Consider the following 57,671-nt stretch of genomic DNA (forward strand, 5'->3'; position numbering starts at 1 on the left):
CGCTACGTTGATGCGGGCGATACCCACCTCGTCGTGCAGGGGCTTGAGCGCCACCAGCATCTGGATGGTGGAGCAGTTCGGGTTCGCGATGATGTTGCGGTTGCGAAAATCCGCCAGGGCGTCCGGGTTCACTTCCGGGATCACCAGGGGGATGTCCTCGTCATAACGGAAGCAGGAGGTGTTGTCGATGACGATGCAGCCGTGCTCGGCGGCAATCGGCGCCCACTTGGCAGAGACCTCGGCCCCGGCGGAGAAGAGGGCTACTTGCACCTGGCTCCAGTCAAACGCCTCCACGTCCAGGATCTCGACGTTCTTGCCGCCAAAGCGCACCGTGTCGCCGGCACTGCGGCTGGAGGCCAGCGGATAGAGGGTGGCGACCGGGAAGCCGCGCTCCTCCAGGATCTCGATCATGGCCTCACCCACGGCGCCGCTCGCGCCCAATACCGCTACGTTGAATTGCTGACTCACTGTTGTCTCTCCTGTGATGCTGCCTGTCGGGGCCGGGCATGAGGCCCCCCGGGTGGCAAGCGTGATCGTCTGATGGCGGCCCGGCACCACGCCGGGCCGAGGCGAAGATCCGGCCTTGCGCCCGGATCCTCGCCGTTGAAATTAGGTTGATGCGCCCACGACGGCAAAGCCCAGGCGGGCCAGCCTGTCGTCGGCGAAGGGGCCCTTCACCTGCAGGGAGGAGAGCTCGCGCCGCTCCGGGTAGCGCTTGCGCTGCTCGTCGAAGCTACCGGGCAGCCCGATCCGGTTGCGAAAACGGGCGTCGTCCCGGCGCACGTCATAGATGAGGTGGACGAGCTGCTTGATGAGGCCCTGATCCGCCGGCTGGCCCGGCGTCACGTCGCGCACCTCGGGGGCGGGCAAGAGGGATTGCAGATCCTGGCGCGGCGTGCGCCCCAGCTGCCGGCAGAGCGCCTCATAGAGCATCCAGGTGCCGCGGGCCTTGCCCTCCAGGCTGTAGCCCGCGATGTGCGGCGTGGCTATCTCGGTGTAAGGCACCAGGGCTTCTAGGGGCTCGGGCTCCCCTTCCCAGACGTCCATCACCAGCCTGAGTGGGGCCGGGCCTTGCTGGCGGGCGAGCAGGGCCCGGTTGTCCCACACCTCGCCGCGGGAGGCGTTGATGAGGATCTGCCCGGCCGGACGAGCCGCTATCTCGCGCTCCCCCAGCAGGTGGAAGGTGGCATCCTGTCCCTCGCGGGTATAGGGGACATGGAAGCTGACGATGTCGGCGCCAAGGGCGGTCCGGTAGTCCACGTAGTCGCCGGCCGCGCCGCTGCGGACCCGGGGCGGGTCACAGCGCAGCACCTTCATGCCGAGCGCCTCGGCCTTGCCGGCCACGCTCTCGCCGGTGTTGCCGGCGCCGATGACGGCGAGGCTCATCTCGCTCAAGTTCAGCTCGTGGCGCTCGGCCAATACCAGCAGGGCCGAGAGCACATAGTCGCCAACCGACACCTTGTTGCAGCCGGGGGCGCTGAAGAAGGGAATGCCCCGTGCCGCCAGCAGGCCCTGATCGATGTGGTCCGTGCCGATAGTGGCGGTGCCGACGAAGCCCAGCCTGGGGCTGGTCGCCAGCAACGCTTCGTTGACCCGGGTCACGGAGCGCACCAGCAGCACATCCGCCTCTTGCAGATCCGCCGCCGTTATTGCTCTTCCCGGCAGGGGGATCACTTCACCAAATTCGGCAAACAGCTCCAGGGCATGGGGCATATTTTCATCAACGACGATCTTCATCGACACGGGTCTCAATCCACAAGGGCCACAGGCGCGCCATTCTAGCCCAAACGCACCGAATTTTCAGAGGCTTGTTCTCGAACGCCCCACCCGGCACAGAGGGGCGGCGCCGCCACGGGCTGGCGACCTCCCTGTGTAACAGCATGTTACCCCACGCCGCCCCCGGCTTGACCGCTGGGGCCTGGCTGGCACAATGGCGCCTCCTTGTTAGCCGCGCACAGCGCCACCGACCAGAGCTCCGCCATGCCGACCCACTCCTCTTCACTGCCCCGCCGTCAGGTGCTTGGCTTCAACGCCGTGCTGCTGTTGCCACTGCTGTTGCTCGTCTGCCTGCCCTGGCAGCCCTTCATGAGCGACGCCCTGCACTCGGGCTGGCTGTGGTGGCCCTATGCCCTGACCCGGATGGTGGACCTGCCGGGCATCGCCGTCACCGTTGCCGCCCTGTTGCTGCTGACCCGACACAAGCTGACGCTGGATGGTCGCGCCCTGCTGGCGCTGGCCGGCGCCCTGTTTGCCGTACTGGCGAGCGACTGGATCATCAAGAGTCTCGTCAAACAGCTGACCGAGGAGCCCAGACCCTACCTTCTCTGGCTGGAACGCCAGGAACTCATCCCCGCCATCCGCCAGTTCTATGCCGGCAGCCTGGCGCTTCGCGGCGAACAGGTCCACGCCGCGACCCAGTTGCTGGCGCTGCCCGCCTGGCTCGGCCAGCACTGGCAGGCAGAGGTCAACTACGCCTTCCCCTCCGGCCACAGCATCGCCGCCATGAGCCTGGCCCAGTTCTTCGGCCTGATCTGGCTGGCCCGCGCCCCCGCCGGGGTCTGGCTGCTGCCGCTCTGGGCCCTCGGCATCGGTCTGTCACGCACCCTGATCGGCATGCACTGGCCCCTGGACGTGCTGGCGAGCGCCTTGCTCGGCAGCCTGACCGCACTCCTGGCCGCCCGCTGGTGGCTGCGCCACTACTGACGCCTCCCCTTTGTCCAATGAAAACGGGCACCTGGGTGCCCGTTTTCATTGCGCGTGCAGCCTTCAACCCTTCTGTTGCCAGCCCTCGGGGTACTTGTAGCCGACGAAGCGCTTGGCGGCATAGGCCTTGAACTCGGGGGAGTTGTAGGCGGCCGCCACGTCCTTGGCGAACGGCTTGTCCGCGTCGGCGCTCTTCACCACCACCCAGTTGATGAAGTCGTAGCTGCGCTCGAGGAAGAGTCCGGAGCTGAACGGAATGCCGCTCGAAGCGGCGAAGTTGCCGTTGATGACAGAGAAGTCCACGTCCTCACGGGAGCGCGGCAGCTGCGCCGCCTCCAGCAGCACCAGCTTGAGGTTGTGGGGGTTGTTCACCACGTCGAACTCGCTCGCCTTGAGGGGGTTTATCCCCTCCTTGAGGGTCAGCCAGCCCAGATCCTGCAGCATCAGCAGTGCCCGCGCCTGGTTGGTGGGATCGTTCGGGATGGCGACCGTGCTCCCCTCTTTCACCGCCTTCAGCTCCCCCAGTTTGCCGGCATAGAGCCCCATGGGGCCGGTCGGCACCTGGGTGATGGGCGCCAGCGACAGCTCCCTGTCTTTGGAGAAGCTATCCAGATAGGGCTTGTGCTGGAAGCAGTTCACGTCCAGCGAGCCATCGGCCAGGGCGATGTTGGGGGTCACGTAGTCGGTGAATTCCACCAGTTTGACCTGGTAGCCCTTGGCCTCGAGCTGCGGCTTGATGGAGTCGGTCACCATGTCGGCAAAGTCCCCGACCGTGGTGCCGATGACGATCTCCTTCTTGGCCGGATCGGCGGCCAGAACGGAAAGCGGCAGGCTGCCGGCCAGCAGGGCCAGGGCGGAGAGGGTGAAGAAGGTACGACGCTGCATAGAAACTCCCTGTCTACATGATGATCAAAACGGTGGTCGTGGGTGTTGTGGAAGAAGAAACACCACAACCATCTAGCCATCCAAACGGCCAATTAAGGACACCATAACAGAGCTTTTCCTCATCGCCAAGCAACAAAACCGGGCAAGCTTGCCCGAGGGCTGGATAAAGTCTTAATGCATCAAGAAGAAATTTTTTGATAGAGCACGCAGTTATCAGGTTTTCCCCCTCCCCGTTTTGTACACAACTGACTTATTGTGGTGATGTGATGTTGAAGTTATAGCATGGGATGGAATAACGTTTTAATTGGATAAAAAGACAGGAGGTCATTTGAAAGATAAGGAAAAAATTGCGGTATTTATCGACGCAGATAATGCACCTGCTAGCAAGATAGACAAAGTACTGTCTGAACTCGCACGTTATGGCGTCGTCAATATTCGCAAAGCATATGGAAATTGGAAGAATTCGACACTCAAAGGATGGGAAGATATTCTCCATGAATTTGCTATTCAGCCAGTACAACAATTCGATTTGACTAAGGGAAAGAATGCAACAGATATGGCCTTGGTCATTGATGTGATGGACGTTATTTACACCAAGGATGTGGACGTTATCTGTCTTGTATCTTCAGATTGCGACTTTACCCCTCTCGTCACTCGCTGCCTAGCAGATGGGAAATTTGTGATTGGGTTTGGTGAGCGCAAGGCATCGACCCCATTCGTCAATAGTTGCTCTCGCTTTCTCTATTTAGATACAGAGGTCCAAGATATAAAGGAAGAGCCCACCGTAGCAAAGCAAACAAAAAATCTGAAAAGTGACGCACGACTTATTAATCTACTACGACAAGCTATAGATGCTGTCGAGGAAGGTGGCGGTTGGGCAATGCTTGGTGCAATCGGAAATCACATATCAAACCATGCTTCATTTGATCAGCGAAACTATGGTTTCAAAAAGCTCAGCGACCTTTTTATGGCAATAGACTTGTTCGAAATGAAGAAAACTGACAATTCGGTATTATGGGTCAGAGACAAGAAACGGGCAACTCAGCTAAGCAAGTCAAAATAGGAGCCACCATGCTGACCAATTCTACCGTCGGCCTGCTGGTCGTGGATATCCAGGGCAAACTCGCCCGCCTGGTGGAAGGGAGCGACTCGCTCATCGCCAACACGGCCAGGCTGGTGCAGGGCGCGAAGGCGCTGGGCCTGCCGGTGGTCTGGCTGGAGCAAAATCCCGAGAAACTCGGCACCACCGTGCCCGAGTTGCGGCCGCTGCAGGCGGGGGATCCCGTGCTGACCAAGTTCAGCTTCGGTGCACTGGGGGAGCCGGCCGTGGCCGACACCCTCGCGAGGACGGGAGTCAGCCACTGGCTGGTGTGCGGCATCGAGACCCATATCTGCGTCTACCAGAGCGTGCTGGGACTGCTGGCGGGCGGCGCCCGGGTCTCCCTGGCGGTGGATGCGGTGTCGTCCCGCAGTGCCGCCAACCGGGATCTCGCCATCGGCCAGCTGGCGGCCAGGGGGGCGGCCCTCACCTCCGTGGAGATGTGCCTCTTTGATCTGATGGGGGATTGCCGCCACCCGGCGTTTCGCCAGATCCTCTCCCTGGTGAAGTGACCGCCATGATGGACAACATGGCGCCCCTGATGTTTGCCCTCATCGCCTTCGGGGTGGCGCTCACGGTGACCATGACGGGCATGGCGGCCACCCGCCACTATCTGGCCTGGCTCTGGCTGGGGATCATGCTCTTCTTCGGGCTGTGGTGGGCGCTGCTGGGCCTGCCTGCGCTCCTCGCCGAGCCGACCCCTCTCTGATCATGCCGCCCGGGCGGCTCAGTCCCCCAGGCGCTCCTGCAGATAGTCATAACCTCCCTCTTCCCTTGGCACGAAACTCAGTCGGTGGGTGAGGCCGGGGGGGGCATCCTCCGGATGGTGCGAAACGAACAGCAGCTGGGTGCCCTCGCCGATGAGGCGCACCACCAACGCCCGCACCAGATGGCGGTTGAGGGGATCCAGCCCCTGCAGAGGTTCGTCCAGGATGAGCAGCGGCGGATGCTTGACCAGGGCCCGGGCGATCAGCACCAGCCGCTGCTGGCCGAAGGAGAGGGAGTGAAAGGGCTGGACCCCCTGCTCCTTTAACCCCAGCAGGGCCAGCCACTCGTTGGCCAGCGCCAGCTGACGATCCCCTGGGCGGGTATAAAGCCCGATGGAGTCGTAGAAGCCGGAAAGGATCACCGCCAGCACCGAACAGCTCACGCGATAGTCCAGGTGCAGCGCCGGGCTCACGAGCCCGATATGGCGCTTGATCTCCCAGATGCTCTCGCCGCTGCCCCGCCGCCGCCCGAACAGATGGAGCTCATTGTTGTAACCCTGCGGGTGATCCCCGGTGATGAGAGAGAGCAGGGTCGACTTGCCGGCCCCGTTCGGTCCCACCAGTTGCCAGTGCTCCCCCTCGGCAATGGTCCAGTCGAGCCCGTCGATCACCACCTGGTCCCCGTAAGCGATACGCATGGCTTTCATGACCACCCGTGGGCCTGAAGGCAAGGGCTCGGGCGCCGTGAGCGGAGGCGGCAAGCGGGGGGAGACGGCTTCGGCGCGCGCCAGCTGGGCCACCTCCCGGCTGCCGAGCACGACATCGCGCCCCCCCGCCAGCAGCAGGCGACACTCGCCGAGCAGGCCGAGGTGGGTGGCAAAGGGCGGGATCTCGTCGAAGCGGTTGACGATCACCACCAGACGCAGCCCTTCGCTCACCAGGTGTACCAGCAGCGACATCAGGGAGGCTCTGGCCCCCTGATCCAGCCCATCGCAGGGCTCGTCCAGCACCAGCAGCTCGGGGCGTCCCAACAGGGCCCGGGCCAGCAGCAGCTTGCGCCCCTCCCCGCTCGAGAGGTAACGGTAGGGGCGATCCCACAGGGACTCGATGCCGAAGCGCGCCAGCAGCGAGCGGGCCTGCGCCTCCTCGCCCCCCTCCTCCAGCATCAGGGTCGACACCCGGTAGCCCACCTCCTCCTCTTCCCCCAGCATGTCGGTGTTGCGCCGCTGGAAATCGCGCTCGCCCAGTTGCTGCTGCGACTCGAACGAGAGTCGCTCGGCCCGGACCCGACCCGTCACCACCCCGGTACGCACCGCCAGCTCGCCGCACAGGGCCGACGCCAACGCCGTCTTGCCGCTGCCATTGCTGCCGACAAAGGCCCAGCACGCCTGAGGGGTGAGACAGAGTTCGGGAATAATCAGGGAGTGTTGGCCACGCAGGGCCAGGGTGGCGGATTGCCACTGCAATGAGGTCATGGGGTCGTCCTGTGAGTCGCGGTAAGCAGCCTTGCTCCCTCCCCTTGTAACAGAAAAAGGGGGGTGCAGACAAAAACGGCGCCATTGCGGCGCCGTATCGTTGAAGAGCGGGGGACGAGCTTAGCCGGCCTTGTGCTGCTCGGCCAGATAGAGCCAGGTATCAACCACGGTATCGGGATTGAGGGACACCGAGTCTATGCCCTGCTCGACCAGCCAGGCCGCGAAGTCCGGGTGATCGGACGGCCCCTGGCCGCAGATCCCGACATACTTGCCCGCCTTGCGGGCCGCGGCGATGGCCATGGCCAGCAGCGCCTTGACCGCCTCGTTGCGCTCGTCGAACAGGTGGGCGATGAGACCGGAGTCCCTATCAAGTCCAAGCGTGAGCTGGGTCATGTCGTTGGAGCCGATGGAGAAGCCGTCGAAGTGCTCGAGGAACTTGTCCGCCAGCAGCGCATTGGAGGGCAGTTCGCACATCATGATGACCTTGAGGCCCCGCTCGCCGCGGCGCAGGCCGTTCTCCGCCAGGATCTCCACCACCTGCTCCGCCTCACCGACGGTGCGCACGAAGGGGATCATCACCTCGACGTTGGTCAGGCCCATGACATCCCGCACCCGCTTCATCGCCTCGCACTCCAGGGCGAAGCAGGGGCGGAAGCTGTCGGCGATGTAACGGGACGCGCCACGGAAGCCGATCATGGGGTTCTCCTCGTGGGGCTCGTAGCCACGGCCCCCCACCAGGTTGGCGTACTCGTTGGACTTGAAGTCCGACATCCGCACGATGACCCGCTCCGGCCAGAAGGCGGCGGCCAGGGTGGCGATGCCCTCGGTCAGCTTGGCGACGTAGAACTCGCGGGGGCTCTCGTAACCCGCGATCATCTTATTGATGGTGGCTTGCAGCTCGGGCGTCTGCTTATCGAACTCCAGCAGCGCCTTGGGGTGCACCCCTATCATGCGGTTGATGATGAACTCGAGGCGGGCCAGGCCCACGCCGGCATTCGGCAGCTGGGCGAAGTCGAAGGCGCGGTCCGGATTGCCGACGTTCATCATCACCTTGATGGGCAGGCGCGGCATGTTGCCCACCTCGGTCACCGCCACGTCGAAGTCGAGTTCGCCGTCATAGATGAAACCGGTGTCCCCTTCCGCGCAGGAGACGGTGATGAGCTGACCATCCTGGATGCGATCGGTGGCGTCACCGCAACCCACCACAGCCGGAATGCCGAGCTCCCGGGCGATGATGGCGGCGTGGCAGGTGCGGCCGCCGCGGTTGGTGACGATGGCGGAGGCCCGCTTCATGATGGGCTCCCAATCCGGATCCGTCATGTCGGTGACCAGCACGTCGCCGGGCTGCACTTCATCCATCTGGCTGATGGAAGAGATGACCCGGGCCGGGCCCGCACCAATCTTGTGGCCGATGGCGCGCCCCTCGATCAGCACCTTGCCGGATTGCTTGAGGGCGAAGCGCTCGAGGGTGTTCGCCTCCTGGCGGCTGCGCACGGTTTCCGGACGGGCCTGAACGATGTAGAGCTTGCCATCCTGACCATCCTTGGCCCACTCGATGTCCATCGGGCGACCGTAGTGTTGCTCGATGATGAGGGCCTGTCTGGCCAGGGCCATCACCTCCTCGTCCGTGATGCAGAAGCGGCTGCGCTCGGCATCGGTGGTGTCGACGATCTTCACCTGACGGCCGTGGCCGGCGTCGTCGGAGTAGGTCATCTTGATGAGCTTTGACCCTAAGGTCTTGCGCACCACGGCGGGGCGACCGCCCTTCAAGGTCGGCTTGTGCACATAGAATTCGTCCGGGTTGACGGCCCCCTGCACCACCATCTCCCCCAGGCCCTGGGAGCCGGTGATAAAGACCACATCGTTGAAGCCGGATTCGGTGTCCAGGGTGAACATGACGCCGGAGGCGGCCAAGTCCGAGCGCACCATGCGCTGCACCCCGGCGGAGAGGGCGACGCCCTTGTGGTCATAGCCCTGATGCACCCGGTAGGAGATGGCGCGATCGTTGAAGAGGGATGCAAACACATGCTTGATGGCGGTCATGACAGCATCTATGCCGCGCACGTTGAGGAAGGTCTCCTGCTGACCGGCGAAGGAGGCGTCCGGCATGTCCTCGGCAGTGGCGGAGGAGCGCACGGCAAAGGAGGCCTCTAGCCCGGCGCTCAGCTTGGTGTAGGCCTCGCGCACCGCCTGCTCCAGCGCGGGCTGGAACGGCGCCTCCACCACCCAGTCGCGGATCTGCTGGCCGGCCCGGTTGAGGGCGGCGATGTCGTCCACGTCCAGGCTGTCGAGCAGGTCGTGGATCTTGCCGTTGAGGCCGCTTAACTCCAGAAACTCGTTAAACGCAAAGGCGGTGGTCGCAAAGCCACCCGGCACGGACACGCCGGCACCGGAGAGGTTGCTGATCATCTCGCCAAGGGATGCATTCTTGCCGCCGACGCGCTCTACGTCCTGCATACCGAGCTGTTCGTACCAGAGTACGTACTGTTGCATTTGCATGTCTCCAGGTTGGGGGGCCAGGGTGACAACTCACCTGCTGTGCCAAGTCATGTGTTTTTGTTAGTGTCTGTTGCCAACGACCGTGAAAACGTTTTCTATTTATGGTCAAAAAAATCCCCGAGCAAGAGTTGGGGATGGTCGTTTGACACAGGCATTCTACAATAGCGACACAAAAAGGTAACGACTCAGGTTTGCAAGCGAGTTCACAACTTGGGCACGGCAGATCTGTTGACAAAAACGATATGGTTTCGAGAGATACTTGTTTCTCGTCATCCCCCGGAGCGCACCACAGGAGCCCCCAGTGCACACCGTATTCTATGTATCCGACGGCACCGCCATCACCGCCGAAGTCTTCGGTCACGCCGTGCTGAGCCAGTTTCCCCTGGCCTTCGAGCAGGTCACCATTCCCTTCGTGGAAACCCTGGAGAAGGCGCGCCAGGTGCGGGCCCGCATCGACGAGCAGTTCCGCCAGACCGGGGTTCGCCCCATCCTGTTTCACACCATAGTCGACCCGCAAGTACGGGAAGAGGTGCTCAAGGCCCAGGCCAGCAGCCACGACTTTCTCAACACCTTCGTGAGCCCCCTCGAACAGGAGCTCGGGATCAAGGCCGAGCCCAGACTCCACCGCACCCACGGCATGGAGAACCGCAAGCTCTACGACGATCGCATCGAGGCGGTCAACTTCGCGCTGGCCAACGACGACGGCATCACCACCAAGGAGTATGACGAGGCGGACATCATCCTCATCGGTGTCTCCCGCTGCGGCAAGACACCGACCAGCCTCTACCTGGCGTTGCAATTCGGCATCCGCGCCGCCAACTACCCCTTCATCGAGCAGGACATGGGCTCCCTGGATCTGCCCGCCCCCCTCAAGGCCAACCGCCACAAGCTGTTCGGCCTCACCATAGCGCCACAGCGGCTGCACGAGATCCGCAACCAGCGCCGTGCCAACAGCCGCTACTCCTCGCTTGATCAGTGCAAGCAGGAGCTGGCCAGCGTCGAGCGGCTGTTCCGCCAGGAGGCGATCCGCTTCCTCGATACCAGCTCCCACTCGGTGGAGGAGATCAGCGCCAAGATCCTGGAAGCCACCGGGTTGCGTCGCCAACTCTGCTGACGATGCGAATCGCAGCAGCGAAAAACACCAGCACAATCACCACTGTCAAGATAAGTGAACGATTGAAACGGTAGAGATGTGAAGCCGATGACGCCAGCGGGGTGGCTGGCGTCATCCTGCTCAGGGATTGGGCGGGGAAACCGGCTTGTTGAGCTCCCTGTTGTTCATCAACATGCCATAAAAACCCGGCAAGCCGTGGCGCCTGCGCACCCGCTCGCTCAGCCAGCAGGCGGGGAACAGGCCGAAGCCCGCAGCCAGGGCCAGCACCATGACGATATGGCCCACCAGATACTCCGCCCCCAGCCATCCCCAGACCACGAGACAAGCCATCGCCATCGTCAACAACATGGGGGAAAGCCAGACACCCAGCCACAGCACGGCAGTCAACAGACCACCGACAACACGCTCAACATGCTCGATCATATGAGTCCCTTCTGAAGAAACCGGCAATAACCCATGTTTTTGGCGACTTGTCAAATACCGAAAACCCGAATGACTACAAAACAACCAATCACTTCCAAAACCCCTTTCCAGATCATAAAAAACCTGCATGGCGCACAAAAAGCCAGCCGATGATGATGAAAACAGGTGCATGGGCGAGCGTTTATCACTATTCTGCTCGGGTTGGTAGCCGCCATAAAAAACAGTAGGCGGCAAACCGTAACGATATAAATACGGATTTCGTCACGTTTTCGGCACAAGATGCTGCGCCTGGCACAGGAAGTGCCATGGCCGACGAGGCGGGAGACGAGTGAATTCAGCGACGTTAAGGAAGGAAGAATGGATCTTCAACAAAACGGCGAAGAGCTGAAACGCGGCCTGAAAAACCGCCATATCCAGCTCATCGCACTGGGCGGTGCCATCGGCACCGGCCTGTTCCTCGGCATTGCCGACACCATCAAGATGGCGGGTCCCTCCGTCCTGCTGGGTTACGCCATCGGCGGCTTCATCGCCTTTCTCATCATGCGCCAGCTCGGTGAAATGGTGGTGGAAGAGCCGGTTGCCGGCTCCTTCAGCCACTTTGCCTACAAGTACTGGGGCGACTTCGCCGGCTTCGCCTCCGGCTGGAACTACTGGGTGCTCTATGTGCTGGTGAGCATGGCGGAGCTGACGGCAGTCGGCATCTATGTCCAGTACTGGTGGCCCGAGATCCCGACCTGGATGTCGGCGGCTTTCTTCTTCGTGCTGATCAACGCCATCAACCTCTCCAACGTCAAGGCGTTTGGTGAGATGGAGTTCTGGTTCGCCATCATCAAGGTGGTCGCCATCCTCGGCATGATAGGCTTCGGCGGTTATCTGCTGTTCTCCGGCACCGGTGGCCCCGAGGCCACGGTCAGCAACCTCTGGGCCCAGGGCGGTTTCTTCCCGAATGGCGTGGGTGGGCTGGTGATGGCCATGGCCTTCATCATGTTCTCCTTCGGCGGCCTGGAGCTGGTCGGCATCACGGCGGCGGAAGCGGACAATCCCGAGAAGAGCATCCCAAAAGCCACCAATCAGGTGATCTACCGCATCCTGATCTTCTATATCGGCGCCCTGACCGTACTGCTCTCCCTCTACCCCTGGGGTAAAGTCGTCGAAGGCGGCAGTCCGTTCGTGATGATCTTCCACGCCCTGGACAGCAACCTGGTGGCCAATGTGCTGAACCTGGTGGTGCTGACCGCTGCGCTGTCCGTGTACAACAGCTGTGTCTACTGCAACAGCCGCATGCTGTTTGGCCTGGCCAAGCAGGGCAACGGACCCAAGGCCCTGCTCAAGACCAACAAGAGCGGCGTACCCCTGACTGCCATCACCATCTCGGCCGCAGCCACCCTGCTGTGCGTGCTGATCAACTACCTGATCCCGGGCAAGGCCTTTGGTCTGCTGATGTCCCTGGTGGTCTCCGCCCTGGTCATCAACTGGGCCATGATCAGCCTGGCACACCTCAAGTTCCGCAAGGCCAAGGCCGCAGAAGGCGTCACCACCAAGTTCAAGGCACTGTGGAGCCCGTTTGGCAACTACCTCTGCCTCGCCTTCATGGCCGCCATCCTGGTGATCATGTACATGAACGACGGCACCCGCATCTCGGTCGAGCTGATCCCGGCCTGGGTCCTGGTGCTCGGCATCGGCTATCTGCTCAAGCAGAAGAGCCAGCGCAAGGTAGCCACCACCCTAGGCTAAGCATCACGCCCCTCCTATGCAAATGCCGGTCTGTGACCGGCATTTCTAATTAAAAAACGCCAATAATTCATACTGTTATTTTTAACGCTGATTCAATCCCCCCATTTATCCCCCCACTTGTTTTTCTAATGGTAAAATTCTGGCCTCTAGCCGAGGCACTACTGGACCCTCACGTGGAGGTATCGTGAAAGGCAGCTTTAGAGTGCATGTGTAGCAATACCTCAGGACCACCAGTATCGAAACCATTCTGATAAATACGCCGAGTTAAGTCAGGTCTCATGTAGAGATCATTCCACCATATGATGCTAAGCATACGCGCACATTTATTTCGTAATGCGAAGATCGCAGGTTCGACTCCTGTTTCCGGCACCACATATAGCAAGGCTAGCAGCGATGCGAGCCTTATTCATTTTTGAGGTTGGCTAACACTGGGCTAACGTCAGCCCTGGCATACAAGTGGCATCGGCCCTCCCATCAACCGCTCAGCATGCTGCTGTACCAGGTAGGTTCGCGCCAGTTCAGGGTCCTTGCATCCCAGCCAGGTGTCGTAGTCATCCGGCGACACGATGACCAGGCTACGCTTCTCGTCCCCTGGCTTGTGCATTCGCCGCAGCAGTGGGTGGGTGTCGGCATTGATGGTGAGCTGGGAGAAGCTGAAGGTATAGCCCTGCTCCTCCTGCCATGCCCGCCAGATGCCGGCCACTGCGAAGGGCATGCTGTCGGTCATGCTGATCCGCCAACGCTCGGCCTTGCCGCTCTCGTAGCAGGGCTCGAAGAAGCCGGTCATTGACACCAGGCAGAGATGCCCCTGCTGCCAGGCGTGGCGGTAGGTCGGCTTTTCACCCACCGTCTCGGCCCTGGCGTTCATCGTGGTGTAGTGCTTGTTGCCTGGCTGCACCTTCCTCTTCGGCACCATTCCATAACTGGCGATCAGCGCCTGCCGCCGTCCGTCTCGCTGGATCAGGATCGGGGCCTGGTAGTCCTGCCACACCTCCTCCTTCCAGTCGTACCCGGGGTCATCAACCCCGAAGTATTCCACCAGCACCGCCTTGGTGGGCGGGATGTAGTTGATGCACATGCGCAGCTCCTCCGTCGTATGAGAGCTCAAACTCACCAGATCAGTCTCTGCCAAGCATAATTGGCCGCGTCCCCCTTGCCCTGCCAAGACCCGAACGCCGACCAGTGATCTTTCCGGATCTCTCGGTTAGAATCACTGTATGTTCATACAGTGACTTTTGCCATGTTCCCCCACGCAACCGATGCACCTATCATAGAGCTCCCTTTATTTCTCACCCCTGCCGCCTGCGGGTTTCCCTCCCCGGCTCAGGACTATGTGGAACAGTCCATCGACCTCAACCAACACTGTGTCCCCCACCCGGCGGCCACCTTCTATGTACGGGCCAGCGGACACAGCATGGTCGGGGAAGGTATCAATGACGGCGATATGCTGATCATCGACCGTGCTGTCACAGCTCGCCACGGCGACATCGTGCTGGCCTGTCTGGATGGTGAGTTCACCGTCAAGATCTTGCAGTCCGACCCACCCGCACTACTACCGTCCAACCCGGATTTCTCCCCCATCATTCTGCAAGAAGGGCAGGAGCTGGATATCTTCGGCGTCGTCACCTTCGTTCTGCACAAAACTAGGCGAGGGTAGTCATGCCAACCGCCATTGCCCTGGTCGACGTGAACAACTTCTACGCCTCTTGCGAGCGGCTGTTTCGCCCCGACCTCAAGGGGGTGCCGATCGTTGTGCTCTCCAACAACGATGGCTGTGTCGTGGCCAGATCGGCAGAGGCCAAGCGGTTGGGGGTCAAGATGGGGATTCCCTACTTCCAGATCCGCGAGCTCTATGAAGAGCAGGGCGGCATCTGGTTCAGCTCCAACTACGCCCTCTATGGCGACCTGTCGAACCGGGTGATGACGACCCTGGAGAGCATGGCCCCAACCGTCGAGGTCTACAGCATTGATGAAGCGTTCATCGAGCTCAGCGAAAGTTGGGCCGGTGACCTGCTGGCCTATGGCCGCCAGATCCGCGAACGGGTGCAGCAGTGGACCGGCCTCACTGTCGGGGTGGGCATTGCGCCGACCAAGACCCTGGCCAAGCTGGCGAACTACGCCGCCAAGAAGTGGCCTGCCACCGGCGGTGTGGTGGATCTGCGTGATGAGGGGCGCCGCGCCAAGCTGATGGCCATCACCCCGGTTGAGGAAGTCTGGGGGATAGGGCGCAAGCTGACCGCCAAGCTCAACAAACAGGGCATCAACACCGTGGCGGATCTGGTGGGTGCCGACCCCAAGAGTCTGCGCCGACAGTATGGGGTCGTCGTCGAGCGCACCGTACAGGAGCTGAGGGGGATCCCCTGTGCCGAGCGGGAGCCGACAGCCCAGGCCAAGCAGCAGATCATCTGCAGCCGGAGTTTTGGTGAACGCATCACGGCGTTTGGCTCCATGCGGGAGGCGCTGGCCGGCTACATGGAGCGGGCCGTGGAAAAGCTCAGAGCAGAGGGCATGTGCTGCCGGCACGTCACCCTCTTTATAAGGAGCAGCCCCTTCTCGGAGCGAGAGACCTATTACAGCAACCAGATATCGACCCGGATGCAGACCCCCACCTCAGACACCCGGGACCTGCTTGCCCTGGTTGAACCGCTGCTGCGCCGTATCTGGCGGGATGATGTCCGCTATATGAAGGGCGGGGTCATGCTGGCCGACTTCACCCCGGCCAGCATGCACCAGGGAGACCTGTTCGCTGATCGGCAGCAGGATCCCCGCAGCGAGGCACTGATGAAGGTGATTGACCAGATCAATCAGGGAAGGCTGGGGAAGGTCTACTTCGCGGCCAGGGGCCGTGATACTAGAGAGTGGACGATGAAGCGGGAGCAGCTCAGCCCCCGCTATACCACCTGCATCAACGAGCTCCCCGCGGTGAAAGCATGAATATAACCAGCTTGGTCTACAGCTGCTGGTGAGACGCCAACTTAGCATCCTGTGCAAAGCGCTGATATGCGCCTTACTAACTGTACGTAACCATAGAATTACCCCAGTCACACTGACTTAGGGTGGACATTTTCTACGCGGGGCGAGAGCACACCTCGTTAAATCAAGTAACCAGCTCGATTTTTACTCATTAAACACACAACCCAAGAGTAAATAGCACTCGGCATTACTCCGCAGCGTGAGCGATATTCATACCGATTGATGCAATTTTGCTCTGCCTACTTATTTTTAGGTTAGTGTACTCTCACCCTGATTCTATACGTAACTAGTTGAAGGGCTGCGACACCTCACGAACTCAGAGTGGAACATAGTTGTTCGCTTTTATCGTCCGGCTCTTTTCGATATTAAGTTCGATCAGTTTGTTGACTTGGGTAGAGGTATGGATGCCAACCTTGCACCAGAGAGCAAAATGTTCGCAGTTAGCAAGCAGCAGATTGTACTCAGCAAAGCCCAAACATCGCTCAGCCCGACTTGCGCACTCTTCTCGCGAATAAATGTGATAATCATTGGTCGCGAACCAATTATAAAGACTCTTTGCGAACAAGCTGGAAGCGCCCGATGAAAACAACAAAGCCGGAACTAAGATAGCTAGATCTGAATTGGTTAAGAAGGTTATAACCCTTCCCAACAAACCCTGTTCTTTCTCACCAAAGCCCATCACATCGAACCGATCCGCATCTCGGATAAAATGACGCATGTTTGTCCGCATGATGCTATTGCCATCGCTTTTATCACTGTTAGGACTGGTGAAGTGGACGATCATATCGTTGCCTACATATACACCGTAATGATCGTAGAACCGACGGCTGACCCGAAGAACCATACCCCGCTGAATACTGTCCACTTCTAACGGTCCCACCCATTATTATTCGATAATTAAACTCCAACTCGAACCAGTCGTCACTAGCGACGACATTTTCATCTGAGTTGAAACCGTGAACTTTGACAGATTTCCAGTGGCGCATGATCTGACATGCCTAACCCCAGCAACTGCCAGATCAAGTCTGAACTTCTACATCTAAGTCAACACAACAACTGTTCAACCATCCGGCGATAGCCTCGATCGAGAATCAAGAAATAATCGGAGCCCACTATTAATTAGTGCCCACCTTCAGTTCGACTAGTACATCTGTTGCCCACTTTTGCTCAGAGTTTTGTATCCGGGCCCCCTCAACTACCCTAGCCATGTGCATGAGCTGCTCTTGAGCTGGCAGAGCAAAGTCAAACCACATGTCACTGTGCGAACCAAAGCGAACCTGCCAATAGGCGACACCTTGGTCGAACCGGACTTTCAGCGTCCTGCCGTCTTCAAACTCAAGCTCCAACCTACGGTGATGAGGGATTTCACGATTTGACGACTCCACAATTAGTTCAACTTGACGCCCAACCATTGCCGACAGCCAATTGCGTGAAAAGAACTCGAAATCGTCCTGGCTGGCCCAGTCATCAAAGGCCTTACGCCCTTGCATCCGACCTGATTTGAATAGGGTCTTGACCTGCACAACCGCGTCGGCAGAAATGCGGCTCTTCAGATTATTCAGAACCGCACCCAGGATCGTCACGACTGCGGGGTTCTGAATGTAACGATCTGAGTAGGTCAGCCTGTTGATCTTCGCAGTCGCAATCACATCAGCAACTTGCTGATCTCTAGCGCCAAGCAGCTCCCAGAAACGCTCACCAAACTGCAGCAGCGACCCATTGAGCTCATCGTGAATTGATATATCGACGATCCCTACCCCGCCAAAAGATCCACTCGCCCCCCTGGAGAAGTCCATCGCTTTCCAGTCAAGACCCGGCTGACTTCTTGAGAGAACGACTAGCTCATCGCTTTGATGCCAGCTGCAGCCTGGGACGGTTGCCACAAGGCTGCGCGAGGCCAGCGTAATAACCTCGCCCCCTATAAATGCTTGGGCAACGACATGCTCACCTGGCTTAGTAATGGCATTCCCGACATTAACTCCAAGGCTCGACAGCCGCTCGAGATCCTGCACGAGCTCCCCATCGTTGATATCCGCTGGCACGAGCAGATCAACAGTCAGCTCATCAGCCAGAACATAGGTCTGAATCGCCTTACGAAACTGTGGTGCAAGAAGATCCCACTCCGCCATATCACCAGAGGTCAGCAGAGTGACCCTCTCAGCCCCCTCATTGATCAGCCGGCGCAGAACGCTCTCAATGCTGCCAGGCGCATATTGGCCATCAGCAAAGGAGAGTTTGTTTTCGGTGGTCAACCCCACGTGATGAATAAAGTCCGAGCCTAGCCAGTCGAGCGCTGCCTGGCGATCCAGCTTGTCGTGATCATACCGCGTTTGAGAGTCCAGCAGGCACTCACTACAGCCAGTTTCACAATGCTTGCAGTGGAGCCTTTCCACCATCCCGCGCAGCAGTCGTTCGACATGCAACGGTGCGCTAGTAGCAAAGCCCGCACCACCGCTGATGACGTCGAAAAGCTGAAGGACGCGAATGGACTGCCCGCTGGGCAGCTTGCTTGGGCGGGTTGCATAGCCCAGTTCGGAAGCAGATACCCCCAATATCTCAGCCAGGGCGGCACGCAGAGCTACAGCGAGCGTCATGGCAATTACACTGCCCTGCGCCGAGTCTGAAATAAACTCACCGCGTACTGGATGATGCAAGATGAGCTCAAACACATCAGTGGTAGCCACAGCACCAAGGCTTACGCTTGGAAGAATGCTCCCGCTTCCCTGGCACGGGAGGCGCTTGTTGTTCTGGTCCTTATCCTCTTTGGTCGGGCGCGGCGGATAGTGGTCACCGGACGGTGACAGGTCTCGCGGAAACGTTCCATCCGGCTGCATGGACTCCGCTCGGCCACAACTCATGCACAAGGCAAAACCTGTTCCGTGCTCACCTGAGCTATGATGGAAGACCTTCCCATCGGCACCATAGGTCATCGCCCCGACTGCCGGATTTGGCAGCGGAGTCTTGCTGGCATTTACGAAAACCCAGGCAGTTTCAACTGGGATGAATTTCTGATGCTGGATGTCATTGGATGCCGACACATAGGCATCGGTGACAAAGCCGGTGGGCCGCAGGACCTTACGAAGGTTCTGGGGCTTAATCAGCGCCTGACAGTCGACATTGCTGCAAGTCAGCTCGTCGGCCTTCAACAGCGCCTCCTCATAATCCACCGTGCCGCAGACATCACAACGCCACGCGATATCCAATTTCTGAGCCTCTTTGCTGTCTGCATTGAGGTTATGCCAGTGAAGGGAAACACCGGCAGATCTGAACACCCGACCATCTAGAACAATTTCTGCGCCCGGAGCGTACTCACGAATGGCTATCGACAGGTTGCGTGAAGGAAGTCCCTTGTATCGGGATACATTGTCCTCACGGTCCTGCTTGAGAGCGCTGCCAGCATTACGCTCACGAACGTAATCCTCTATCGTGAAGTTATCGAAGTTAACCACATCGGTGGGGAAGCCGTAGCCGGGCAGGAAGGTACGCGCCGCAAGGTCCCGCAACAGGTACTCATTGCAATGGCGGGTCTTTTCTATTTGAAGGCGCTTCAGATAAGGGCTGTTGGCTTTCGCCTGCTTCTCCTCAGAAAGCAGGAAGCGATAGCTCTTCAACCATCGACTCTGCAATGGCTTGATTGCATCGACTGCACGACGACGCAGCTGAGCCGCGCCCACACCGGCCAGAGCCGTGCCCCTCACCAAGTCCTTCAGTGCACCATCCAGATCAGAGACAACCTGCACCAGTCGCTCAACAAACCGGTCGCACTGCGAAACACCGTGCTCATCATCGTAGAACCACTGGGTATTCAAACTGGTTTTCTCTGTCTGAGTAGGACCAACCACATTGCAGAGAAAGTCCGCCAACAGTAGTGAGTTAACGTGCCGTTGCACGAGTCGCTCGGAATTCAACGCCACTACTGGCGCGGGGATCTTAGTCTCAAACGGCCAACCCGGATTGGCGAAAACCTGTTGATCATGCGGGTTGTTTTTACAAAGGGTGTAGGCAAGCGCCCTGGACTCCTTGCTTCGCCCAGCACGACCAGCACGCTGCAGATAGTTTGCCGGGTGTGGCGGTACATTATTCATGACCACCGCAGAAATACCGCCAATATCCACCCCCATCTCCATGGTGGTGGAGCAATTCAAGACGTTGAGCTGCCCCTTTTTGAACATGTCCTCATAGGAGTCGAGGCGTTCGGACGACTGCTGGGCAGAGTGTTCTGCTGTGCGGTAATAGTATCCACCCTCCACCGCCCGATCATTGATATCTGTCCACAGGTTCCGCGATCGCAGATTGCTGACCAAAGGATCATTCGCCACCAGGTTTCTTATACGTGCCAGCCCAGGCGCATAATCGTCCTGCGTGCGATCAAACTCCCACAGATCTGGCAGCTCTACCTGCTCCGCTTGATAGCCTTTGCGCTGCTCATCAGTCAGCCGAGTGAAATCCAGATGTGTAGGCAGGTAAGGGGTAAGGCCTTTAAAGGTCGTATCCAACAGCTTGTTGGTTACCGGGCAGACATAGCAACGATCAACCAACGAGAGCAGCATGTGCTCTCTGGGCAGGAAGTATCTGTTCTCGTCCGCTTTGAGCGCCGCCCCCGGCTTGGTCAACTGAGCCCAGGCAGCCCGCAGCCAAGCATTGACCAGATCAACGTCAGCCGTGCTGGCCGGGCTCAGACCTGCGCCAAGCAACAACAGCTTGATCAGTCGTTGGGAATAGTTGCCGTTACGGATCTGAGGCCAACGTTTGACCCGGCTCTCATCAGCCTCTTTCGACTCCGGATGCCGAAGACTCTTGGCGGAAAATCGACTGCCAATCCAACTCAGCCAGCCCTCATCGACTTGGATATAGCTATTCTCACGTACATAAAAGTCTAACGCCACCTTCAGGAAATTACGCCAATCATCCAGCGTTAGGCCTTTCTGCTCCCAGTACATAGGGACTTCATGGACTTTATCCATGCCAACGTAATCGACCCTGACCAGTCCTTGGGTTTCCAGACTATTTTGTCGCTTTGGACGGCGCCTGAACTCACGGAATAGCAACATCTCCGCCAATTTGAAGGGGCCGTCATCTTCCCTAAAGATCTCGGGCTTCTGATACATGTTGTAGAGCAGCATAGAGCCTTTCAAATCAGCCTTCTGCTTAAGCTCTTTGACGAGCTCCGGCCAGGCTAGAGAAACCAGCTTTGGCCTAATTTTTGATCCAGTAGTTGCAGCTAGCATGGCCGAGAGTCGTGCGACTTTTTCCTCTGCGGCTCTGGCTTCCTCCTTGATGCCAATGCTGCAGTACAACTCCACGTCAGCTTTCGCCTTGGCAATAAGTTGATGTAACACCGACGGGTCGAGGCTGCTGGCATCAGTCGAAGAGGTGGTCTGGCTCCGCTGGTGCCAGCTCAGAATTTCCAAGACAAGTCCGCGCAACCTGCTGCGCTCGGCCTCCTGCTGCATACGAACAGCCATACGCGCCGTGCCCTGCCTGCTGTCCGTAAAGGTAATCAGCCGACGGCCTCTACCCGGCAGAGACTGGGGACCATAATCCGGCTTCTGATCTTCTTCCTGATAGTCCTGACAGTACTCAAGAACTGTCGGCACGGCATTGGCCACATAGAAGGGACCGCCAAGCATGGCGCGTCGGAATGGAGACGCCCCGTGCAGCCCGCTCAAGCCGCAACTGGCGCGACTGCACACAGCATCAAGATCCCTCACCCCAAGGCTTACGCGCTCACAAGAAGTCGCATCGAATGAACCAGCGAACTTATCAATCTCAACGGGGATATAGACGCTACCGGTATTTTCGAATGAACACAGCACCAACGGCGTCCTGATCGAAAACGGCCCGACAGAAGCATCATCCGAATCCTCTTCAACGGGTGTTTCAGCCTGGAGGGAAAACTCATCCCCCCCGGAGCTTTCCCACTGGATTAGCTTTCCGTTCTTATCCCGTGCGAGCAGATGTGGCTCATTGCAATCATTGCAAAACGCCAGCTCGAATACCGGGCTGCCACAGTTACAGGTTTGTCTTTGGTTGGCGTAGACATAGCCAAAGGGCCAGCTTTGCTGCAGAGCCGTTTGCGACTTTGCCGAGCAGTTTTTGTCAAAACATGCCCACAATCCGTGTGTAGTACGCTGAAAGAAGTGCGCTCGCAATTTCAAAAACGCAGGTTCGCTAGCCGTAGGACGAGTACCCGAACACACATCCAGCCAGCGCAGTATTTCTCCTTGCGATAGCGCCCCCCCCCCTTCCTGACGCATGTAGCTAACCATCTCAGTCAACTTCAATGGCTTAGGACTGGTAACCAGCAGGTTTCTCAGCGCGCGGGCTTGTGGAGAGTGCACCAGCGCTTCGTATCGATCGGGGTGAACTTCTGGATCGTTCTCGTTAAACGCCGACATGGATTCGAGCGTATCGAGCGCAACCGGCGTTTGTTTACACTGTGCCAGTGGAGGAATGACGCGGCTCCCGCCCCAAACATCAATCTGCGCAACTGGCACCCCCGACAGATCAGAAAGGAACTGCTTGAGCTGTCCTACAGCGTCCTCACCGGCAATCGTCGCCGAGGTCGCAACAAAGCGGACATCCTTGGGCGTAACGCCGAAGGCTGTCATCACCCTGCGCAACTGCAATGCCAATTCGGCAGCCTGCGACCCCACATAGGTGTGAGCCTCATCCAAGACGATCCAGCGCAGCGACTTCTGCTCTCTGGACATTCTTACGATGGGTGAATCAACCTGGCGCACCATCATGTATTCGAGCATGGTGCCGTTGGTGACCAGAATGGGGGCCGGCTGCAAGCGCATCAGCTCGCGCGACAGAATTTCGTTAGGCTTTTGGCTCTGCTCACTGCGCACCTTGGCCTGCAACTCCGGTGTATTGCCATTGTAAAGGCAATAACGGATGCCACTTCCAAAGCTCTGAGTCCAGGCATTCAAACGCTCGCGCTGGGAATTAATCAGGGCGTTAAGTGGATAGAGGAACAACGCCCGAACACCGACCAGCGGCTTGCGTCCTAAATCTTGGTACTCCCGATACAGATCCTCCAGCACTGGCACCATAAAGCATTCGGTCTTGCCCGAGCCGGTTCCACTGGTAACAACTACCGAATGTTTCTTATCCAGTAAGGAGCGCCAGCTAGCCAACTGGTGGGTAAATGGCTTCCAGCCAGCACCAAAGCGATAACGCCCATTTGACTTGCCGTCGAGCGAAGCAACAATTTCCCTACTCAGCAAGCGCTCATCACTCGCCAGCTGCTCCATCGTGAGCGAAGACTCTTCCCAGCCGAAGGTCTGTTCGAACAGCGGGGGCGCCAAGAATGCCCCATCTTTGCCGCAGTCCGCACGCATCAGACTACCGAGGTGCTCACGCAAGCCTGGATCGGTGATACTCAAGATGCTCAAGGTGGACTCAGTGGTGCGGGAAAGCGCCTGCTCGACCAGTCCAGAAAAATACTTATCCATTTAACAACTCGGCCTTATTCATTTCCATGACGCTGTTCAACAAGCAATACTGGTAGATTGAGTTGAACCATTTTGAATCGAAATCGCGGACTTGGCGCAGGAAGAAAATCGCCTCCACTCCGTCCGTAAATACATCGGTGAACTGGGCTTTGCCACAGGCGACTGCAGCAGCAAAAACCGGGAGATAGCGCACTGCATTGCGGTAATCCATATCCGGCTTAAAAGCGATTACCGAGTCGCTTTGGCTGCTGTACCAACGCTCTAGGCGCTTGCCCCCGAACTCCGGCCACTGGGCCTCGCTGCGCTCGCGAATCAACTCAAGGTACCAGCCATGCAGGACCGCTAGAGGCACCTTGATCTCCGGGCCAACAGGCTTGCCTGAAAGGAAGTGCTGCACACTCTGACCGTAGGATGGATAGGTATCCCCCAATCTCGAAAACATTCGTCCGATCAGGGTATCAGCAGCCTCTTCAGCAACTCCCTTCACCTTAAGGAATGCAGCAAAACGCTTGGCCGCAAGATGGATTTCTGCGATGGGAAGAAACTCCCAGAAAAGGGGGAACTCAGCCTCCAACCGGCCAAGAAATTTCGCCTCCATCTCAAACTTGAATAGAGCCATCGCAAATGCGTGGGTATGTCCCACCAGAGCCTTCCAGACCTCGAAGGTAGCCAACGGCAGATAGCCGTATCCTTCATACAAGGCCTGCAAAAACTGCCAGCCGCTATGCATGGGGTTTATCGCCATGGCATCCAGTACGGACGCGAAAGAACTGACAGGTGATGCATGATCGAAGGTAAGCACTGCCTTTTGCAGACTCTGGATATCTTCGCCAGACACCACAGGCTGCCAGTCTCCTGCGAAAAAGAGCGGACGGAAGGATACCGATGAGTCAGCTCTGGGCAGTACCAGCCAAGGACCGTCCCTCTCAACGGCTGCCGGCAACTCGAAGTAGCCAGTGGGTACACCATCAGATGTTCGGGAAGTAAGTTCGATGGGACTACGCATAGGGTCATGCAACAGCATCAATACCGGCTTAGGGATATCGCCAGAGTCATAGTGCAGATTGGCAGTACACAACATCCGACCATCGAGATCCAGCTGCATCTCCGCCGCATACCTACGGATGCGGTAACTGACGTCTTGACCGTTACCAAACACCCGTAACTCGGCGACCTGATCGATACCTGACTGAAGCGACAGCAGATCAAAAATCTGCTCACGGATACTGAACAGACTGATCTCTAGCGGCTTCTCAGCAGCCGTGTAGCACCAGCTGTAACAAGCATTCCTAGCCACGCTGCCCCTGAGGGTCAGCTCAATACCAAAGCGAGTGGGTGTATCGGATCGGCCAAACAAAAACAATCTGGCCCCAAGTAGGTCATCGACACTGAAAGTACGTTTCAGCTGCTTCCCGTTGCCGTCAAAAGCCAAGCAACCCGAACTGGGAAATGGCAAATCAATTTCCACCGGATCGGCCATCAAGCTCGGGAAAACGGAAAGCCGGACCCTGATCGGGGGGAAGCCCTTTGCCGAAAGCTTAAGCTCTGTATGATCTTCATGCTTTACCTGCTGTACCTGTAGGCTTGCGTCATCAACCTGAAGCAGACAGCGCTGTCGGGAGTACACCAGAATGCTGCCCATCCCCGGTGCCTCACCACTACGCAGCTCAACACGGAAATCCGTCGGCAAGATGCCTACCCTGCGGCGCAGCAAGGTATCGCCGGCGCGGTTGCGCACCGATACATACTGAGTACCGAGCATCTCCTGCAGCAAGCCGGTACCTGGCTGCTTGCCAGCAACATATAGGTCACTGCCTTGCTGTTGCAGCTCTCCAGCAGCGGTCGGCCACTGCACACGAGGCAGGCCGACAAAGGTCATAGCAGGCTTGGTCGACCATCCGGTCTGGGCACCAGTCAGCTCCAATCCAATCCCAATGCCGGCGACATGGCCCGTGCGTATCCGGTAACACTCTTCCCCCTCAACCAGGAGTTGCGCCTTACCCTGCACCTTGACCGTACAACGCGAGAGCGTCGGGGGCATATCGCTGTAAATGACCTCTCCGCAATAGTCAGGTATGCTCAAACTGCCACCGTCAGGCAACACCAGCAGCAACTCTTCACCGGCCATATTGAATGAGGCCTGTCCGCACAGCTGCCAGCAGCGGTCGTTCATTGGCTCAAAGCCTAACGGAACCTCACCCAGCGCCACCGCACTACCTTCTATCTGCAGGGTAGCAATCTGCATACCGCCAGCCATAGCCACCAGGCTCAGAGGAATAGTGCAATCCCGCCGCTTGCCAATCACCTCTCGCAGGCGCAAGCGAATGCGCGCAACACCATTTTCCACCAGCGCATAGCCGGGACCAAGGTCAGCAATCACCAACCCATCTTCGGCAATAACCAGCTCAAAACGAGTGGTGGATGGTTGTGCCGTAAGACGAATCACAACTTCCTCAGGCGTTGAGATCTGAACCTTGAACACATCCGGCTGCGCCTCATGCCAAAGGTGTCGACAGGACCATCCCCTAGTATCCCGGTGTCGCCTTTTGCCCTCGACAGTCGCAGTCTTTAACAAACCATTTAGGAGTTCGCTGCCAGTCTCGTTATCCAGAGGTAGAGGAAACAATTCTCGCCACTTGGGATTCAGGGCATCTAGGTGGACAACAGGCTCATCCGCCTGCGCCAACCTATAATTTCTGACCAAAGCGACAAGCTCATCAAGCATGCGCGCGATCAGTTCGACCGACGTACGTGAGGCAAACACCTGAGGAAGGTTTGCCTTTTCCAGCTGTTGCTCCACCTGCTGGAGGGTGTTAAATCCCAACAGGTGCCACTGGTCATTCTGCCTTAGCAAACGATCAAACAGAGACTGGAAGCGGCTACCTCCCTCACGCAATACCTGAAAGGGCAAGCCCCCCTCGCCAAACAGCGACCCCAGAAAATCCCGATGACCTGCTTCGTAGAAATGAAGGGGACGTTTCCAATACCCCTCCAGCCCTTTAGGGATGGCCTTACTCAGTCCTCCCGGCGACAGGTTAAATCCCAAAGTTTTCCAGATTGGGTCCCAAGTCCAGGCATATTCGCTGCGGTACTCACGTCGATACCACTCCGAGCCATAAAGCACCAAACAAGCACAGGCAGCCTTATCCTGTAATATCGCATCGCCCCCCCCTAGTTGGCGGAGCAAATCCCGCAGAGCAACATATTCCTCATAGCTACAGTGATAGGCGTAGAGCCCGCGTTGATCTGGTGCTTGTAGACCACGACGCAACAAAAAGGCTTGAAGCCAGAAAGAGCACTTGAAGACAGATGATGCCATGGGCGATGACTCTGCATGAATTAGGCCTAATCGAGATTAATAGAGGCTACTACAGAACTCCATATGAGTATGTGATCCTTGTACCGAAGGAATAATGTGAGTGGCAACGCTCAAATTGCTGAAAACAGAAGCTATGAGCCACACTGAAGAGCCAGGTAGCATAAAGGGGCGCCGGATTTACCGTACCCCCCCCCCCCCTTATGCACAGACTGATGTAATCAGCTAATGAATTTATTCATCTTGTTTTTTTGTCGTAATTGCGTCGTCAAAGCTGTTCGGAGACCCCGAAAGCCACACAAATCACAGACCAAGTCTCCCGCTTGTCCATGGGCATCACCACCACCGATAGCAAACGCATTAGGAACAACCTGATGCCATAGCTCTTTATTGAGCTGGATAGATTTACATTTTGGACATGAGCGCATATTGCACGCCCCTTATTGATGATTTTAATACAAAAGGTTACTGCTTCGGTTGGTACTGCTCAAAATATTGGCCAGCCAGTGCCTGTGCCTCTGCCAATGCCGCTGGCAGCAAACGCTTTGCGTAGGTGTCACGTTTTTTTACTGCCTCGGCCAGTCCATTGGCCGCTGCCACAGAACTCCAGACGTAAGCCAACTTGTCATCCTGCGCCACCCCATGACCTAGGCTGTACATCAGACTGAGATAGAATTGCGCCTTGGCATGACCCTGTTCGGCGGCCTTGCGCATCCAGGCCACCGCCTGTTTATGGTCTTGGCCATCCGCGTACGTCGCACCGAGTCTGAATTGCGCATCGGCAAAGCCTTGCTCGGCGGCCTTGCGCATCCAGGCCACCGCCTGTTTATGGTCCTGCGCTACCCCACGACCATTACCGTACATCACGCTGAGGTTGATTTGCGCCATGGCATTTCCTTGCTCGGCAGCCTTGCGGTACCAGGCCACCGCCTGTTTATGGTCCTGCGCTACCCCTTCGCCATATTCGTACTTCAAGCCAAGCATGAGCTGCGCATCGGCATCGCCTTGCTCGGCCGCCTTGCGGTACCAGGCCACTGCCTGTTTCTCGTCCGTCGCCACCCCTTCGCCATCATCGTACTTCAAGCCGAGTCTTAATTGCGCATCGGCAAGGCCTTGCTCGGCCGCCTTGCTGTACCAGGCCACTGCCTGTTTATCGTCCTGCGCCACCCCTTCGCCCTTGTCGTATTTCCAGCCGAGGTAGAATTGCACATTGGCATCACCCTGCTCTGCCACCTTCAGCACTTCGGCAATGGGAACATCTTTCAACTCTTGCGCCTGAAGTGGTTCCCAAAAACAAGCCCCGATCATCAGCAGTTCCAACATCCCTTTTTTCATTACTGTGATATCTCCCTATGGATACTGCCTTGTATGGTACCGAAGGCGACCCCAGCGGGGTGCCTCGGGGATCTCAAAACAGAGCTGAAGCGATCCGAAACCCGCCCTAATCTATAATCGCCTAATCGCTTATATGTTTAATGGCCGACTTCACTAGGTAAAACGAGCCCCCTGTCGAAAATCAACCGCCTGCGCCGCGTTTTGCGACCCCTACCAGGGCGTTTCCATGCTGAAAGTTTGCGACGTATTGAGGGGCATTTGAGGGCCGGAGCTTGCGAGGTCAGCTTTCGGGCGATTTTCGCCCTCTGGCCACTATTTCAGGCAGGGGTGAGCAATCCAGACCCCAGCGAATATACAGATCCACCAACCCCAGAAACGACACAGAACTCGGTTGTGCGTCAAGCACAGACCAGCCCGTGAAATCTCTGCCCGCTGGCTAGCCGCTTTATGGCATGAGGCAGTGGCACTGATGACTGGGTTGCTTCAACTATGAGGGTTAACTAAAAGTGACACCCTTTCCGGCTGAACGGAGGGATAAAACTGCTATTGGTGAGTGGCCTGGCGCTGGCCATAGATGAGGGCGCAAAAGGGGTATCCAGAAAAATGTCCCACAAGTGCCCCACAGAACTGTGGGGACCGGAAAAGCACAAGGGCCTAGCCGAAGCTAAGCCCTTGTTGAATTTGGTCGGTATGAGAGGATTCGAACCTCCGACTCCTTCGTCCCGAACGAGATTGTAACGCTGGCTCTTAAACTTTCATTCACTCTTGCACATTCAGTCATCCTTTAAAACCTTGCCGTCTTCGTCCCAGTTGGGTGGATTCACAAACGTGACTATCGATTTCACCTGCATGCTCCCGTGGTTAACACCCAAATTATCTCGCTGCCCCCCATCGCCGTACTTCTTTGGAGCCAGCTTTGAGGCCAGCCATTTACGAGCATCGATCTGCAGGCGGGCTCGAGCAATCACATCATGGTTAACTTTTACGTTCCCGTTGGCGTCGAGGAAGGTGTCATTGCTGCCGTCATCGGCAATCTGGAGGATCTCGTCGGCCAGTTTGTCGGCCAAATCCTCGCGCGCGCGCGCGTACTGGTCCCTAAATGCCATGTAGCGTTCATCAGCCAACCAACGCATCACCATGGATTTGGACGGCATACCCGGACGAGCCAACACTGCTCGTAGACTGACCCCATCAGCGATGGCGCTGCATATGGCCTCCCCCAACTCGTTCGTGTATGCACTCCGACGACCTCTAGTTACCGATTTGGTATTCGACGTATTGGTTTCCACAGTGGAAACCTGAGGAGCGAAAACTGGGATCATAACCTGAGTTATGGCGTTCACATGACCAGCGCCACTTATAGGGGCCGTACGCATACCTGAAGATGAGGTCGCGTTACCTGGTTTTGTGACTCTTGACCATTCGTGCGTCTTGGCCCGCTTGTTAATGGCGGTATGTGAAACACCGTACTCTATCGCTATTTGGCGCACACTCTGACGGCCAGCACAGTATGCAAGTTCGATGCGGTGCCAGTCGGGGGAAACTGTTGTAGGCATAGGGGAAATGGTCATAGGCGACCAGTATTTACGAGGAGGGGAGACTGGTTCCAGCCCTACAGGGGGGAGGACGATATAGTTGCACAGATGTGCGACTATCAATCCATCTTCCCCCAGACAGCTTCTCGCGCTTTTCTACCCCTTGAGCTTGTGTACTGTCGCTATAGTGCTGTGGTGGAACACAATCGGTGGCATTGCAAGCAGAGCTGCAACCCAGCCACGAATCGCCGCATGCAGGTTGTAATTGTGCGTTAAGCTGCCACCCCCTTCAGATAGCCGCTATCCAACAATTTCTTGACCAGCCACTGCTGCCCTGTGCCGGTGAGCAAGGGTGAAAACCCTAATCGCATCTCCCCATAAACCATATAAGGCCTCTCCACCACAGTGAAATAGCCTCGTTCCAGATACTCCTGATAGGGCAAGTTATGCCGGTTGCCGCCCTTAATCAGGATCCCCAGCTCATGCAACAGCGAGAAGATCCGCTTCGGTCCGATGCCTACCGTCTTGGCAAAGTTGCCGAGATGAATCCCCTTGTCTACCCCAGCAACCATGTCGGCGAACTCCACCTTGGGGACATTTTCAGCCAACTTCTGCTCAAGTACCATATTCTGCTCGGCCAGCTCAGCGGCTAACCGCAACGCATCGGGCAGGTTCTGCGGGACCTTGGGGCTCCACTGCTCCAACTGCTGCCAACGGCGAATGATCCGCATCCGCAGGTCAGCGTTGTAGCCCGCAACTAGGCAAAGGGACTCCTCTTTATCCAACATCAGACATGGCTGGATACGCCCCATCTTGTCTTTATAATCTCCCGACTTTTCGGGAGATTGTATTTCAGCCAGCATTTTGCGGATATCGACCAGCACATGGTCATGCCGCTTACCCGTCAGTTCAGCGATTTCCACACTGTTCATCAGCGGGCTTGTGCCCATTTTCATCAACGAATTCATTGGGCATCCTCCCAAACTTCACTGCTCCACTTTCTCGACTGTCTTGTCCGGTACCGATGACTACTTCCAATTTTCTCTGGATAGAAAATGGATTGAACACGTTTGGATCTGCATTCTTCATAGCCTCGTATTACCTGTATTGATCCCGGCACACTCATCATCGCAAGAGATTGTTTCCGTCGCAGCACCTACAGGGGTAATTGCTCTTTAAGGTCTGCTAAGGAGCCCTTGATTTGATGCGCGAGCAGCCAAAATCACGAGCACCATTCGGCCGAAATCCCTTCCCCCTTGCCTTGGCGAGGTAACTGACGCGGTAGACGGATTCAGCCAACAACTCAGGTTGATTAATGAGGAGGTATGGCTTCGTGGGTATTGAGGTGGTTCCCCCCTTTCGTCCCCAGATCTCATCAAGCGTCTTAAGCAACTTGCCAGTGTGCCTTATCTTGTCACCATCCAGCATCAAGACTAGGTGGTAATGCTGGCGCGGGACATGCTCTTGCTCCCTCACCCACAGGAACCCCATATGCTCCGTTTGGTAACGGCGCAGGACATGCTTGCGTGCTGCCTCAATGAACGCACTGACATGCTCGCTGGTCGGTGCTGGCTGGGGATGGTGAAGATCAAGCCGGATAAACAGCACCCGCCGGTAGATGCTGACCATGGTGGTGAGTTGCTCGATTGCTCGCCGCAAGATCAGGGTATAGCAGCCTGACTTGGCCGAGTTGATCGGGTAGTGATTTCCGGCAAATGAGTATGCATTCCGATGAGTCACATAGTCATAGCGCTCGCCTTGTTTGCGCTTGGGGCTACCGGTCAGCTTGGCTACGACTGCAGACGGCAGCATATCGCCATCAGACATGTGCCGCCCACCAAGAAAGATACCATTCGTGCACTACTGCTTCTTCGTGGAAATAGACCTTAATAACCCCCTTATAGATATTATAAATAACCGCTGTTTTTTTATGATTAACACTCACCGTCAACCCGCGCCATTGCTGGAAACCTGCCTTTCTTTGTGGCGGGATTACCATGGCGGGATTAGCACAAATCGTGCTAATTGCGAGAGCGAATTCGATAGAGGCCACCATGCAGTGGTTAGCTATGGTGGATTGGTCAACGTCGGACGGGGACAACGGGGTACAGGTGAGCAGGTGTGAGGTGTAAGGTGTGCAGGTAGGTGGAACCAGTCCATCATCGGCTGACCCCACCACAGCGACAGATTTACGCCTCCGCATCGGGCGAGCTCAAAGGCACATCACGTGCCAACTCTGTACAGGGCACTAACAACCCGGTCAGCTGTCCCTTGCGCTCAATGAAGGACATATCAGCATCCAAGAGGATGACATTGCTACGCTCCAGAAAAGCGAGTTGATCCAGCTGATACGCCGTCAGGTGGCGGCGCAGTTCCCCCTCCAGTCCCTGCTCGGTAAGCCATTGCTTGCTCTCCATCCCCAACACCAAACGGTTAATCATGTTTGACTCGTTGATGTAGTGATGTTCAGCGGTTTCCTTGCCCAGCCGGGTACGATGCTGCAGCAAGGCGTGACACATCAAGATGTGATGGTCTTTGGTGGCCTTGCGTTGGGCTTGCCAGTTGTTCAGAGACCAGGTGTGGGGTGGTGGGTACAGGCAGCGCTGGCTGTCGTTAGCCTCGCTGCACTGTTGCATGTATTGGCAGGGGTGCATACTAGTTGGCCCCGCCATCCAACCGCTGAGATACCCACTGCTGGATCTCCTCAGAATCCCAGCCAATGGCACGGGTGCCGATCTTGCGAGCCTGGGGGAACTCGCCACGCTTCATCAGCTCGTAAATCCAGGCGCGACCGAAACCAGTAGCGGTTTTGACCTGCGGAAGCCGCATGATGCGGCGTTCGGGGGTGTGGGAATGAGTAGACATTGCTAAATCTCCTTGGTGCCCGATAGGGCTGAGTGGACTTAGCTTTTTCATTATATGTAGAGAAAAATCACTTACAAAGTGAAGCTAGTTTCTCTACATTCTTTATCTAACTACCGACGTAATCCGAACTGAATGTGTGGTAGCGCATCCAGCACACGGGTACTCACACTTCTCTAATACCAACAGGTAACAACCCTCCCAGACCAGCCCGATTTTGGGGGGGCTCAGTTGATATCGCAGGAGGACATGAGCCGTGGCGTTCACACCTGGCTTGTCATTGAGCAGGCAAGGGCAAAGTCCGACAACACCGACGAACAACTGGCCAGCCGATGAATGGGTACAGTCGGTCTGCCAATCGTGCGCAGAGCGCCCTGGCTATGCAGTCAGAGCGTCTCGGAGGTATTGATCATCTGAGATAGGGGAAGTTTGGGAAACGGTCTTGCAGTAGTAACTAATTCTGGCGCTTGCGTGCGGCCTCTTGATGGTTGATACACAGTGCCACATACTTTGCGGCCGGTTCGCGCAATTGTTCTATCTCTTGCTTCAGGTCTCTATTCTCACTACGGAGTCTTCGGAGTTCTTCGTGACAATCCTCGAGACTATCGGGAAGGCGAATACCTTGCTCTTCATCGTTGACCGAAGCAATTTCCTCTACACTGTCACGCAGTGTGGGACGAGGCAGATCATCAAGCTTGGTTAACCAGTCCACACCACTGACTTTCAGCGTCCGTGCCCAAGCAGCCAAATCATCGATCTTGAACAGTTTCTCCACCTTCATCAGTTTATTAGCCTTCACCGCGTATTCGATTCGTTTGCGCCAGCGGTCTTTCCCCTGACGCAGCTCTTCACCCGACCGTTGGTCGCGTTGCGCCAGTAGGGTGGCGACCTCATTGAGAGTAAGCCAATCTCCGCGATGATATGCGCGCACGACTCGTTTTTTACCGCGTCCCTTCATTCTCGTTTGAATACTCCCTGCAGAATGTTATCGGTGGGTGCCGTGGTGGCATAGCGTGCCCAGTCCGCCATCAACGGACGGCGCTTTTCCAGAAGGACTGAACGGGAATAGGCACTTTCAGTCTCGTCACGTTCATCGTGGTCCAGTGCCAACTCGCAAATTTCGCGCGGGTAGTCGGTAAGATCGCTGGCCCAGTCCCGGAAGCTGGAACGAAAGCCGTGCCGGGTAATATTGGAGTAACCCATCCGGTGCAATAAGGTGCGGATGGCATTTGCATGCATCACGCCACTCTTACCCTGGCCTGGAAACAGATAGGGACTTCCTTCCATTCGTTCCATGCCCTGCAGCAGGGTAATAACTTCGCGCGCTAAGGGAATCACAAAGGCCTCACGCATCTTCATACGGCTGGAGGATAGCGACCACACTTTAGTCTCCCAGTTAAATTCTGACCACTGGGCGAAGCGGATCATTTTGGAGCGGGCGCCAGTCAGGATCAACAGACGGGCCGCTACAGCATCACGGCTGGTAAGTAATGACAATTCAGCCATGAGTTTGGGAATATCGCACCAGTGCATGGCTGGGAAGTGCTGGCGCTTCCGGGCTTTCTTTTTCTCCGTCCTACTCAGCAGATTTGACAAGTGGCCACGCCAGCGTGCGGGGTTGTCTCCCTCACGTAATCCACGAGTTTTGGCGGCATCCAGGATCTGCTCTATCTGCCCGCGGACCTCGTCAGCGGTGCGGTTCTTGATTGCCCAGATCGGGCGCAGCACGTTAAGGATATGCTCGGTCTGGATAGCGTCGGCTGAGAGGTGGCCAATGAGGGGAAAGGCGTGCAGCTCCAACTTCCGCAGCCAGCCTTTGCGCCATTTGTCGGACCATGAAGCACCATGGGCGGCATGATAGTCTAAGGCTATTTGTTGGAAGCTAATTCGACGCGCTGCAGCTTGGCGTTCCGCCTCGCGCTGAGCGGCGCGCTGTGTGTCACGGGCCGCTAAAGGGTCGATTCCCATGCTCAACTGCTTGCGCGCGTCGGCGGCAAGTAGACGAGCATGTTTCAGGGACACGGTCGGGAATTTACCCAGCCCCATCTCACGACGCCGGCCATTAAGTTGATAGCGATACGTCCAGGATTTGGAGCCCCTCGCCTTGATCTCCAACCGCAAACCGTCGCCATCTTCATAGGTACCTGGTTCGACCAAATGCCCTACTTCATTAGGTTCAAACTTGCCCATCCTATTCTCCTGCCTAGTGAGGACAAATCCTACCCCCCCACTTATCCCCCCACTTATCCCCCCACTTTCCCGCCGGATGACGGTCAATTTTGATGGAATTCACTGGATTGAAGCTAGGCACCATGCATTGATATGTCAACGGTTTTGTAGCATTTAATGGGATTAAGTAGACATAAAAAATGCCGGTCTGTGACCGGCATTTTTCTTTTTACCGGCCCCCATATTGCCTCCATCGCGGTGCTGCTCCTGCTTGTATCATCAACCCCCCGTTGCTGTCTTGCTCCGAGCAAAGCCATGCCTCTCCCCCAAAACAACAAACCCGAGGCCTGGCCTCGGGTTTGAAAGCACACGATATGGGGGTCGACGGCTTATTCCAGCAGGAAGACGGCTTCCACGTTGTCCGTGATGCTGATCTGCTGTTGCTGGTAGCTGCTTTCCATCATGTCGGCAGCAGGGGCGGCGGCCTTCATGGCCCGGCTGTAGACAGGCACCGGCGAGCTGTTGCGATACTCGACGCTGTAGACCTTGCCAAGCTTCATGCCAAACGCCTTGGCCAGGGACTCCGCCTTGCTGGTAGCATCGGTCACGGCACCGAGACGGGCCTGCTCCTTGATGGTCTGCGGCGACTTGAGACCATATTCAATCTGGGAGACGGACTCCAGCCCCGCCTTGAGGGCGGTATCCATCAGCTGACTCAGCTTGTCCAATTGATAGAGTTTGACGGAGAGCTGGCGCTGGGCACGATAACCCACCATCTCGGGCTGCTTGTTCTGGGGATACTGATACTCGGGGGAGATCACCAGGTTGCCGGCCTCCACATCGCTGCGCTTGATGCCGAGTCCCTCCAGCTGGCCAAAGAAGGCGGCGACCTTGGTATCCACCTTCTGCTTGGCCTTGATGCCCTGTTTCTCCAGTGCAGTCACCGCCACATTGAGCGTCAGCATGTCGGGCTCGACCTTCTGCTCGGCATAACCGCTGACCACCAGGTGGGGAGCCTGGGGCACCTCGATGGCAAACAGCGGGGCACTGGCAACCAGTGCGGACAGGGTAAGAAGGGGACGCCACATAGAAAAAACCTCCAAGGATTAGATGGAGGTCATTATGCACATCGTCGATTGGGATTCATATATCGTGCGGCGGGGGGATCTGATCCAGTACCTGATTGGTCATATCGATGTTGATGCTGATCTCGCCGCCAAAGAGGTGGTCATGACTTGCGATCACGGCCGCAGGAGCCTCGGCCCCGAGCAGCGGCTCATCGTCGAAATGAAATGAGTCCCACGACAGAACATGACCTAGTGATGGCATGCCCGGCTCTGAAGCCGGCACCACGGCAAGGGCACTCCAGTCGAACTCTTCCCCATGGCTGAGCAGTCCCTGCAAGGAGGTATCGCTCAGACTCTGCAATGAATACTCCTGCTGCCCCCACTCATGGCCAACCAAGACCACCATGTGAGGCAAGGGAGCATCTTCTGTCGGTGTGAAACTGATGCTGGAGGCGGCGAAGTCCACATTGAGCAGACCCGCCAGATCGCCATCCTCGCTTTCCAGCTCCAGACCATTGAGCTTGTCACCCGTCATCGTCGCCTGATAGCCGAAACGACCGGTGCAGACGATGCTGTCCTGCCCATCCCAGCTATAGCGAATGCCATCGATGTCGACCCAGTTGAATGACTGCATGGTGACGCTCTCCTGATACTACCGCTATCTTAGCCGTCCTCTCCATCAAATAATAGGGACCGGGCAAGCCCGGTCCCTGGATTTGATTAAGGATCGACCTTGAGATTGCCCTGGTCCAACAAGTCCTGAATGATCTGCAGGTCAGTCCGTGTCGAATTGGCCGTCAGATCCACGTTGTCAAAGAAGATGGTATGGGTCGCAGTACCCCCGGCCGAACCATCCAGATCGATCGTCAGGGTCGATTTGTTCGCCCCCGGACCGGAGGCGAAGTTCAGATACTGATCCAGGGAAGTTGCGTTGGCATGCTCGCCACTCAGCAACTCACTCAGGTCCAAAACATCCCCATTAGATCCTGTAGTGAAATCTTTGATGATGTCCGGCCCCCCTGATTCTCCTGATTGCCATTTGAAGGTATCCCTCCCGGAACCACCAGTCAGGGTGTCATTACCAAAACCGCCTATCAACACATCATTACCATCACCACCATTCAAAATGTCACTACCAAAGCTGCCATCCAAAATATCGTTACCCGCTAGAGCATTGATAGTGTTACTACCAGCATCCCCGGCAAGCGAATCATTGGCTATCGAACCATCGATAGGGTTACTCCCATCGACAGTGACGGCGATTACTTGGCTTGTGGTGTCACCATCACCATCAGTCGCTTTGATCCCAAACTCCATATTCAACGTGCCAGTATTTGTAACGGTCGACAAATTTACCAACTGGAACTTTCCACCACCGCCACTTTCAACATCGAGTAATTCGATGTAATCAATGTACTTGCCGCTGCCCAGAGTCATCGTCAGATCAGTTCCAGCCAAAGTAGCCACAGTGCCATTACCAGCCTCGAAGGTGTTATCCTCGTAATGAATGACATAAGCTACTTTTTCTGTCTGCGCAAAACCGACTAATTGGATAGTCGCATAATTAACAGCAGGACCATCAAATGCACTAGGCAAAGTCGCACCATCGAAACTCGAGTAGTTGTTGAAATCCATGCGTAAGATTTCACTCGAATTGAAGTTGTTATTATCAACCCCCCAACCTGCCGTACTACCGTTTACCGAGGCTTGGTCGACATGAGCTGCATTCAAGACTCCTTGCGCTTGCCAATTATTGAAGTCAGCTGATGTCCAGGAGTTATTGGTCATCCACCCTTGTAGCACGGCAAGCTGTAATGTACCCCCTGTGTTAGTGAGGAGCTGACCTTGGGCAGGCCCAGAACCAAAGGAGCTAGATCCACCGATCCCAACAGTTTCAGGCGCATCCAGTTGTTTTAACAATGTGAATGTATAAGTGCCATTTGTATTCAGTTGCAACCTGAAAGCTTGTTCTCCATTTTCAACTGTATCGTTGTTATTAGCATCCACATACCCGGTGAGTACATTCCCCGTCTGGACGTATTCAACTGTACGGCCCCCAGATGTCACATTGGGGAATGGAGTGTCAAAACTGTAAGATCCAAAACCATCTGCGCCAAACGATATAGCCAAATCTCCCGTGGCAGAGGTATTAACGCTATTGGCGACATAACCGTGATGGGCTGAGCCTGTAGTAATTGGCGTATCATCATCGAGGCTGACCGTGAAGCTGGTAGTCCCTTCGCTGTTGTCCACATCCTTGACACTGACCGCTACCGTGAAGCCAACATTATCCTCAAACGATGTCTCCACCACGTCGCTGGTTGACAGGTCATCATGACCCGGGTGTGTCACCGGCTGGAACAACGTCATGTCATAGTCTGCACCACCGCTGCCAATGTTCTTCAGCACAATGGTGAACACCACATCCGCCAAGCTGGTGCCATAACCAGTCAGGGTGTGGGTATTCGCATTCCAACTCGTCTGGACTGTCGTACCGTCCAGCTTGGTCAACCCCGTGTTCGCGACCGACAGCGTGATGCCCTGCAGGGCATCTGCACCCAGGGTATAGGAGATATGCCCTGTAGTTACCGGCACATCGTCGCCCGCACCACCGGCATTGCCTGTGTTACCCCCCACAATATCGTCTTCATCGACCAATTCATTGGTGGCCGAGACATTGCTGACCCCCGTATCGGTCACACCGAACGTCACCGTCCGGGTAATCGCATCACCATCCTTGTCAGTCACTGTGTACAAGAAGGTCTCGGTCACCGCAGCGCCACTGGTCACATTACCCGGTGAGGTGTAAATCAGATTGCCCGAGCCATCGATGGCCAGCGTGCCACCCGTCGCGCCCTGGTTGGTGAACACGATGTCCTGGAGGGTGCCCTGCAAGCCATCCTCACCCGCACTGATACCGAGCACCGTGGTGGCAGACCCGATGTTGTGCGCGCCACTGCCCTCGGCAAAGTTAGCGCCGGTGTAGTCGCTAGCCACGGGCGAGTCGTCGTCGATGGTCACCGTGAAGCTGGTAGTCCCTTCGCTGTTGTCCACATCCTTGACACTGACCGCTACCGTGAAGCCAACATTATCCTCAAACGATGTCTCCACCACGTCGCTGGTTGACAGGTCATCATGACCCGGGTGTGTCACCGGCTGGAACAACGTCATGTCATAGTCTGCACCACCGCTGCCAATGTTCTTCAGCACAATGGTGAACACCACATCCGCCAAGCTGGTGCCATAACCAGTCAGGGTGTGGGTATTCGCATTCCAACTCGTCTGGACTGTCGTACCGTCCAGCTTGGTCAACCCCGTGTTCGCGACCGACAGCGTGATGCCCTGCAGGGCATCTGCACCCAGGGTATAGGAGATATGCCCTGTAGTTACCGGCACATCGTCGCCCGCACCACCGGCATTGCCTGTGTTACCCCCCACAATATCGTCTTCATCGACCAATTCATTGGTGGCCGAGACATTGCTGACCCCCGTATCGGTCACACCGAACGTCACCGTCCGGGTAATCGCATCACCATCCTTGTCAGTCACTGTGTACAAGAAGGTCTCGGTCACCGCAGCGCCACTGGTCACATTACCCGGTGAGGTGTAAATCAGATTGCCCGAGCCATCGATGGCCAGCGTGCCACCCGTCGCGCCCTGGTTGGTGAACACGATGTCCTGGAGGGTGCCCTGCAAGCCATCCTCACCCGCACTGATACCGAGCACCGTGGTGGCAGACCCGATGTTGTGCGCGCCACTGCCCTCGGCAAAGTTAGCGCCGGTGTAGTCGCTAGCCACGGGCGAGTCGTCGTCGATGGTCACCGTGAAGCTGGTAGTCCCTTCGCTGTTGTCCACATCCTTGACACTGACCGCTACCGTGAAGCCAACATTATCCTCAAACGATGTCTCCACCACGTCGCTGGTTGACAGGTCATCATGACCCGGGTGTGTCACCGGCTGGAACAACGTCATGTCATAGTCTGCACCACCGCTGCCAATGTTCTTCAGCACAATGGTGAACACCACATCCGCCAAGCTGGTGCCATAACCAGTCAGGGTGTGGGTATTCGCATTCCAACTCGTCTGGACTGTCGTACCGTCCAGCTTGGTCAACCCCGTGTTCGCGACCGACAGCGTGATGCCCTGCAGGGCATCTGCACCCAGGGTATAGGAGATATGCCCTGTAGTTACCGGCACATCGTCGCCCGCACCACCGGCATTGCCTGTGTTACCCCCCACAATATCGTCTTCATCGACCAATTCATTGGTGGCCGAGACATTGCTGACCCCCGTATCGGTCACACCGAACGTCACCGTCCGGGTAATCGCATCACCATCCTTGTCAGTCACTGTGTACAAGAAGGTCTCGGTCACCGCAGCGCCACTGGTCACATTACCCGGTGAGGTGTAAATCAGATTGCCCGAGCCATCGATGGCCAGCGTGCCACCCGTCGCGCCCTGGTTGGTGAACACGATGTCCTGGAGGGTGCCCTGCAAGCCATCCTCACCCGCACTGATACCGAGCACCGTGGTGGCAGACCCGATGTTGTGCGCGCCACTGCCCTCGGCAAAGTTAGCGCCGGTGTAGTCGCTAGCCACGGGCGAGTCGTCGTCGATGGTCACCGTGAAGCTGGTAGTCCCTTCGCTGTTGTCCACATCCTTGACACTGACCGCTACCGTGAAGCCAACATTATCCTCAAACGATGTCTCCACCACGTCGCTGGTTGACAGGTCATCATGACCCGGGTGTGTCACCGGCTGGAACAACGTCATGTCATAGTCTGCACCACCGCTGCCAATGTTCTTCAGCACAATGGTGAACACCACATCCGCCAAGCTGGTGCCATAACCAGTCAGGGTGTGGGTATTCGCATTCCAACTCGTCTGGACTGTCGTACCGTCCAGCTTGGTCAACCCCGTGTTCGCGACCGACAGCGTGATGCCCTGCAGGGCATCTGCACCCAGGGTATAGGAGATATGCCCTGTAGTTACCGGCACATCGTCGCCCGCACCACCGGCATTGCCTGTGTTACCCCCCACAATATCGTCTTCATCGACCAATTCATTGGTGGCCGAGACATTGCTGACCCCCGTATCGGTCACACCGAACGTCACCGTCCGGGTAATCGCATCACCATCCTTGTCAGTCACTGTGTACAAGAAGGTCTCGGTCACCGCAGCGCCACTGGTCACATTACCCGGTGAGGTGTAAATCAGATTGCCCGAGCCATCGATGGCCAGCGTGCCACCCGTCGCGCCCTGGTTGGTGAACACGATGTCCTGGAGGGTGCCCTGCAAGCCATCCTCACCCGCACTGATACCGAGCACCGTGGTGGCAGACCCGATGTTGTGCGCGCCACTGCCCTCGGCAAAGTTAGCGCCGGTGTAGTCGCTAGCCACGGGCGAGTCGTCGTCGATGGTCACCGTGAAGCTGGTAGTCCCTTCGCTGTTGTCCACATCCTTGACACTGACCGCTACCGTGAAGCCAACATTATCCTCAAACGATGTCTCCACCACGTCGCTGGTTGACAGGTCATCATGACCCGGGTGTGTCACCGGCTGGAACAACGTCATGTCATAGTCTGCACCACCGCTGCCAATGTTCTTCAGCACAATGGTGAACACCACATCCGCCAAGCTGGTGCCATAACCAGTCAGGGTGTGGGTATTCGCATTCCAACTCGTCTGGACTGTCGTACCGTCCAGCTTGGTCAACCCCGTGTTCGCGACCGACAGCGTGATGCCCTGCAGGGCATCTGCACCCAGGGTATAGGAGATATGCCCTGTAGTTACCGGCACATCGTCGCCCGCACCACCGGCATTGCCTGTGTTACCCCCCACAATATCGTCTTCATCGACCAATTCATTGGTGGCCGAGACATTGCTGACCCCCGTATCGGTCACACCGAACGTCACCGTCCGGGTAATCGCATCACCATCCTTGTCAGTCACTGTGTACAAGAAGGTCTCGGTCACCGCAGCGCCACTGGTCACATTACCCGGTGAGGTGTAAATCAGATTGCCCGAGCCATCGATGGCCAGCGTGCCACCCGTCGCGCCCTGGTTGGTGAACACGATGTCCTGGAGGGTGCCCTGCAAGCCATCCTCACCCGCACTGATACCGAGCACCGTGGTGGCAGACCCGATGTTGTGCGCGCCACTGCCCTCGGCAAAGTTAGCGCCGGTGTAGTCGCTAGCCACGGGCGAGTCGTCGTCGATGGTCACCGTGAAGCTGGTAGTCCCTTCGCTGTTGTCCACATCCTTGACACTGACCGCTACCGTGAAGCCAACATTATCCTCAAACGATGTCTCCACCACGTCGCTGGTTGACAGGTCATCATGACCCGGGTGTGTCACCGGCTGGAACAACGTCATGTCATAGTCTGCACCACCGCTGCCAATGTTCTTCAGCACAATGGTGAACACCACATCCGCCAAGCTGGTGCCATAACCAGTCAGGGTGTGGGTATTCGCATTCCAACTCGTCTGGACTGTCGTACCGTCCAGCTTGGTCAACCCCGTGTTCGCGACCGACAGCGTGATGCCCTGCAGGGCATCTGCACCCAGGGTATAGGAGATATGCCCTGTAGTTACCGGCACATCGTCGCCCGCACCACCGGCATTGCCTGTGTTACCCCCCACAATATCGTCTTCATCGACCAATTCATTGGTGGCCGAGACATTGCTGACCCCCGTATCGGTCACACCGAACGTCACCGTCCGGGTAATCGCATCACCATCCTTGTCAGTCACTGTGTACAAGAAGGTCTCGGTCACCGCAGCGCCACTGGTCACATTACCCGGTGAGGTGTAAATCAGATTGCCCGAGCCATCGATGGCCAGCGTGCCACCCGTCGCGCCCTGGTTGGTGAACACGATGTCCTGGAGGGTGCCCTGCAAGCCATCCTCACCCGCACTGATACCGAGCACCGTGGTGGCAGACCCGATGTTGTGCGCGCCACTGCCCTCGGCAAAGTTAGCGCCGGTGTAGTCGCTAGCCACGGGCGAGTCGTCGTCGATGGTCACCGTGAAGCTGGTAGTCCCTTCGCTGTTGTCCACATCCTTGACACTGACCGCTACCGTGAAGCCAACATTATCCTCAAACGATGTCTCCACCACGTCGCTGATTGACAGGTCATCATGACCCGGGTGTGTCACCGGCTGGAACAACGTCATGTCATAGTCTGCACCACCGCTGCCAATGTTCTTCAGCACAATGGTGAACACCACATCCGCCAAGCTGGTGCCATAACCAGTCAGGGTGTGGGTATTCGCATTCCAACTCGTCTGGACTGTCGTACCGTCCAGCTTGGTCAACCCCGTGTTCGCGACCGACAGCGTGATGCCCTGCAGGGCATCTGCACCCAGGGTATAGGAGATATGCCCTGTAGTTACCGGCACATCGTCGCCCGCACCACCGGCATTGCCTGTGTTACCCCCCACAATATCGTCTTCATCGACCAATTCATTGGTGGCCGAGACATTGCTGACCCCCGTATCGGTCACACCGAACGTCACCGTCCGGGTAATCGCATCACCATCCTTGTCAGTCACTGTGTACAAGAAGGTCTCGGTCACCGCAGCGCCACTGGTCACATTACCCGGTGAGGTGTAAATCAGATTGCCCGAGCCATCGATGGCCAGCGTGCCACCCGTCGCGCCCTGGTTGGTGAACACGATGTCCTGGAGGGTGCCCTGCAAGCCATCCTCACCCGCACTGATACCGAGCACCGTGGTGGCAGACCCGATGTTGTGCGCGCCACTGCCCTCGGCAAAGTTAGCGCCGGTGTAGTCGCTAGCCACGGGCGAGTCGTCGTCGATGGTCACCGTGAAGCTGGTAGTCCCTTCGCTGTTGTCCACATCCTTGACACTGACCGCTACCGTGAAGCCAACATTATCCTCAAACGATGTCTCCACCACGTCGCTGGTTGACAGGTCATCATGACCCGGGTGTGTCACCGGCTGGAACAACGTCATGTCATAGTCTGCACCACCGCTGCCAATGTTCTTCAGCACAATGGTGAACACCACATCCGCCAAGCTGGTGCCATAACCAGTCAGGGTGTGGGTATTCGCATTCCAACTCGTCTGGACTGTCGTACCGTCCAGCTTGGTCAACCCCGTGTTCGCGACCGACAGCGTGATGCCCTGCAGGGCATCTGCACCCAGGGTATAGGAGATATGCCCTGTAGTTACCGGCACATCGTCGCCCGCACCACCGGCATTGCCTGTGTTACCCCCCACAATATCGTCTTCATCGACCAATTCATTGGTGGCCGAGACATTGCTGACCCCCGTATCGGTCACACCGAACGTCACCGTCCGGGTAATCGCATCACCATCCTTGTCAGTCACTGTGTACAAGAAGGTCTCGGTCACCGCAGCGCCACTGGTCACATTACCCGGTGAGGTGTAAATCAGATTGCCCGAGCCATCGATGGCCAGCGTGCCACCCGTCGCGCCCTGGTTGGTGAACACGATGTCCTGGAGGGTGCCCTGCAAGCCATCCTCACCCGCACTGATACCGAGCACCGTGGTGGCAGACCCGATGTTGTGCGCGCCACTGCCCTCGGCAAAGTTAGCGCCGGTGTAGTCATTAGCCACAGGTGCGTCGTCGTCGAAGCTGAAAGCCGAGGTGATGTGGTTGGCCAGCATCACGGTGTCCGATGCTACGACTGTGTCGCCGTCACCATCGGTACGGGTCACTTGCAGCTGTAGTGACAGCGTACTGCCCTGTCCCAACAGCAGTTCTACTGCCTCGTCATACAGACTGGTTTTGCCGTTATCCAGCGCCTCAAACAGGGTAGTCTGCAGTTGCAGCACACCTCCAACGTTGACGATCGCTATGGTGAATACCGTATCACCATCTCCGTCCACACCGTTCAGCAGGGTCGGGCTACTGCTGACAAGGGTAATCGCCCCACCATCGGTGGCTACCAGGTTGGTGGCCAGCCCGCCGATCGGTACGCCCTGGAAGCTTATCACCGAGCTCTGCGACCCTATACCGTCCGCACCATAGCTGCCGTTGATGGTGAACAGACCGAGCAAGCCACCGCTCAATGCAGTGGTCACTCTGGCCAACGCACCGGGCAGATCATCGTTGACGTAGCTATCGGCTGCTTCGCCTAACGCATAGTGGTCGCTGGCACCGGTGGTTTCGTCCAGTGAGACCGTCAACGCCGCCGTACCGCCAGCATTGGCCGTCACGCTCGGGGTCGGTCTATCATCGATAATGTCTATCTTGAGGGTGCCAGAAGCCGTGCTGCCTCCCACGCCTTCCAGCGTGATCAGCACCTGATCCGTCAGCGTTGTATCACTCTCCGGTTTGGTGTGGGTCTGGGCGGCATCCAGGGTGTAGCTGTAATTAATGGCCGCCGTCTTGCCATCCGCGCTGCTAAAGCCCGTTAACGTCAGCGTACCTTCACCGGTATTGATGGGATGAGCCGCCAGATATGCTGGATCCTGCAGCTGCGCCACCGTAAAGGTGATGCCGCCAATCACCAGTTGCTTGATGCCATCGCTGGCAAATACCTGGAAGGTACTACCGTCTGTTTCCGCATTGGTCTGAGCAGCCGAACCGTTCGGATTCAGCCCGGCTTCGAATACAGTCGTATCAGCCCCGTTCGCCGCCACCGTAACCTTGGCAGTGTCATCTGCCCCCTGGATGTTGATGGTCAGCTTAGCGATGCTTTGATCGCCATCGGAATCGGTCATCGTGTACCAGACGTCATAGCTCAGGCTCGAACCCGCAGTCAGCGCCTGTGTCGCAGCTCTGGTGTTGTCCAGCTCATACGCCCAGGTCCCGTCAGGATTCTGCGTAAAGGTGCCATAGGTATTCAACGCCGTCAGGGCTGTCTGATTATCATGCCCACTCGCATTCCATCCTGCAAAGGCCGTAGGTTTATCGGCTCCGACGACGTCGTTGCTCAGCACATTACCGTTCAAACTGCTCGCCACATCTTCGGTTACAATCCCACCGGCATCATCCTTCGCGCTCGGGACATCATCCCGAATCACGACATCCAGGCTGGCGCTGGTGCTATCACCATCGCTGTCCGTCAGCACGACATTGAAGCTTTCTGTCAGAGCCGTGTCATTGGCGGGCTGGTTGTGGACTTCGTTATCATTCAGGGTATAGCTGTAGCTCACGCTGCCGATACCGGTGACCGGGTTGTAGCTGATCCCGGTGACCAGCAGCTGGTTGCCCAGCGGGCTGGGGATCGCCTGAGGGAAGCCGGTGATGACCTGGCCATTGTTGACGAGTACCACACCGCCCAGCGTCAGGCTTTGCACGCCATCCGCCGCATTGAAGGTGAAGGTGCCGCTCTTGGTCAGGGCCGAGCTATTGGGATTACTGCCATCTGCCAATGCCGCCTCATCCAGGACAAGCTCACCACCGTCTACTTGCAACCCTTCCAGGGAAACGGGCTCATCCACGGGAGTAATGGTAACCGTCAATATGGAGACAGCCGTATCGGCACCATCGGTCACAACGTAGTTGACCGGAGGCACGGATCCTGAGTAATTCGGGGCCGGCGTAAAGGTATAGGAGCCGTCGGCATTGATGATGAGCGTGCCGATGCCATCCAGTGTGCTCTCGACACCCGCTTCGATGCCGAGGTTGCTGCCCCAGCTATATGAGACAATCGATGCCTCGAGGGGGCCGTCCGGGTTGGTACTGTTGTCCAGAAGGTTGCCACTGACGGCCTGATCTTCCAGGGTAACGGAGGATTCATCCAGATCATCGAGCTCATTGTCGGGCAGCAGGTCATCTTCCTGCAGCACATCTTGTGGGGCCAGGGCGGCATAGCTGGTGTCAAATCCGGCCGCCGCGATGGTTGCATCACCAATCCGATCGATAACGACAAAGCCACCGTTGCCACTGGCTCCCGCCACCCCGCCGATGCCACCGCCACCACCTGCGGCGGGCGCTCCGCCAGCTGCCGCAGCTTCAAAGTTCTGAGTCGGGTCGACCCCTTGCAAGATGGATTCTTGCAGTGCCGCAATTTCCGGCGACACCTCTGGCGAGCCCGGCTGACGAGTGGCAACCGATGAGGAGGGTTGTCCACCGGCGGGAACATCCGGACCAGCAGGGGCGGCATCGGCCGGAGCCGGGCTGTCATCGTAGGGAGCCAGCATCAACTTGGCATCATCGGCAATATTGAGCCTGGCGCCTGGTTGCAATATCTCGCCAGGCTGGAGGGGACGGCTGCTGCCATCGGCAAGCAGGATCTGAACATTGCCTTCCACGGAAGAGACGACGACGGTTTTGTCGATGATTTGGGTGCGCATATCCATTGCTCCAAGGTGACAGATCTTGATGCCTACACTCTAGATGCGCGCCCATCTGGCTTCCGTTGCAAAAATGTACAGGATTGAATCTCTTTGGCTTCATCCGATGCAGTAAATCGAACGAATATTTTTTACACATAGAAATCAATGAGGTAACAATCATACATTCCGTTCTCTTGTCTCTTCATCGCACAAAGGCTACTGATATATTCTAAATAGATATAAAAAAGGGCCCTTAATGGGCCCGTTTTTATCGCGTTGTGTGACTTACGGCAGTGGGAAGGCCGGATGAACGAAGCCCTGATAACCGTCTATGTGCAGGCTGGACAACACCTCAACCTGTTGCTGATCTTCAACCCGGGTTGCAATCGTCGTCACACCCGCATTATGGGCAGCCCGACACACCGCCGCCAGGAAGGAGGTATCTGCACCAGGTTCCATCACCTGACTGGTATAGCCATGGTCCACCTTGACGTAAGCGGGGGCCAGCTCCTCCAGGTAGCCGAGGGATTGGAAGTGGCGGCCATAATGATCGACTCCCCACAGGAATCCATGTGCCCTAAGCACCTCGACCAGGCTGGTCACTTGTTCTTTGTGTTTCATGATGGCCGCCTCAGGGATCTCGAACAGCAGCCGCTCTTTCAGCTCGCCATTTTGCGCCAGATAGCCCTTCAGCCAGGTCAGGAACTCATCCGAACAGAGAGAACCAGCCGTGATATTGACTGCCAGCACCAGATCGGAGTGCTGTTGGAACAAGGGGAGGCAGGCGTCCAGTATCGCCTTGTCAAACTCGGCCCCCATCTTGAATTGCTCTATGGCCGGCAAGAACTGGCCCGCGAAGTAATCGGTCCCGTCTCGCGAGATGGCGGCAAACAACTCGGCATGCAGACGCGTGCCATCATCGAAGCGACAGGCGGGCTGCGCCTTGAAGCGCCAGAGGTTTCTGGCCATGGCGTCCTGCACCAGATCACGCCAGGCCAGACGTCCCATCAGGCCCTGCTCTGTTCCCCCTTCCATCACGACGGCACCGCGCCGCTCGTTGCGCGCCTTGCCAAGGGCATTGTCCGCCTTGGTCAACAGGGCCGAGAGATCGTCACTCCCGTCACGACCGGCGATACCGACCACGGAAAGTGCACCTCGTTCTCCCATGGGGTTGACCACCAGATCGGCGATGCGGCTGTTGATGAGTTCCGCCAGATCCTTGAGCTGCGACAGCTCGTCGGTCGGACAGAGCAAGGCGTATTCGGTGGCCGAGATGCGGGCAAGGGCCGCCCCATTCCAACCATCCAGCAGCTCCCTGAGCACCTGGGCGATGGACTTGACCATGTTGTCTCGCGCGGCAAAGCCCTCTTCGCGATAGAGATCGTCCAGCATGTCGACGGCCACCAGCATGACCCCCCCCTGGCCCGCCTCGGCAATCCAGGCATTGACCTGCCCGACGAAGTAAGAGCGGTTGCCAAGGCCGGACACGGCATCGACATAGACACGGGCACGGAGATTCTCGGCTTCGTCCGCCTGCTCCTTGAATTGCACCGCCAGTTTGCTCGAGAGGGTATTGATGGCCTGCACCACCTGCTTCAATTCACGGGTCCTGGGTTCAGGAATGGCGTGCCCGAAATGGTGCAGCTCTATCTCGACCGCCTGCTCGCAGATCAGCTTGAGTGGCTTGAGCAGGTAGTTGAGCGCCCGCATCAACAGGAGCGTGGTGATCAGGAATCCGACCAGGAACCAGGTCGCCAGCTCGCTCATGCCCTGCCAAAGCTTGTAGTAGGCTTGTCCCGGGTGGCCCACCACCTTCAACTTGCCCAGTTGCAACCAACCCGAGGTCAAGATGGATTCATTGGATACCTCAGGAAAAAGGTCCAGCCCGATGAACCACTGGGGAACGCCCTCGATCTGGCTGCTGTTCTCGAGTTCGATGACATTCTTGGATGCCAGCAGATCGAGGCGCACCAGCTTGTAGTAGCCGCCGTCAAAGACCGCCTTGATGACGGATTCGGCCCCCACCTTGTCACCGTTTTCCAGATAGGGCGTCAATGCCAGACCCAGCGCGGTGGAGGTATTGATGACGGTGGTCTCCTGCTGCTGCGCCAGGTAACTGCGGGTCGAATCGAACTGTACCCAATAAGTGGCGGCAAACAGCAATCCGAACAGTAACAGCATGGTTGCCAATAGTTGTCTGTAGAGCGTCATAGGTTAATCATCCAAATTCACCGCAGGCCGAGCCAATCGCCCTGACGTCATGCGATTGCGTAAATCCGTCCATAATCCCAAGCGAGATGACTGCCCGGCCATTTCCCCTTGACCACGTGCTTTCATCAGCCACAAGTGACTACCGTTAAAACTGTAAATTGGCACCAGATCCGCACGCTGCGTGGCCGGACGAATGGCTCCGACAATATTGTCCAGAATAAGAGGAACTGACGCAGGCGTCTCATAATAGGCAACGACCATATGAAACTGGTTATAATCCAATGCCTTGACATATACCATTCGCATTTTTTCATCCGGAATGCCAAGCTCCAGCAGCGTAAAATACTTGGAAATGCTGAAGTCTTCACAGTCTCCGCCCGCAGCCCCCAAAAACTCCAGCGGCGTCGCCCAATAATCCTTCTTGTGCCACAACTTGATGTCATCGATAAAACGCATCTGGTTGAAGAACTGGTTTACCTTCTCCAGCTTCTGCCGATCCGTCAGACCTGCGGCGCTGCTCTGCATCGCCAGGGTACGCCAGCTGGTCACCCGTTTCCCTGCACGAGGGCCATAAGTCTCCTCCGCTCGCTTGACCAGCTTGAGATCTTCCGATGACAAGGGCTGACTGGCGCTGAGCAGCAGGGGAATGGCGAGCAACACCAGCCACAGCAGACGAGGCAACCAACGCTGCGCCGAGCAAATGCGCCATGCAGGCCACAACAGACGGCCCTCGTTCTTGCCCACCGATGTCACATGATTCCCCTGTGGCATGCCATCGCAATCTTCAACGCAGGGCCAAACACATAAAAGAATGACTGCAGCAAGCTGCAGCCATTCCTCCTGTCTGATATTGCATCAGCGCGATGGCCATCAGTTGTTGTTGGCCTGCCACTCGGCGGGCTGCTGTACATTCATGGCGTTGAGCAGGCCACCCGTGGCATTGAGGATACGATAATCCGCCAGCAGGGAGTCATACTCGGCCGTGATGTAGCTGCGACGCGCCTCAAACAGCTCGTTTTCCGTGTTCAGCACATCCAGCAAGGTCCGTTGGCCCAGACCGAACTGTTTCTTGTACGCCTGTACGGTGTCATAGCTGGCGTCCACGTGCTCTTTCAGGAAGACTTTCTGCTTGGCCAGCGACTCCTTGGCATTCCAGGCCAGACGAGTCCCCTCTTCCACCTGACGGAAGGCATTCAGGTGAATGTCTTTCGCCTGGGAATAGAGTGCCGAGGTGGCCTTGCTTTCGGCCAGATCGGAGCCGCCACGGAACAGGTTGTAACGCATCCGGACCATGGCGGTGAGATCGTCGTTGCGCCCCTTGACCGCATCGATGTCCTCGTTCCAGTTCTGGTCTACCTCGAAGGCCACGTTCGGATAGAACCCGGATTTGGACCCCTCATGCTGGTACCTGGCCTCCTCGATGTCTTGCAGGGAGGAAAGCAGGGTCGGATGCACCTCGGTCGCCGTCTTCAGCGCATCTTCCAGCGTGGCTGGCAGAAGCTGGGTGTTCGGCACCGGCTGCACGAGATCCTTGGGCACCTCATTCACGACGCGGATGAACTCGCTCTCGGCATCCCGATAGTTGTTCTCGGCCGCCGCCTGGTTGGAGTAGGCGCGCGCCACCCGGCCGTCGATCTGAGTCTGATCCGCCGTCGATCCCAGACCGGAGTCGGTCCGCTTCTGGATGTCGCTGCGGATCTGCTCGTGGGTTTCCAGGTTCTGCTTGGAAAGCTCCAGGATCTCCTGCTGACGCAGCATGTTGAGGTATACCTCTGCCACACGCAACGCCGTGTTTTCCGCCTCCGAGATCAGGGCGAGACGCTGGGCCTGGGCAGCGGCATCGGTCCGGGCCACGTTGCTGCTGACATCGAAGCCGTCAAACAGCATCTGGCGCAGGCTGATCCCGGCCTCTTTACGGGTCATGGAGTCATCGATCGTCTGCGAGTTGGCCCCCGCCGCGCGGGTGGAGGGGCTGTCGGTCTTCTCGTAACCGACGCCACCACGCAGATCGATGGTGGGATAGTAACCGCCCTTGGCCCCATCATGCTGGTACAGTCGTGCCTGATAGAGATCAAAAGCTTCCTTGATTTTCGGATGGGTAGCCAGTGACTGTGCCACTGACTGTTCCAGCGTCTGTGCCTGGCTCAGGCCCGGGAACAGTATGGTGCCACTAACCAGCATGGCAACAATCGTCTTCTTCATGGTATCTCCAGTCATGTTGTTTTTAGATTGTTGGCTTATCGTTCTCTCAGTGCCGACTGCTTAGCCCTCAAGATGGGTTTCAGCAAGTAGTCTAGGACACTTTTTTTACCAGTAATGATATCTGCACTGGCTAACATACCGGGGATGATGGGAAGTGCGTTTAGCTCATCGCCCAGATAACTCTTCTCGGTTCGTACTCGCACCAGATAGAAGGAGTTGCCCTCCTCATCCTGGATCGAGTCGGCGCTTATCTGTTCAACCTTTCCATGTAAACCTCCATAAACAGTGAAATCATAAGCGGTTATCTTGACCACGGCCTCCAATCCGGGTCTCAGGAACGCGATATCCTTGGGCGACACCTTGGCTTCGACCAGCAGGGTATCTTCCAGCGGTACTATCTCCATCAGATCCATGCCGGGCTGGACGACGCCTCCCAGGGTATTGATCTTGAGTTTCTTGATGGTGCCCTTGAGGGGCGCGATCACACTGGTTCGATCGACTCTGTCCCGCAGACCGACCTGGCCCTCGGACAACTGACTGAGCTTGCCCTGCCGCTCATTGAGCTCGGTCTGGGAGTCGGCTCTGAATTTCAGGGCGATATCGTTGCGCTTGGAGATGGTCTCCCGCAGCACCGAGTTGAGCTTGGGGATGAGCAGGCGGTTCGCCTCCAGCTCACCCTGCATCTCGTTGACCTGCCGCTCCAGCTTTATTAGCTCCACTTGAGGAACTATACCCTCTTTTGCGAGGGGACGGCTGATGTTGAGCTCCTGACGAGCGAGATCCACGCTGCGGCCCACCGTCCTGATCTTGGCGTTGAGCTCTATGGTCTCCTGCTCTTTCTGCTCGATCTGCTGCCCCAGAATGTAAAGCTGGTTCTTGAGGTTGTTGAGCCTCGCCTCCTGCACCGATTTTTCACGGGCGGCATATTCGGCGAACACGTTCTCGTACCCTTCGGGAAATTCGATGGGCTGCTTGTCGATGACCACCTGCTCACGCCAGCCCAGATTGGGCTCGCTCTTGACCACCACACTGCGGATCTCGGCACGCAGGCGGGCGATGTCCCCCTTCAGGGTCACCAGCTCCTGCTCCCGTTCGCGAAAATCGGACTTGAAGCGGGTGTCGTCGATGCGCAGCAGAGGCTGCCCCTTCTCGACGATGTCCCCCTCCTTGACGAAGATCTCCTTGACGATCCCCCCTTCCAGGTTCTGGATCACCTGCAGTTGGCGAGACGGGATCACCTTGCCCTGGCCGACGGTGACCTCGTCAAGCTCGGCCCAGGCGGCCCAGACGATGGCGCTCATGAAAAACAGGAAGCAGGCCCAGAGCAGCACCCTGGCGCGGGTCGGCGTCGTCAGCAAGACGGCCGCGGCGCCATCGTCCACGTATTCCAGGTGCTCGGGGGCGGGCAAGACGGTATCGGGAGCCGACTTCTTGAACCAGTTGTTAGCCATGAGCCGTCTCCTGCACCCGCACCTTGCCTTCCTTCAATTGTTGCAGCACCACCTCTTTGGGGCCGTCCGCCACTATCTTGCCCTGCTCCACGACGATGACCCGGGAGGCGACGTCCAGCATGGAGGTCTTGTGGGTGATGAGGATCAGGGTGGTCTCGGGCCCCAGCCGCGCCAGCTCCTGCTTGACGTGCATCTCCGACTGGTTGTCCATGTTGGACGTCGGTTCGTCCATCACCAGAATGGGAGGATCGTTGAGCAGGGCCCTGGCCAGCAGTATGGCCTGACGCTGGCCGCCGGAGAGCTGACGCCCCCCCTCGCCGATCTGCCTGTCGAGGCCATTGGGATCCCGGTTGGTAAAGTTGGTCACCCCGGCCCGCTTGGCCGCGCGAAGGACACGGGCGTCGTCCACCAGGGGATTGCCCAGCATGATGTTGTCCCGCACCGAGCCAAAGAAGAGGGTCACGTCCTGCGGCACGCAGCCGATGTTGCGGCGAATGGCGGTCGGCGGCAGCTGATCCAGCTCGAAGCCGTCGAGACGCACCAGCCCGTCCGTGGGGCGATAGAGCCCCATCAGCAACTTCTCCAGGGTGGTCTTGCCCGCGCCTATCCGGCCTATGATGGCGACCTTCTCGCCCGGCTCGATACGCAGGTTGATGTTGTGCAGGGTGCTGCTCTCCATGCCCGGATACTTGAAGGAGACGTTCTCGAACTCGATGCGCCCCTGGATGACAGGATGGTGGATGTACTGCCTGCCCTCCTCCTGCTCGCCCGGCGTCATCATGATCTTCTCCAGGATCTCCAGGGCAGACTTGGCCTGGTTATAGCGGGTCGAGAGAACGGAGAGCTGTACCATGGGGGCGATGGCGCGGCTCGACAGCATCACGGCCGCGATCATGCCCCCCATGGTCACCAGCCCCTCCGAGATCTGGTAGACGCCGACGATGACGAGTCCCACCGTCACCACCTGCTGGATGTAGCTCGCGAGCGACGACATGGAGTTGGTGATACGCCGGGTCTGCACACCCCAGGTCGAAATATGGGATACCGCCTGCTCCCAGCGATGCTGGAACATGCTCTCGGCCCCGAAGATCTTCACGGTCTCGAGGCCAGAGATGCTCTCGATGAGGTTGGCATTCTTCTGGGAGGCCAGGCGTGACCCCTCCTCGATGGACTGCTTCAGCGGTGCCTGGATATAGAAGCTGTACGCCACCAGGATCAAGATGGCGACGATGGGCACCACCACCATGACGCCGGCGAAGATCCAGATGATGAACAGGAAGAAGATGGCGAACGGCAGATCGATCAAGGTGGAAACGGTGGCCGACGTGAAGAACTCCCGCACGGACTCGAACTCCTGGAGGTGCTTGGCAAAGGCACCGGTCGAGGCAGGACGGGATTCCATCTTCATCCCCATCACCTTGGCGAAGATCTTGGCCGACAGCAGCACGTCGGATTTCTTGCCGGCGATGTCGATGAAGTAGCTGCGCAGCTGGCGCATCACGAAATCGAAGGTAAATACCACCATGGCCCCGACGGCCAATACCCAGAGGGAATCGAATGCCAGATTCGGCACTATCTTGTCGTACACGTTCATGGTGAACAGGGGGCTGGCCACCGCGAACAGGTTGATGAGGATGGAGGCGATCAGCACGTCTCGGTAGATGCCCCGGGATTCGAACAGCGTGCTCCAGAACCAGTGACCGTCGCGGGTTTCCAGCACCTTGGGGGAGCGCTCGTCGAACTTGAACTGCCGCTTGACGTAAAACAGGCGACCGCTGTACTCGTCTCCCAGCTGGGCGGTGCTGACCCACTGGGCTGCATCCCCGGCCTGGGGAAAGATCACCTTGCCCTGGCTTCGGTCTTCATTCCATTCCAGCAGGATGCAGGCGCCGCCATGACGCGTCTGCAGGACGCAGGGCAACAGCAGGGAGGAGATCTGATCGAGCGGCTGGATCACCTCGCGGGCGGAGAGGCCGCCACGCTCGGCGGCACGGCTGAAGAGTGCCGTGCTCAGGCGACCGGAGACCAGCGGCAAGCCAGTGGTCAGGGCATCCTGGCTGTTGGGCACCCCATAAAAGCGGGTCAAAAAGACCAGGCACTCCAATAGCTCATCTATATGGCTGGTTTCTGCTTGCATAGCATCCCATCAAAACATGATTCGGAAGGTTGTCGGTCATCATCACCCGGAATCTGGCGCGTTTCATGAATGCAGGCAGCGACCCCGCCACAAACCGACAACCCAATTAGCGCACGGGGCAGTGGCACACAGCCCACTGCCTGACTCCCACATCGTCATGCCGGGAAGGAATGGACATGCAGGGCGCTCGGTGTCATCGGGGAAACTGCCACCCAGTGCGAAGAGATCCCGCCCGGTACATAAACCGCAAAGAGTTATTGATAAACATATCTTTTTTCAAGCCCACCATCTTATCAAGGTGACTTGAACGAAACTATACTGCAAAGACTGAATTTCATCTAATAACCCACTGTTTTTTTGACGAAATTAGAGCCTCAGCTCATTTGAAAGCGGGAGAGAGAAGGGACGTCCCAGGCGTTGTCCCTGGGGACCGGAGCGAGCCAGTTCGGCGGCGATCTCGGTCATGGCGGTCCAGCGGTTCTCGCACCAGGCGGGTGCCAACAGGGTCGGGCGGCGCGCCGAGGCCGAGACGCGGTGATAGACCACCTCTGGGGGCGTGTGCTGGATCATGGCGACCGCCGCTGCCACATACTGCTCCAGCGTGAGCACATCCAGCCGTCCCGCCTGCCACGCCTTGCCGAGGGTACTGCCCTGTACCACGTGCAGCGGATGCAGCTTGATCCCCTCCACCCCCGTCTCCACGACGCGGTGCAGGGTCTCCAGGCTCTCCATGGCCGCCTCCCCCGGCAGACCGACGATAAGGTGGGCGCAGACCTTGATGCCGCGCAGATGGGCTCGCCGCACCGCATCCGCATAGGCGGCGTAACCGTGTCCCCGGTTGATCCTTTGCAGGGTCTTGTCGTTGGCACTCTGCAGCCCCAGCTCCAGCCATACCTCGTAACCCCGGGCCTGGTAGCCCGCCAGCAGATCCAGCACCGCATCCGGCACGCAGTCAGGGCGGGTGCCGACGCAGAGTCCCACCATGTCGCTCACCGACAGCGCCTCTTCATACATGCGCCGCAGATATTCCACTTCGGCATAGGTGCTGGTATAGGCCTGAAAATAGGCGAGATAGCGTTTGGCGCGGGTCACTTCGTCTCGGCGGGCCAGCAGTTGCTGCACCACGGAGAGCTGCTGGGCCGACTCGTCGGCGAAGGAGGAGACATTGCAGAAGGTACAGCCGCCGCGCCCCAGGGTGCCGTCCCGGTTCGGGCAGGTGAAGGCGCCGTGAATGGAGAGTTTGTGGATCTTCTGGCCGTGACGCTGCTTGAGGTCCTGGCCGAATGTATTGACGAGTTCGTGTAACTGCATGACACCTCCGAGATGAGGCGCCATTTTAGCGGTACACACCGCCGGGCAGGCTGAGCTGGATCAAGCCTGGCCCTTCCCTAAAATCATATAAATATTCACGCCGAGTGCGATAAATACCCAACAAAAGGCTTTTGCGGCTACTTTTGGAAACCACCCCTACCAGGAAAAACGGGAAAAAAGAGAAAACCTGACTCCCCTAACCGGCTGTTAGCACTGAAAAAATCTTGATTAGCTCGCATATGGACAAATGCAAGATGCAGGATCTCGAAATGTGATCCCCGCCAAGCCCAGGCAGAAGGAATTTGTAAAATTACTACAGTTCTGCGCCACGATGCAGTCAACCACCAAAGCCACCATCGTCAGCATATATGACTAATAAATAAAATTATCACAGCATTAAATACATAAAAATTCTGTTTGAGTCTCTAAAACCCACATTTTGTTATGGCGATGTAACATTGCAAACAGGCGGGATGTCCAATTGACCTTGCTCGAAAATCCCATTAGTTTGGAGATTCGCCACCTCAGGCGGACGGAACCACAAGAGCCAATCGCAATTTATGCAATCTGTTGATGACAGTGCGATGGAAGGCCGAGCAAGGGAGAAATGCAATGTCACTATATGATCCAAAGCTGGAGAGGGATAACTGTGGCTTCGGCCTGTTGGCCCACATGGAAGGGGAAGCCAGCCACAAGCTTGTCCGTCTCGCGATGTCAGCCTTGGCTCGCATGCAGCACCGCGGCGGCATCTCCGCCGATGGCAAGACCGGCGACGGCTGCGGCCTGTTGCTGCAAAAACCCGACAGCTTCTTCAGAGCCGTCGCCGAAGAGAAGGGATGGCACCTGGGCCGCAACTACGCGGTCGGCATGCTGTTCCTGAACCCGGACCCCGTCCTGGCCCAGGCAACCCGCGACATCATCGACGAGGAGCTGGAAAAAGAGACCCTGAGTCTGGTCGGTTGGCGCAAGGTGCCCATCGATACCAATGTACTCGGCACCATCGCCAAGGCCTCCCTGCCCAGCATCGAACAGGTCTTTGTCAACGCCCCCCCGGGCTGGGTCGACAAGGATCTCGAGCGCCGCCTCTATATAGTGCGCCGCCGCATCGAGAAGCGCATCAGCGACGACTACTTCTACGTGGTCAGCCTCTCCAACCTGGTCACCGTCTATAAAGGGCTGTGCATGCCGGTGGATTTGCCGCGCTTCTATCTGGATCTCGCCGACATCCGCATGCAGGCGGCCATCTGCGTGTTCCACCAGCGTTTCTCCACCAACACCAGCCCGCGCTGGCCGCTGGCGCAGCCGTTCCGCTACCTCGCCCATAACGGCGAGATCAACACCATCGCCGGCAACCGCCAGTGGGCCAAGGCGCGCAGCTACAAGTTCGCGACCCCGCTGATCCCGGATCTGCAGGAGGCGGCCCCCTTCGTCAACACCACGGGATCGGATTCCTCCAGTCTCGACAACATGCTGGATCTCTTCCTGGCCGGCGGCATGGACCTGTTCCGCGCCATGCGCCTCTTGATCCCGCCTGCGTGGCAGAAGCACCCGAACATGGATGACGACCTGCGCGCCTTCTACGACTTCAACTCCATGCACATGGAGCCCTGGGACGGCCCGGCCGGCATCGTCATGACCGACGGCCGCTACGCCACCTGCGCGCTCGACCGCAACGGCCTGCGTCCGGCCCGCTACGTCATCACCAAGGACAAGTTCATCACCCTCGCCT

The 57,671-nt window shown here is 57.5% G+C and carries 36 protein-coding genes (2 of these 36 running past the window's edge); 9 read left to right on the forward strand and 27 right to left on the reverse strand.

Annotation, left to right across the window (positions count from 1 at the left end):
• Positions 1–468, reverse strand: partial view of an aspartate-semialdehyde dehydrogenase gene (locus tag I6L39_RS18825; protein WP_216990500.1) — the 5' end (the start) only. Its footprint begins 549 nt before the window's first position; the window shows 468 of its 1,017 coding nt (coding positions 1–468); its start codon is at positions 466–468; its stop codon lies beyond the left edge, outside the window.
• A 141-nt stretch (positions 469–609) separates the two neighbouring features.
• Complete coding sequence (locus tag I6L39_RS18830) at positions 610–1,737, reverse strand: 4-phosphoerythronate dehydrogenase (protein WP_209792810.1); 1,128 nt, start codon at positions 1,735–1,737, stop codon at positions 610–612.
• 243 nt (positions 1,738–1,980) lie between these two features.
• Between I6L39_RS18830 and I6L39_RS18835 the strand changes: the two genes are divergently transcribed.
• A complete protein-coding gene (locus I6L39_RS18835) occupies positions 1,981–2,703 on the forward strand; it encodes a phosphatase PAP2 family protein (RefSeq protein ID WP_216991845.1) in 723 nt (240 codons plus the stop codon).
• Between the two features lie 63 nt (positions 2,704–2,766).
• Here the strand turns inward: I6L39_RS18835 and I6L39_RS18840 are convergent, their stop codons facing one another.
• Entirely contained in the window at positions 2,767–3,588 is an 822-nt protein-coding gene (locus tag I6L39_RS18840; RefSeq protein ID WP_216990501.1) for a MetQ/NlpA family ABC transporter substrate-binding protein, read from the reverse strand.
• A gap of 328 nt (positions 3,589–3,916) precedes the next feature.
• On the opposite strand from I6L39_RS18840, the gene I6L39_RS18845 reads away from it, so the two are divergent.
• The 3 genes from I6L39_RS18845 to I6L39_RS18855 are packed head-to-tail and all read left to right on the forward strand — an operon-like array spanning position 3,917 to position 5,396.
• Entirely contained in the window at positions 3,917–4,651 is a 735-nt protein-coding gene (locus tag I6L39_RS18845; protein WP_216990502.1) for an NYN domain-containing protein, read from the forward strand.
• An 8-nt stretch (positions 4,652–4,659) separates the two neighbouring features.
• Positions 4,660–5,199 carry a hydrolase gene (locus I6L39_RS18850; RefSeq protein ID WP_216990503.1) on the forward strand — a complete coding sequence of 180 codons (540 nt, stop codon included), beginning with the start codon at positions 4,660–4,662 and terminating at the stop codon, positions 5,197–5,199.
• A 5-nt stretch (positions 5,200–5,204) separates the two neighbouring features.
• Positions 5,205–5,396: a hypothetical protein gene (locus tag I6L39_RS18855; RefSeq protein ID WP_245195882.1), complete on the forward strand. Its 192-nt coding sequence runs from the start codon at positions 5,205–5,207 to the stop codon at positions 5,394–5,396.
• 18 nt (positions 5,397–5,414) lie between these two features.
• Here the strand turns inward: I6L39_RS18855 and modF are convergent, their stop codons facing one another.
• Both modF and ppsA read right to left on the reverse strand, forming a co-directional pair.
• On the reverse strand, positions 5,415–6,869 hold the full coding sequence (modF, locus tag I6L39_RS18860) for a molybdate ABC transporter ATP-binding protein ModF (RefSeq protein WP_216990504.1): 1,455 nt from the start codon (positions 6,867–6,869) through the stop codon (positions 5,415–5,417).
• 120 nt (positions 6,870–6,989) lie between these two features.
• Positions 6,990–9,362 (reverse strand): phosphoenolpyruvate synthase, encoded by a 2,373-nt coding sequence (ppsA, locus tag I6L39_RS18865; RefSeq protein ID WP_216990505.1) that lies wholly within the window; start codon positions 9,360–9,362, stop codon positions 6,990–6,992.
• A gap of 307 nt (positions 9,363–9,669) precedes the next feature.
• Here ppsA and I6L39_RS18870 point away from each other — a divergent pair, with 307 nt between their 5' ends.
• Entirely contained in the window at positions 9,670–10,482 is an 813-nt protein-coding gene (locus I6L39_RS18870) for a pyruvate, water dikinase regulatory protein (RefSeq protein ID WP_042078546.1), read from the forward strand.
• Between the two features lie 120 nt (positions 10,483–10,602).
• Here the strand turns inward: I6L39_RS18870 and I6L39_RS18875 are convergent, their stop codons facing one another.
• Positions 10,603–10,905, reverse strand: coding sequence for a hypothetical protein (locus I6L39_RS18875; RefSeq protein WP_216990506.1), 303 nt, complete (start codon positions 10,903–10,905; stop codon positions 10,603–10,605).
• Between the two features lie 357 nt (positions 10,906–11,262).
• Between I6L39_RS18875 and I6L39_RS18880 the strand changes: the two genes are divergently transcribed.
• Entirely contained in the window at positions 11,263–12,639 is a 1,377-nt protein-coding gene (locus tag I6L39_RS18880; protein ID WP_216990507.1) for an amino acid permease, read from the forward strand.
• Positions 12,640–13,078: 439 nt separating this feature from the next.
• Here I6L39_RS18880 and I6L39_RS18885 read toward each other — a convergent pair whose 3' ends face one another.
• Positions 13,079–13,717, reverse strand: a complete 639-nt coding sequence (locus I6L39_RS18885; RefSeq protein ID WP_042078548.1) for an SOS response-associated peptidase — start codon at positions 13,715–13,717, stop codon at positions 13,079–13,081.
• 162 nt (positions 13,718–13,879) lie between these two features.
• Between I6L39_RS18885 and umuD the strand changes: the two genes are divergently transcribed.
• Positions 13,880–14,296 carry a translesion error-prone DNA polymerase V autoproteolytic subunit gene (gene umuD / locus I6L39_RS18890; protein ID WP_042078549.1) on the forward strand — a complete coding sequence of 139 codons (417 nt, stop codon included), beginning with the start codon at positions 13,880–13,882 and terminating at the stop codon, positions 14,294–14,296.
• A 2-nt stretch (positions 14,297–14,298) separates the two neighbouring features.
• Positions 14,299–15,573: a translesion error-prone DNA polymerase V subunit UmuC gene (gene umuC / locus I6L39_RS18895; protein ID WP_216990508.1), complete on the forward strand. Its 1,275-nt coding sequence runs from the start codon at positions 14,299–14,301 to the stop codon at positions 15,571–15,573.
• A gap of 355 nt (positions 15,574–15,928) precedes the next feature.
• On the opposite strand, the gene I6L39_RS18900 is transcribed toward umuC, so the two are convergent.
• The 20 genes from I6L39_RS18900 to I6L39_RS18995 all read right to left on the reverse strand — a co-directional run bounded on the left by I6L39_RS18900 (position 15,929) and on the right by I6L39_RS18995 (position 55,942).
• Positions 15,929–16,477: a lecithin retinol acyltransferase family protein gene (locus I6L39_RS18900; protein ID WP_157005459.1), complete on the reverse strand. Its 549-nt coding sequence runs from the start codon at positions 16,475–16,477 to the stop codon at positions 15,929–15,931.
• Between the two features lie 250 nt (positions 16,478–16,727).
• Positions 16,728–23,072, reverse strand: coding sequence for a DEAD/DEAH box helicase (locus I6L39_RS18905; RefSeq protein WP_216990509.1), 6,345 nt, complete (start codon positions 23,070–23,072; stop codon positions 16,728–16,730).
• Positions 23,065–26,391 carry an STY4851/ECs_5259 family protein gene (locus I6L39_RS18910; RefSeq protein WP_216990510.1) on the reverse strand — a complete coding sequence of 1,109 codons (3,327 nt, stop codon included), beginning with the start codon at positions 26,389–26,391 and terminating at the stop codon, positions 23,065–23,067. Before I6L39_RS18910 ends, I6L39_RS18905 begins: the two co-directional genes overlap by 8 nt.
• A gap of 462 nt (positions 26,392–26,853) precedes the next feature.
• A complete protein-coding gene (locus I6L39_RS18915; protein WP_254203694.1) occupies positions 26,854–27,711 on the reverse strand; it encodes a tetratricopeptide repeat protein in 858 nt (285 codons plus the stop codon).
• Positions 27,712–28,496: 785 nt separating this feature from the next.
• On the reverse strand, positions 28,497–29,294 hold the full coding sequence (locus tag I6L39_RS20395) for a hypothetical protein (RefSeq protein WP_339361505.1): 798 nt from the start codon (positions 29,292–29,294) through the stop codon (positions 28,497–28,499).
• Between the two features lie 236 nt (positions 29,295–29,530).
• Entirely contained in the window at positions 29,531–30,226 is a 696-nt protein-coding gene (locus I6L39_RS18925) for a phage regulatory protein/antirepressor Ant (protein ID WP_042078557.1), read from the reverse strand.
• Positions 30,227–30,443: 217 nt separating this feature from the next.
• On the reverse strand, positions 30,444–31,085 hold the full coding sequence (locus I6L39_RS18930) for an inovirus-type Gp2 protein (RefSeq protein WP_042078558.1): 642 nt from the start codon (positions 31,083–31,085) through the stop codon (positions 30,444–30,446).
• A 362-nt stretch (positions 31,086–31,447) separates the two neighbouring features.
• Complete coding sequence (locus I6L39_RS18935) at positions 31,448–31,894, reverse strand: hypothetical protein (RefSeq protein ID WP_157005461.1); 447 nt, start codon at positions 31,892–31,894, stop codon at positions 31,448–31,450.
• A 19-nt stretch (positions 31,895–31,913) separates the two neighbouring features.
• The gene (locus I6L39_RS18940) at positions 31,914–32,123 is read right to left on the reverse strand and encodes an AlpA family transcriptional regulator (protein WP_042078559.1); all 210 of its coding nucleotides are present in this window, start codon (positions 32,121–32,123) and stop codon (positions 31,914–31,916) included.
• A 451-nt stretch (positions 32,124–32,574) separates the two neighbouring features.
• Entirely contained in the window at positions 32,575–33,078 is a 504-nt protein-coding gene (locus I6L39_RS18945) for a hypothetical protein (protein WP_157005465.1), read from the reverse strand.
• Entirely contained in the window at positions 33,075–34,310 is a 1,236-nt protein-coding gene (locus I6L39_RS18950) for an integrase arm-type DNA-binding domain-containing protein (protein ID WP_216990512.1), read from the reverse strand. Before I6L39_RS18950 ends, I6L39_RS18945 begins: the two co-directional genes overlap by 4 nt.
• Positions 34,311–34,678: 368 nt before the next feature.
• Positions 34,679–35,377 (reverse strand): SIMPL domain-containing protein, encoded by a 699-nt coding sequence (locus tag I6L39_RS18955; RefSeq protein WP_216990513.1) that lies wholly within the window; start codon positions 35,375–35,377, stop codon positions 34,679–34,681.
• Positions 35,378–35,432: 55 nt separating this feature from the next.
• On the reverse strand, positions 35,433–35,990 hold the full coding sequence (locus I6L39_RS18960) for a hypothetical protein (protein WP_216990514.1): 558 nt from the start codon (positions 35,988–35,990) through the stop codon (positions 35,433–35,435).
• An 86-nt stretch (positions 35,991–36,076) separates the two neighbouring features.
• On the reverse strand, positions 36,077–46,648 hold the full coding sequence (locus tag I6L39_RS18965; protein ID WP_254203695.1) for a retention module-containing protein: 10,572 nt from the start codon (positions 46,646–46,648) through the stop codon (positions 36,077–36,079).
• Between the two features lie 267 nt (positions 46,649–46,915).
• Positions 46,916–48,841, reverse strand: coding sequence for an EAL domain-containing protein (locus I6L39_RS18970; RefSeq protein WP_209792839.1), 1,926 nt, complete (start codon positions 48,839–48,841; stop codon positions 46,916–46,918).
• A gap of 3 nt (positions 48,842–48,844) precedes the next feature.
• Positions 48,845–49,564 carry a transglutaminase-like cysteine peptidase gene (locus I6L39_RS18975; RefSeq protein WP_042078599.1) on the reverse strand — a complete coding sequence of 240 codons (720 nt, stop codon included), beginning with the start codon at positions 49,562–49,564 and terminating at the stop codon, positions 48,845–48,847.
• A gap of 147 nt (positions 49,565–49,711) precedes the next feature.
• Positions 49,712–51,043: a TolC family outer membrane protein gene (locus tag I6L39_RS18980; protein ID WP_216990516.1), complete on the reverse strand. Its 1,332-nt coding sequence runs from the start codon at positions 51,041–51,043 to the stop codon at positions 49,712–49,714.
• A 35-nt stretch (positions 51,044–51,078) separates the two neighbouring features.
• Positions 51,079–52,494 (reverse strand): HlyD family type I secretion periplasmic adaptor subunit, encoded by a 1,416-nt coding sequence (locus I6L39_RS18985; protein WP_209792847.1) that lies wholly within the window; start codon positions 52,492–52,494, stop codon positions 51,079–51,081.
• Positions 52,487–54,631, reverse strand: a complete 2,145-nt coding sequence (locus I6L39_RS18990; RefSeq protein ID WP_042078568.1) for a type I secretion system permease/ATPase — start codon at positions 54,629–54,631, stop codon at positions 52,487–52,489. The genes I6L39_RS18985 and I6L39_RS18990 overlap by 8 nt, the downstream gene beginning before the upstream one ends.
• A gap of 366 nt (positions 54,632–54,997) precedes the next feature.
• Positions 54,998–55,942 (reverse strand): TIGR01212 family radical SAM protein, encoded by a 945-nt coding sequence (locus I6L39_RS18995; protein ID WP_216990517.1) that lies wholly within the window; start codon positions 55,940–55,942, stop codon positions 54,998–55,000.
• 612 nt (positions 55,943–56,554) lie between these two features.
• Between I6L39_RS18995 and gltB the strand changes: the two genes are divergently transcribed.
• Positions 56,555–57,671 carry the 5' end (the start) of a glutamate synthase large subunit gene (gltB, locus tag I6L39_RS19000; RefSeq protein ID WP_216990518.1) on the forward strand. Its footprint extends 3,341 nt past the window's final position, so the window shows 1,117 of its 4,458 coding nt (coding positions 1–1,117); the start codon lies at positions 56,555–56,557; the stop codon falls past the right edge of the window.

The sequence above is a fragment of the Aeromonas sp. FDAARGOS 1409 genome (assembly GCF_019048705.1).
GTDB lineage: Bacteria > Pseudomonadota > Gammaproteobacteria > Enterobacterales > Aeromonadaceae > Aeromonas > Aeromonas sanarellii.

Bases quoted from the DNA above. Each gene is read 5' to 3' on its own strand.
- I6L39_RS18830 (WP_209792810.1), bottom strand. From the start codon at position 1,737: ATGAAGATCGTCGTTGATGAAAATATGCCCCATGCCCTGGAGCTGTTT.
- I6L39_RS18835 (WP_216991845.1), top strand. From the start codon at position 1,981: ATGCCGACCCACTCCTCTTCACTGCCCCGCCGTCAGGTGCTTGGCTTC.
- I6L39_RS18840 (WP_216990501.1), bottom strand. From the start codon at position 3,588: ATGCAGCGTCGTACCTTCTTCACCCTCTCCGCCCTGGCCCTGCTGGCC.
- I6L39_RS18850 (WP_216990503.1), top strand. From the start codon at position 4,660: ATGCTGACCAATTCTACCGTCGGCCTGCTGGTCGTGGATATCCAGGGC.
- I6L39_RS18855 (WP_245195882.1), top strand. From the start codon at position 5,205: ATGATGGACAACATGGCGCCCCTGATGTTTGCCCTCATCGCCTTCGGG.
- modF (WP_216990504.1), bottom strand. From the start codon at position 6,869: ATGACCTCATTGCAGTGGCAATCCGCCACCCTGGCCCTGCGTGGCCAA.
- ppsA (WP_216990505.1), bottom strand. From the start codon at position 9,362: ATGCAACAGTACGTACTCTGGTACGAACAGCTCGGTATGCAGGACGTA.
- I6L39_RS18875 (WP_216990506.1), bottom strand. From the start codon at position 10,905: ATGATCGAGCATGTTGAGCGTGTTGTCGGTGGTCTGTTGACTGCCGTG.
- I6L39_RS18880 (WP_216990507.1), top strand. From the start codon at position 11,263: ATGGATCTTCAACAAAACGGCGAAGAGCTGAAACGCGGCCTGAAAAAC.
- I6L39_RS18885 (WP_042078548.1), bottom strand. From the start codon at position 13,717: ATGTGCATCAACTACATCCCGCCCACCAAGGCGGTGCTGGTGGAATAC.
- umuD (WP_042078549.1), top strand. From the start codon at position 13,880: ATGTTCCCCCACGCAACCGATGCACCTATCATAGAGCTCCCTTTATTT.
- umuC (WP_216990508.1), top strand. From the start codon at position 14,299: ATGCCAACCGCCATTGCCCTGGTCGACGTGAACAACTTCTACGCCTCT.
- I6L39_RS18905 (WP_216990509.1), bottom strand. From the start codon at position 23,072: ATGGATAAGTATTTTTCTGGACTGGTCGAGCAGGCGCTTTCCCGCACC.
- I6L39_RS18910 (WP_216990510.1), bottom strand. From the start codon at position 26,391: ATGGCATCATCTGTCTTCAAGTGCTCTTTCTGGCTTCAAGCCTTTTTG.
- I6L39_RS18915 (WP_254203694.1), bottom strand. From the start codon at position 27,711: ATGTTGGAACTGCTGATGATCGGGGCTTGTTTTTGGGAACCACTTCAG.
- I6L39_RS20395 (WP_339361505.1), bottom strand. From the start codon at position 29,294: ATGACCATTTCCCCTATGCCTACAACAGTTTCCCCCGACTGGCACCGC.
- I6L39_RS18925 (WP_042078557.1), bottom strand. From the start codon at position 30,226: ATGAATTCGTTGATGAAAATGGGCACAAGCCCGCTGATGAACAGTGTG.
- I6L39_RS18930 (WP_042078558.1), bottom strand. From the start codon at position 31,085: ATGTCTGATGGCGATATGCTGCCGTCTGCAGTCGTAGCCAAGCTGACC.
- I6L39_RS18935 (WP_157005461.1), bottom strand. From the start codon at position 31,894: ATGCAACAGTGCAGCGAGGCTAACGACAGCCAGCGCTGCCTGTACCCA.
- I6L39_RS18940 (WP_042078559.1), bottom strand. From the start codon at position 32,123: ATGTCTACTCATTCCCACACCCCCGAACGCCGCATCATGCGGCTTCCG.
- I6L39_RS18945 (WP_157005465.1), bottom strand. From the start codon at position 33,078: ATGAAGGGACGCGGTAAAAAACGAGTCGTGCGCGCATATCATCGCGGA.
- I6L39_RS18950 (WP_216990512.1), bottom strand. From the start codon at position 34,310: ATGGGCAAGTTTGAACCTAATGAAGTAGGGCATTTGGTCGAACCAGGT.
- I6L39_RS18955 (WP_216990513.1), bottom strand. From the start codon at position 35,377: ATGTGGCGTCCCCTTCTTACCCTGTCCGCACTGGTTGCCAGTGCCCCG.
- I6L39_RS18960 (WP_216990514.1), bottom strand. From the start codon at position 35,990: ATGCAGTCATTCAACTGGGTCGACATCGATGGCATTCGCTATAGCTGG.
- I6L39_RS18965 (WP_254203695.1), bottom strand. From the start codon at position 46,648: ATGCGCACCCAAATCATCGACAAAACCGTCGTCGTCTCTTCCGTGGAA.
- I6L39_RS18970 (WP_209792839.1), bottom strand. From the start codon at position 48,841: ATGACGCTCTACAGACAACTATTGGCAACCATGCTGTTACTGTTCGGA.
- I6L39_RS18980 (WP_216990516.1), bottom strand. From the start codon at position 51,043: ATGAAGAAGACGATTGTTGCCATGCTGGTTAGTGGCACCATACTGTTC.
- I6L39_RS18985 (WP_209792847.1), bottom strand. From the start codon at position 52,494: ATGGCTAACAACTGGTTCAAGAAGTCGGCTCCCGATACCGTCTTGCCC.
- I6L39_RS18990 (WP_042078568.1), bottom strand. From the start codon at position 54,631: ATGCAAGCAGAAACCAGCCATATAGATGAGCTATTGGAGTGCCTGGTC.
- I6L39_RS18995 (WP_216990517.1), bottom strand. From the start codon at position 55,942: ATGCAGTTACACGAACTCGTCAATACATTCGGCCAGGACCTCAAGCAG.